Genomic DNA, 47,701 nt, shown 5'->3' on the forward strand with positions numbered 1-47,701 from the left:
CACGGGCCTCCCGTCCGTCGGCCTGGTCGCCCACCCCGCGCGCCCGCCCCGCGCGCCCACGCCGCGCGCGCCCGCGCGAAAGCGACACATGCACGCCGACTGTTCGCGTGGACCTGTCGCTTTCGCGACAGGGACCCCGGGCCGGCCGCGAGGTGTGTCGCTCTCGCGGCACCCGGGCAGCGCGGGCGGGGCTGGAGGGGCGCCCGCGCGCCCACCCCGCGCGCCCGCGCGAAAGCGACACATGCACGCCGGCTGTTCGCGTGGACCTGTCGCTTTCGCGACAGGACCCGGGGTCCGCCCGCCGCCGCCTCCGCCCGGCGCCAGCGTCAGCGACGCACGTCGCACCCGCAGCTCGCGCCGAGGACGAGCTCGGCGGGCACGAGGTCGCGGTGCCACTGGTCGTCCGGGCCGAGGCCGAGCACGCGGTCGACCGCAGCGGCGGCCATCGTCCCCGTGGGTTGCCGCACGACGGTGAGCTGGGGGATCGTCCAGTCGGCCTCGGCGACGCCGTCGAAGGACACGACCGCGACGTCGTCGGGGGCGGAGAGCCCGAGTTCGTGCAGGGCGCGGAGCACGCCGACGGCCTGCATGTCCGAGCTGACGAAGACGGCGCGGGGGCGGTTCGGGGTGTCGAACATCCGCAGGCCGGCGGTGTGGCCGCCGCTGCGGGTGAAGTCGCAGCGGACGATCGGACCGTCCGGCAGTCCGGCGTCGCGGAGCGCGCGCATCCAGCCCTGCTCGCGCAGCTCCATCGAGCCGGTGTGGCCCATGACGAGGCCGATGGAGGGGTAGCCGTGCTCGACCAGGTGCCGGGTGCCGTCGTAGGCACCGCGCAGGGCGTCGACGCCGATGCTCGGGTGGTCGGGGACCTCGAAGAAGGTGTTGAGCAGGACCATCGGGATGCCCGGGTCCGTCATGGTGGACAGGTCCGGCCGGGTCATGATGCTCGTGACGATGATGCCGTCGACCTGGCGGGCGGACAGGCTGCGGAGCCGCTCGCGTTCCTGGACGGCGTCGCCGTCGCTGTTGGCGAGCAGGACGTCGTAGCCGCGGGCTGCGGCGGCGTGCGTGACCTCGACGGCGAGCTCGGACCAGAACGGGTTGTCGAGTTCCGGCACGATCAGCCCGAGCATCTTCGACGACCCGGTGCGCAGGGCCTGCGCACTGGCGTTCGGCCGGTAGCCGAGGACGCGGATCGCCTCGCGCACCCGCGCAGCGGTGGCGGCCGCGACGGGCCGGGGACCGTCGTGCACGACGTAGCTGACGACCGAGGTGCTGACGCCGGCGTAGCGGGCGACGTCGGCGCGGGTGACCGCCCGCGGGGTCGTCGGGACGGTCACGGCAGCCACCTTCGTCGGGTCCGGGGGAGCGCCGTCGGGTGCCGGTCCGCGGACGGACCGGCACCCGACGGCACCTGTTACTCGGACGCGATCGTAGTCGACGCGGCGGCCTCCGCCGGTGTGGGGGCGTCACCGAAGTCGGGGACCTCGAGGCGTGCGCCGCCCTGCAGCGCCGACTGGTGGGCGATGATGCCGGGCAGGGTGAAGCGGGCGGCGGTCCAGGCGTTCACCGGCGGCAGGGTCCGGTCGACCACCGCGCGGACGAAGTCGTCGGCGAGGAACTGGTGGCTGCCCTCGTGCCCGGTCGGCACGCCGTCGTACTCGGCCGGCAGTCGGTCGGTGTCGTGCACCTGGGCGTAGCCGGAGACGAACGCGTCGCGCAGGGACGGGTCGACGTCGGCCAGGCGCGGGTCGTCGAGGTCCATCGTCGCCTGGGTGTCGATCTGGTCGCTGATGTCGTGCGAGTCCTCCTTGTCCTGCCAGACGCTGACCTTCGCGAGCTGCTCGAAGCTCGCCTCGGTGCCGAAGTAGCGGAAGCGGGACTCGCGGATGTGCGACGGGTAGCCGACGCGGCGCATCTCGTTGATCCGCATGACGCCGCCGTTGTCGAGCTCGAACAGGGCGGTGGCGTTCGAGAAGTCGTTGTCGAACTGGCTGACGTCCTTGTCGAAGACGCCGTCGCCGCGGTCGTCGCGGACGCCGATGCAGCTGACGCTGACCGCGTGCCCGGGGATCGCACCGAGCACGCCGCCGACCGAGTGCGTCGGGTAGAGCATGGGCGGGTAGCTGGCGGTGCGCTTCCAGTCCTCGCCGCCGCTGTACTGGTACGCGGCGTAGAAGCCGAGGTCCATGTCGTGCACGTAGTCGCCCTCGGCGTAGAAGACCCGGCCGAACGCACCGGCGGCGGCCTGCTTGCGGGCGAACACGGTGGCGGGGTTGTAGTAGCTCGTCTCGCCCATCATGTAGGTCAGCCCGGTCTCGCGGACGGCCTCGATGATGTCGCGGATCTCGTCGACCGAGATCGCCATCGGCACCGCGGAGTACACGTGCTTGCCGGCGCGCAGGGCCCGGACCACCAGCGGGCCGTGCGTCCACCGCTGCGTGAAGATCGCGACGGCGTCGACGTCCGAGGCGAGCACGGCGTCGAAGTCGGGGAACGTGCCGTCGAGGTGCTGCGCCTCGACGAGTTCGGCGGCGCGCTCGTCGACGAGGTCCGTGACGTACACGCGGTCGACGTCGGGGTGGAGCTTGAACAGCTTGGCGAACTGGGGCGCGAACTGGCCCGCGCCGACCATACCGACAGAGATCATCAGTGACCTTTCCAGGGTGGGGGATGCATCGCCGAGCGGAGCGCTCCGGTGCAGATCACAGCCATCCTGACACGCGCTGTCTACACGTGACAACCCCGTTGGGCGCTGCGGAAGTCGACTCTTGTCACCGGTGGTCCCCACGTGTAGATTCCCGGCTCACGGACTGCTGCACGCCAGTCCACCGCAGACGAAGGAGTCGCGATGGCAACCGAGAGCCCCGTGTCGTCACCCCTGACGACCGCCAGCACGAGTCGGAGGAGTCGGCCCGCCGACCCCGCCCGTGCACGAACCACGTCCCGACCGCGCCGGCCCAGGAACGACCTGTGGCTCGCGCTCGTGTTCATCGCCCCGGCCGCCGTCGGGTTCGCGGTGTTCCTCGCCTGGCCGACCGTGCGGGGCATCTGGCTGAGCTTCACCTCGTACAACCTGCTCACCGAACCCGAGTTCACCGGTCTGCAGAACTACGAACGGCTGGTGCAGGACTCGATCTTCTGGCACTCGATGGTGGTGACCGTCGAGTACGTCCTCGTCAACATCGTCATCCAGACCGTCGTCGCGCTGTTCATCGCCGTGATGATGCACCGGTTGACGAAGCCGACCTTCGTGCGCGGCATCGTGCTCGCGCCGTACCTGGTGTCGAACGTCGTCGCGGCGCTCGTGTGGCTCTGGATCCTCGACACCCAGCTCGGCATCGGCAACGAGCTGCTCGCGGCACTCGGCCTCGACCGCATCCCGTTCCTGCAGAGCGACGTCTGGGGCATCCCCTCGATCGCGCTCATCAACGTCTGGCGGCACGTCGGCTACACGGCGCTGCTCGTCTTCGCGGGGCTGCAGTCGCTGCCCGAGACCGTGTACGAAGCCGGCCGCATCGACGGGGCGAGCGAGTGGAAGATGTTCTGGCGCATCACGGTGCCGCTGCTCCGCCCGATCCTGTCCCTGGTGCTCATCATCACCGTCATCGGGTCGTTCCAGGTGTTCGACACCGTCGCCGTCACCACGCAGGGCGGCCCCGCGAACGCCACGAACGTCGTGCAGAACTACATCTACAACCTGGCGTTCGGCCGGTTCCAGTTCGGCTACGCGTCCGCGGTCTCGGTCGCGCTCCTCATCGTCCTCAGCATCATCACGATCGTGCAGTACCGCCTCACCCGCTCGGGTGAGTCGGACCTGGACTGAACGGAAGCGCCATGACCACGACACTCACCCGCTCCGTCACCACGTCCCGCCCGCCGCGGATGGGCGCTGGACACCGTCGCCGCCCCTCCGTCGGCCGCGTCGTCGCCTGGGCCGCGATGGTCCTCGTCATCGTCGTCACCCTGTTCCCGTTCTACTGGATCCTGCGCACCGCCCTGTCGTCGAACACCGCGATCAACGCCGACCCCACCTCGCTGCTGCCCGTCGGGTTCAGCCTGGGCGGCTTCGAACGCGTCCTCGGCCTGCAGTCCACGGAGGAGGCCCTGGCGCAGGGCGGCTCCGGCGCCGCGCTCGACTTCTGGCGGTACCTGCTCAACTCGATCGTCGTGTCGACGCTCGTCACGGTCGGCCAGGTGTTCTTCTCGGCAGCGGCCGCGTACGCCTTCGCCCGGCTGCGCTGGCCCGGCCGCGACCGCGTGTTCGGGGTGTTCCTGGCCGGGCTGATGGTCCCCGCGATCTTCACGCTGCTGCCGAACTTCACGCTCATCAAGCAGCTCGGGCTCGTCGACAACCTGCTCGGCATCGCCCTGCCGACGATGTTCATGACGCCATTCGCGGTGTTCTTCCTGCGCCAGTTCTTCCTCGGCATCTCGAAGGAGGTCGAGGAGGCCGCGCTCATCGACGGCGCCGGCAAGGTCCGCGTGTTCTTCCGGCTCGTCATCCCGATGGCGTCGGCCCCGATCGCGACCCTCGCGGTGCTGACGTACATCACGAGCTGGAACGACTACTTCTGGCCGCTCATGGTCTCGTACACCGACAGCTCGCGGGTGCTGACCGTCGCGCTCGGCGTCTTCAAGTCGCAGAGCCCGCAGTCCGGCACCGACTGGGCCGGGCTCATGGCCGCGACCCTCGTGGCGGCGCTCCCGATGATCGTGCTGTTCGGCGTCTTCGCCAAGCGGATCGTCAACTCCATCGGCTTCTCCGGGATCAAGTGACCCGGCGCTCGGACAGGACCCACACCATGACGAACCACCTGACCCGCCGCACGCTCCTGGCCGGCGGCGCCTCCGCCCTCGCGCTGGGCGCGCTCGCCGCCTGCTCGTCGCCCGGCCGCGTCCGGACGGGCCGCTCTGGCGCACGGACCGTGAGCTACTGGCTCTGGGACGCGAACCAGCAGCCCGCCTACCAGGCCGTCGCCGACGCCTTCCACCGCGCGAACCCGGACATCACCGTGCGGATCACGCAGCTCGGCTGGAACGACTACTGGACGAAGCTCACCGCGGGCTTCATCGCCGGCACCGCCCCCGACGTCTTCACCGACCACCTGACGAAGTTCCCGCAGTACGCCGACCTCGACGTGCTGTACCGGCTCGACGAGCTCGACGTGACGAAGGGCATCCGTGACGACGACTACCAGTCCGGCCTCGCCGAACTGTGGAAGGGCCGGGACGGCCACCGCTACGGCTCCCCGAAGGACTGGGACACCATCGCGATGTTCTACGACCAGCGGGCGATGGCGGCGGCCGGGGTGTCGGCCGAGGAACTCGGGGCGCTCGAGTGGAACCCGGACGACGGCGGGACGTTCGAGCGGATGATCGCGCACCTGACCGTCGACACGAAGGGGCGGCGCGGCGACGAACCGGGCTTCGACAAGGACCACGTCGCGGTCTACGGGTTGTCGTCGAACGGGTCGGGTGGCGACGGTTTCGGCCAGTCGACCTGGTCGCCGTTCACCGGGTCCACCGACTGGGCGTACACGAACGAGAACCCCTGGGGCGACCGGTTCCGGTTCGACGACCGCGTCGTGCAGGACACCCTCGCCTGGTACTACGGCCTGGCTGACAAGGGCTACATGGCGAAGTACGGCGTCTTCTCGACCACGACCGGCCCGGAGGTGCAGCTCGCGGCCGGCAAGTGCGCGCTGTCATTCAACGGGTCGTGGATGATCGGCTCGTACCTCGGCACCGAGGGCCTCGACGTCGCGGTGGCGCCGACCCCGGTCGGTCCCTCCGGGCGCCGCGCGTCGATGTTCAACGGCCTCGGCGACTCGATCACGAAGCAGGCGAAGGACCCCGAGGCGGCGGCGGCCTGGGTCGCGTTCCTCGGCAGCGACGAAGCCCAGCGCATCGTGGGGGAGCGCGGCATCGTGTTCCCGGCGCGTCCCGCCGGCACCGCGGCCGCCGTGGCGTCGTTCCGGGAGCGCGGCCTCGACGTGTCGGCGTTCACCCGGCAGGTCGAGGAGGACACCACCTTCCTGTTCCCCGTCACCCGCAACCCCGCCGACGTGCAGGCCCTGTTCCAGCCGGCGTTCGACGACGTGTACGCCAACGGTGCGCCGGTCTCGACGCTGACCGGCGTCAACGAGCAGGTGAACACCCTCCTCGCGCTCACCTGACCGGTCGCGTCGTCCGCACACCGCGTCGCCCGGTGCGGTGTGCGGACGAGCGTTGACCGCGCCGCGGGGTGCGCAACAGACTGGCGGGGATGACTTCCCTCACCTCACTCGTGTACATGTCCGTCGCCGTCGACGAGCTGACCGACGAGCAGCTGGTCGCGATGCTCCGCGAGGCCCGGCTGCGCAACGAGGCCCTCGGCGTCTCCGGCCTGTTGCTCGCGAAGGGCGGGCGCTTCATGCAGGTGCTCGAGGGTCCGAGCTGGAGCGTCGAGGACCGTTTCGCCGCGATCGAGCGCGACCCGCGCCACCACGGCGTGAAGTCGCTGTCCCGCGAGGAGATCGACACCCGGCGCTTCGACGGGTGGTCGATGGCGTTCGGCAACCCCTCGGACACCGAGGTCCGTGACGAGCCCGGCTTCAGCACCTTCCTGACCGAGCGCAGCGGGCTGCCCTCCGGGCTCGCCGGTGCGCCCGCGGACTGGCTGCTCCGCTGGTTCCGCGGTCGCGACCTGCAGGACGTGCCGGAGGAGCGGATCACGCTCGGCCGGCACGCCGCCTGACGGGTCCGGCCACCCGGGCAGCGGTCGTCACGCCCCCTGGACGGGAGGCCCGTGGCGGCGCCGCCACGGGCCTCCCGTCCGGGAGACTGGTCACGTGGAACGACGTGCGCAGATCCTGACGGCCGCGGCGGAGGAGTTCGACCGCGTCGGCTTCGCCGGCGCGACGATCGCGGGGATCGCCCGCGGGGCGGGCGTCTCCCAGGGAGCCCTGCACTTCCACTTCCCGACCAAGCTCGCGCTCGCGCTCGGGGTGATCGACGAGCAGAACGTCCGGACCTTCGACGTGGTCAGCCACGCGGACCCGTCGCCGACCGCGGCGCTCGTGCGGGCCTCGCACGGCATCGCCACCCTGCTCCGCACCGACCCGGTCGTCCGCGCCGGCATCCGCATGTCGCTCGAGCGCGGTGAGTTCCGCGCCGCGACCGTCAGCTTCTACGAGCAGTGGATCGCCGGCATCGTCGACGTGTTCCGGCTGGCGATCGCGAGCGGCGAGCTGCGGACGGACCTGACCGCCGAGGAACTCGGTTCGACCGTCGTGCCGTTCTTCACCGGCGTCCAGCTCGTGTCCGACGTGCGGACCGGGCGGGCGGACCTGTTCCCGGCCGTCGCGACCATGTGGCGGGTGGTGCTCGCGGCGACGGCGGACGCAGCGCACCGCGAGCGGCTGCTCGGTGTCGTTGCGGACCTGTTCGGTGTCGTTGCAGACCCGTTCGGTGTCGCGCCGGACCTGTCCGACGGGTCCTGACCAGCCGACGCGCTGGCCCGTCGCTTCAGAGGTCGTGCAGCTCGCGGTCCCGGAACCACTTGAGCAGCCACGCGGCGCTCGTGCGGTCGAACGACGGCGGGAAGTCCGTCGTGCCGGACAGGAACGGGCTGAAGCCGGCCTCCTCGCGGACGTCGGCGTCGTCGAGGGCGCGGTACGCCATCGACCAGCCGTCGAACCGGCGCTGCTCGATGTCCTCGCGCACGAGCGACTTCACCTCGCCGTGCCGCGGGTCGCGGGCGATCACGGAGAAGCGGTCGTCGACGCTCCACGCCGGTCCCTCGAGCAACTGCATGAACCGGCCGCCCTTGGCGAGCAGCAGCCCGGACACCCCGAGCGCGTGGTTGCGCAGCCGTGCTTCGTCGAGCAGGGTCGCCAGCTCACCGTCGTCGAAGGGCACGACGGCGCGACTCATGTAGACGATGGAGACGAGCACTGCTCCATCTTCACGTGGCCGGGCCGCCCGAGCGAACCGATGTCCGGAGAGCGTCCCGCCGCGTCCTGCCCGCTCGGTCAGTCGGCGGGCCGCTCGTGCGCGGTGATCGACTCGTCGCGCTTCTTCCGCCAGGGGCGGGCGGGGGTGTCCGGGCCGTCCCAGACCAGGATCGCGCCCCAGGCCGCCGCGAGCAGCGGCACCGAGATGATCGCGCCGGTGATGCCCGCGAGCACGGTGCCCGCGGTCAGGCCGATGAGGATGACCAGGCCGTGCAGCTTGAGGGTGCGCCCCATGAGCACCGGCTGCAGGAAGTTGCCCTCGAGCTGGTTGACCAGGATCACGATGCCGACGACGATGAGCGCCTGCACCGGTCCGAGCGCGACCAGGGCGACGAGGGCCGCGAGGATGCCGGCCGCGGTGGCGCCGACGATCGGGATGAACGCCGTGATGAACACGACGACGGCCAGGGGGAGGGCCAGGGGCACGCCGACGATGGCGATGCTGACGCCGATGCCGATCGCGTCGACCGCGGCGACCGTGGCGGTGCCGCGGACGTAGCCGCCGAGGGTCGAGACGACGCGGTCGCCGACCCGACGGGCGCGGGCGTACTGCTCTCCGGTGAAGGGACGGAGCAGGAACTCCCAGATGCTCGGGCCGTCCTTGAGGAAGAAGAACAGCACGACGATCATCAGGACGAGCCCGGTCAGGAAGTTCGCGGTCGCCGATGCCCCGGCGATCGCACCCGAGCCGAACTGCGCGCTCGTCACGAAGTCGGTGACGCCGCCGACGGCGTCGTCGATCTGCGACTCGGAGATCGAGATCGGCAGGGTCTTCGCGAAGTCCTGCAGCTTGCCGAAGCCGTCCACCGCGGAGTCCTGCAGCTGCGACCACTGGTTCTCGACCGCGACGACGATCAACCAGCCGACCAGTCCGAGCACCGCGAGCACGCCGACGAGCACCGCGAGCGTCGCCAGCACGGACGGCACCCGGTGCCTTCGGAGCCACGAGACCACGGGGTGCATGGCCGAGGCGATGATGAGCGCGAGCAGGACCGGGATCGTCACGACGCTCAGCACACCGCCGGCGTAGACCACGCCGGCCAGCAGCACAACGACGATGATCACCTGCAGGGCGCGCATCGCGAGGCGACCCATCGAGTCGGACCAGGTCGCCTGGACCTTCGAGGGCGTGGTCGGGGCGGGGGGACGCGGGGCGTCGCGGAAGAGCGGCATACCCGAGACGCTACCGACGGACGGCCCGCTGCGCCCGCCTAGGATCGGGGACATGGCGACCGTCCTCCTCGTCCGTCACGGACGCACCACCGCGAACGCCTCCGGGGTGCTCGCCGGCCGCACCGCCGGCGTGCGCCTCGACGCCGTCGGGCGGACCCAGGCCGAGCGGACCGCCGAGCGCATCGCCGCCGTGCCCGTCGTCGCGGTGGTCACGAGCCCCCTGGAGCGCTGCCGGCAGACCGCCCGCGTGATCCTCGACCGGCAGCCGGGCGACCCGGCCTCGAGCGTCGAGCGGGCCATCACCGAGGCGGACTACGGCGACTGGCAGGGGCGGACCCTCGCCGACCTGTCGAAGGAGCCGCTCTGGCGGACGGTGCAGGCGAACCCGAGTGCGGTCGTGTTCCCCGGCGGCGAGTCCATGCAGACCATGCAGTCGCGCGCGGTCGCCGCGATCCGCCGCATCGACGCCGCGGTCGAGGCCGAGCACGGCCCCGGAGCGGTGTGGGTCGCGGTGAGCCACGGCGACATCATCAAGTCGGTGCTCGCCGACGCGTTCGGCATGCACCTCGACCTGTTCCAGCGCATCGGCGTCGGACCGGCCTCGGTGTCCATCGTGCGCTACGGCGAACACCGCCCTGAGGTGGTGGCCACGAACACCGAGTCCGGCGACCTCGGCTGGCTCGCATCCGCGCCGGCACCGGGCGGGGACGCCGCGGTCGGCGGCGGCGCGGGCCACCCGACCGCCCCCGGCACGACGACGACGGCGCCGGGTCCCGCCGGAGCCTGAACGGCCGTCGGCACGCGCTCCTACAATGCGGGTATGCCAACCATCGTCCACGGCTTCGACTGGCCGGACCGTCTCGTCGTCGGCACCATCGGCCGCCCGGGCGAGCGCGCGTTCTACATCCAGGCGCGCTCCGGCCGCCGGGTGACGAGCGTCGCGCTCGAGAAGGAGCAGACCGCCGTGCTCGCCGACAAGATCGACGAGCTGCTCGACGAGGTCGCGACGGTCGAGGGCAACCGGTTCAGCGTGCCCCCGACCGTCCCCGACGAGCTCCGCGACCCCGCCCCGCTCGACCAGCCGGTCGAGCCGGAGTTCCGTGCCGGTGCGCTGAGCCTGGGCTTCGACCCCGCGACCGCCCAGGTGGTCATCGAGGCCTACCCCATCGACGACGAAGTCGAGATCGTCTCCGAGGAGAGCGAGGACGGCACCGAGATCGAGGCCGTCGTCGAGATCCCGGAACCCGCCGAGCTCTTCCAGGTGAAGATCCCGGTCGGCACCGCACGCGCGTTCGTGGAGCGCACGCGCGAGGTCGTCGCCGCCGGCCGTCCGCCCGGCACCGCATGAGCGACGGGTCGCTGACCATCACGGCCCGCATCCGTGAGGCGTCGAACGCGACCTTCCTGGCGGACCTGGACGGCGAGGCCGTCGTGTACAAGCCGATCCAGGGGGAGCGGCCGCTGTGGGACTTCCCGGACGGCACGCTCGCCGGCCGCGAGGTCGCGGCGCACCTGGTGTCCGAGGCGTTCGGCTGGGGCATCGTGCCGCCGACGTGGCTGGGCGACGGCCCCTACGGCCCGGGCATGGTGCAGCGGTGGCAGCACGTCGACCCCGAGCAGGACGCCGTCGACCTGGTCGACCCGGACGCCGCCGAGGCCGACGGCTCGCCGTGGCTGCCGGTGCTCGAGGCGATCGACGAGCACGACCGTCCCGTCACCCTGGTGCACGAGGACTCCGAGGCCCTGCGTCGGATGGCCGTCTTCGACGTGGTCGTGAACAACGCCGACCGCAAGGGCGGGCACGTCCTGGCGATGCCGGACGGGCACCGGTTCGGTGTCGACCACGGCCTGACGTTCCACGTCGAGCACAAGCTCCGCACCGTGCTGTGGGGGTGGATCGGGGAGCCGCTCGGGCCGGACGAACTCGAGGGGCTCGACCGGGTGTCCGAGGCGCTCCGCGGTGACCTCGGCGACGTGCTCCACGACCACCTCACCCCGGTCGAGGTCGACACCGTGCGCGCCCGGTGCGCGGCACTCCGCGCGGTGGGCGTGTTCCCGCCGCCCCCGGGCCACGGTCCGGCCGTGCCCTGGCCGCTGTTCTGACGCGCTCCGCCTGACGCCGTGCGGGCGCCCGGGTTCGGGTCGGTGGGTCCCGTCGGGTCCGGGCCCACCGACCCGCCCCGCTCCCCGTGCTGGACGGGTGCGAGTGCCCACGGCAGCGCCCACGAGCGCCGTTGCTCAGCGGGACACCGTGGGTGTCGACCAGCCGAGGGCGGATCAGGTCCCCTCGACCGACCGCTTCCCCACTCCGACCGGGTCGGGGCGGGAAGACGGCCACGGCCGCCGGGGTCCGGGGCAACTGTGTGGCGTCAGTGTACGACCGACGCGCGGTGCGCAACACCCCCCTCGTCCCGATCCCTGCGATCAGTCGAACAGCGGCATCCCGCCCCGTCGGGACCCGAGGTACGAGTCGACGACGGCCACGCCGAGGTCGTCGTTCTCGGGCGCCACCACCGTGCCGTCGACGCGCTTCGCCATGGCGTCGATGAACCGGGCGAGCCCCGGGTCGTCGCCGAGCCGGAAGAACGTCGTCTGCGCGCCGAGCCGTCCGGAGTTGTCGAGTTCGCGCACGGTCAGCGCGATCGTCACCGGGTCCGGCGGGTAGTCGAACCAGACCTGGCCGTTCGGCTCGAGGTGCGACGTCGGCTCGCCGTCGGTGACGATGAGGAGCACCGGCTGGGCCGTGGGGTGCTTCCGGAAGTGCCGGTTGGCGAGCAGCAGGGCGTGGTGCAGGTTCGTGCCCTTGTCCCACATCGCGTCGAGGCCGACGAGCTGTTCGACGTCCATCACCTCGGCCTCGCGACCGAAGGCGATGAGCTCCAGGTCGTCGCCGCGGAACCGGGTCGACACCAGGGTGTGCAGCGCCAGGGCGGTGCGCTTCATCGGGACCCAGCGGTCCTCCATCGCCATCGAGAACGACGTGTCGACGAGCAGGGCGACGCACGCCTGGGTGCGGGCCTCGGTCTCCTGCACCTCGACGTCGTCGATCGTCAACCGGACGCCGGGGCCCTGTCGGCCGGAGGCGGCCGTCCTCGTCACGGCGTTCGTGATCGTCCGGGGGATGTCCCACGGCTCGGTGTCGCCGAAGGCCCACTGCCGTGACGCCCCCGAGGGTTCGCCGGCGGCACCCGAGCGGCGGAGGTCCCGCGCTCCCTGGCGACCGGACATCCGCTGGGCGACGTCCTTGAGCAGGCTCTTGCCGAGTTGCCGCATCGCCTTCGGGGTGAGCCGGAGCTGCCCGTCGGCACCGCGGCGCATCGCCCCGGAGTTCCGGAGCGCCTGCTCGAGCCGCTGCAGGGTCTTCGCGTCGACCGCCGCCTCGGCGCCGAGCTGCCGGGACAGCGCGTCGAGGTCGAGGTCGTCGAGTTCCGAACCGGGGCCGGACTGCGCGAGCTGGTCTGCGAGGGCGTCGAGGTCCGCGATGTCCTGGAACACCCCGGTGCCGTCGCCGAGCCCGAGGCCCTGCTGCCCGTCCATCTGCTCCGACCCGCCCCAGTCCTCGCCGGGTCGCAGGGCGCGCAGGGCACCGTCGAGCTGGGACAGCTGCCCCATCAGGTCGGGGGAGCCGAACGCCTGCTGGGCGAGCGCGTCGAGTTCGTCGCGCTGCTCCTGCGTCATCGAGTTGCGCATCCGCTGCGCCGCCGCCGCCCGGGCCGCGAGGTCGTCGAGCAGTTCGTCGACGTTCGCCGGGTCCGACGGGAAGTACTCCCCGTGTTGCGCCATGAAGTCGTCGAACTGCTGCTGGGTGTCCTCGCCGCGGGCGTGCGCCTCGAGCAGGGCGTTGAGGTCCTGCATCATCGCGCTGACCGCCGCGCGGTCCTCGTCGGTGGCACCCTCGAGCGCCTGCTTCATGCCGGCGAAGCGCTGGTCGAGCACCTCGCGGCCGAGCAGGTCCTTGATCTCGTCGTACTTCTGGCGTGCGGTCGGGCTCGTCCAGTCGTAGTCGCCGAGCTCCTGCACCGCGGCGGCGGGGGAGGGCGACAGGCTGTCGAGCTGCAGCTCGGCGAGGGCGCGGTCGCCGTCGTCGAGGTCGACGTTCCGCGCGAGTTCCCCGCGCTCGGCGAGCAGCGCCTGGTCGAGGAGCTCGCGCACCTGCTGCAGGGTGCCGTCGAGGTTGTTCTTCGCGGTCAGCTCGCGGCGGCGCTCGGCCACCCGGCGGGCCAGGTCGTCGAGGCCGCGCTGCGACCGGCCGCCGCGACGCAGGAACTCCCGCATCGCCCGCTCGGGCGAGGTGCCGCCCATCACGTCCTGCCCGATCGCGTCGAGCGCCTCGGCGAGGTCGACCGGCGCCGCGAGCGGGTCCGGTCCGTCGGTGTAGCGCCCGTAGCGGGTGTCGCGCGTCAGCCGCCGGTTCTGCCTAGCCATAGACGGCTTCGCCCCCGCCGGACTCCTTGCTGATGCGTCGGGCCAGGAAGAGCCCCTCGAGTGCGAGTTCGATCGCACCGGCCCGCTCGCCGTCGTTCGCGGCGCCCATCCGGTCGCACACCTGGTCGTACAGGTCGGACTCGCCGATCGACGGGAGTCCTTCGAGGAACGCCCGGGCGCTGACCTGCTCGCCCGTGGTCACCATCGTGCCGCCGTCGAGCGCGTCCACGAGCACCGTGAAGTCGAGGCCCCGGAAGCGGGAGCGCACGGTCTCGGCGGTCGCGGTGCGGAGCAGGTGCTCGAGGACCTCGTCGGCCCGGTCCTCTTCCCCGTTCTCGAACTCGATCTTGCCGCCGAGGACGTCCACGGCGGTCTCGAGGTCGATCGGCCGGGCGACGGCCTCGTCCTCGCCCTGGCGTGCGGCCCGGTGCACCGCGGCGGCGGACACCGTCTCGGCACCCGCGATCGCGAAGCGGGCGCTCACACCGCTGCGCTGGTCGACGGCGCTCGAGGCGCGCAGAGCCCGGGTGAAGCGGGCGAGGATCTCGACCAGGGCGTCGGGTACCTCGGCCGTCAGCTGCGCCTCTTGTCGGATGACCGCGATCTCGTCCTCGAGCTCGATCGGGTAGTGCGTGCGGATCTCGGCGCCGAAGCGGTCCTTCAGCGGCGTGATGATCCGGCCGCGGTTCGTGTAGTCCTCGGGGTTCGCGCTCGCCACGACGAGCACGTCGAGCGGCAGCCGCAGCACGTAGCCGCGGATCTGGACGTCGCGTTCCTCCATCACGTTGAGCATCGCGACCTGGATGCGTTCGGCCAGGTCGGGCAGCTCGTTGATCGCGACGATGCCACGGTGCCCACGGGGGACCAGCCCGAAGTGGATGGTCTCCGGGTCGCCCAGGCTGCGGCCCTCGGCGACCTTCATCGGGTCGACGTCGCCGATCAGGTCGGCCACGCTCGTGTCCGGCGTCGCGAGCTTCTCGACGTAGCGGTCGTCGCGGTGCCGCCAGCTGATCGGCAGGGCGTCGCCGAGCTCCTCGGCGCGTCGGGTGCTCGCCGTGGTGATCGGTTCGTACGGGTGCTCGCCGAGCTCGGAGCCGGTGATGACCGGCGTCCACTCGTCGAGCAGGCCCTGCAGGGTGCGGAGCAGGCGGGTCTTGCCCTGGCCGCGCTCGCCGAGCAGGACGACGTCGTGGCCGGCGATCAGGGCGCGTTCGAGCTGGGGGATGACGGTGGTCTCGAAGCCGTGCAGGCCGGGCCACGGATCGGCGCCCTGGCGCAGGGCGGTGAGCAGGTTGTCGCGGATCTCGGCGCGGACCGTCTTCTGGACGTGACCAGAGGTGCGGAGCTCGCCGACCGTTCGGATGTCAGGTCGGGTCACGTCGACGACGCTACGCCGCGCCGGCGACATGGACCACAAGACGGACGGGAGGCCCGTGGCGGCGCCGCCACGGGCCTCCCGTCCGTCCGCTTGTGAGTTTCCATAGCACTTGCAATGATTGAGACCCCGGTGACGGAGCCGGATTCGAGTAGGGGGATCCGGCTCCGTGCCCGGACCGGGTGAACCGGACCGGTCCGCTACCGGATCCGAACCATCTCGTCGATCCGGGCGTACGTTCCCCATTCGTGAGCAGCACGAACGCGACGATCAAGAGCCTGGTACCCGCTCGGATGGACCGACTGCCGTGGACACGCTTCCACTGGAGCGTGGTCGTGGGCCTCGGGGTGTCCTGGATCCTGGACGGCCTCGAGATCCAGATCGTCTCGAACGCCGGGTTCCAGGCGGACCTCGACCTGTCGACGCAACAGGTCACCTCGCTCGGCACGATCTACCTGGTCGGACAGGTCGTCGGTGCGATCGTGTTCGGGCGCATGTCCGACCGCCTCGGTCGACGGAAGCTGTTCATCCTCACCCTGGCCATCTACCTGATCGGTTCCGGCATCGCCGGGTTCGCGCAGGACTTCTGGTTCCTCGCGGTGTTCCGCTTCGTCGCCGGGCTCGGCATCGGTGGCGAGTACGCGGCGATCAACTCCGCCATCGACGAACTCATCCCGTCGAAGTACCGCGGACACGTCGACATCGCGATCAACGGGACGTACTGGGGCGGTGCGGCCCTCGGCGCCTTCGCGAACATCTACCTGCTCGACACCGCCCACTTCGCCGAGAACATCGGCTGGCGCATCGGCTTCTTCCTCGGCCCGGTGCTCGGCATCGCGATCATCTTCCTGCGCCGGCACATCCCCGAGAGCCCCCGCTGGCTGATGACGCACGGCCGCGAGCAGGAGGCCGAGGCGACGGTCACGCAGATCGAGGCGTCGGTCGAGAAGTCCACCGGCCACCGCCTGCCCGACGTCGACGACTCGAAGGCGATGACCGTCACGCCGACGGACAACGTGAAGTTCCGCACCATCGTGAAGGTGCTGTTCCGGCAGTACCCGACACGGACCCTGGTCGGCGCGACGATGATGATCACGCAGGCGTTCCTGTACAACGCGATCTTCTTCACCTACGCGCTCGTGCTCACCAACTTCTTCGGGCTGAAGACCGCCGAGACCTCGGTCTACTTCTTCCCGTTCGCGATCGGCAACCTGCTCGGCCCGATCATCCTCGGCCGGTTCTTCGACACCTGGGGCCGCCGCCAGATGATCTTCTCGACGTACCTGGTGTCCGGTCTCGTGCTCGCGACGTCCGCGTTCCTGTTCCAGGCCGACGCGATCAGCGCCGGCGTGCAGGTCGTCTTCTGGTGCGTGTCGTTCTTCTTCGCCTCGGCCGGGGCGTCGAGCGCGTACCTGACCGTCAGCGAGATCTTCCCGCTCGAGCTCCGGTCGCAGGCCATCTCGTACTTCTTCGCGCTCGCGCAGATCTTCGGTGCCGTCGCGCCGCTCATCTACGGTGCGCTCATCGGCGACGGGTCGTCCCGCGAGCCGCTGTTCTGGGGGTACCTGCTCGGCTCGGCCGTGATGATCGCCGGTGGGGTCGTGGCGCTCGTGTTCGGGGTGGACGCCGCGAGGAAGGGGCTGGAGGACGTCACCCAGCCACTGTCGGTGCTGACGAAGTCGGACCGCGACTGACATTCTGTATCCGGAGTGTTTAGCGCGCTGGGGCGCGGCCTGCCAGCGTGCTGGCATGGCACTCCTCCACAGCGCGATCCCGGCGCCTCCCATCCACCGCGGTCGGCGTGCACCCCTCGGCGGTCCTGAGCGTGCGTGAGCCTGGCGTGATGGAGAACCCAGCCCGGCGCAGCGCCCTCGGCGACCTCGATCCGCACGGTCTGCGGCGGAGTCTGCTCCGCGACGCGGTCTTCCTGCGGCTGCTCGACTGCGTGCTGCGCGGTGTCTACCGACGCGGCCAACGGCTCAAGCTCGACGCCATCGCGCAGGACATGCGGGTCTCGCGCACGCCCGTGCGCGAGGCGCTCGTCACGCTCGAGACCCTGCGTCTCGTGTCGGTGCAGCGGTACGTCGGCGTCGTCATCACGCACTGGTCCGTCGACCAGATGACCGAGCGGATGCGGATCATCCGCGCGATGGTCGCCGAGCCGCCCGCCGGCGGGGTCGCGTGCCCCGACCGCTTCGACCCGCTCGTGCTCCGCGACTGCTGGACCGAGGCCGGTGCCTTCGTGGAACTCGGCGCCTGGTACCTGCGCCGCCGCGGGGCGCCGGTGAGCGCGGACTGGGTGGCGTCACAGCGCATCCTGCTCGACATGTTCTCGACGGACGACGTCGCGCTCGCGAACGGGATCGACGCGGTGGTCGACCGTCGACGCCGGCTCGACATCCTGGAGCGGGCCGTCGACGCCGCGGAACGCGACGCGCTCGACGACTGCGCGGCCGCGCTGCTCGAGCTGGCCGGAGCGCTCATCGCGCTGCCGGACCGATTCCGGGTGGCCGTCCAGCGCTGACCGGGCGGTCGGCGGCGGGGCGGTCGGCCGGGTGGCACGTTCGGCCGCTGCAGCACGACCGGCCGGGACGTCGCGCTCGGCCGCGGCAGCACGACCGGCCGGGGCGTCGCGCTCGGTCGCGGTGGCGCATCCGTCGTCGGCGGAAGCGGGAGGTGGGGGCGCGGTGGTGGGCCGCGCCCCCGGGAGTCGCTCCCCGGGGTGCCGGACGATCGGGCACGCCGGGCCCGTGATCGGGGAGCGACGTCGGGTGCTGTGTCGCGACAGAGGGGACGAGCCCCGGAACGTGATCGCCGCGTCTCGACGATCGTAAGCACCGGGGTACGTGGCGACAACCCCCGGATGTCCCCATTCCGGGGGACTCCGTCGACACGGGTGGGATGCGGGAGCCACGCGCGGGGGTGTCGCCCGGGTCGATCCGGGGTCGGTCCTTCCTGTATGGTGGTCGCAGCGCTCGTGAGAGTGCTTGGAGACGTCGCATAGTCCGGCCGAGTGCACCACCCTGCTAAGGTGGAGTCCCCTTTGAGGGGACCGAGGGTTCAAATCCCTCCGTCTCCGCGCTCCTCGAAACCCCGGTCCGATCGGACCGGGGTTTCGTCGTTCCCGGGGCGCGGCGCGGCGCTCTCGCGCATCGAGTGAGCAGAAACGGTCGAGTGCGCGCTCGGTACCCGACTTCTTCTGCTCACTCGCGGCAGGAGTCGCGCCCCGAGGCTGTGCCCGCGTCGTCAGACCGTCGCGACGCTGCCCGTCGTCGTGGCGTCCCGCGGGCGGATGCGCCGTGCCGCGGCTGCTGCGACCAGGGTCAGCACCACGGCGGCCGCCGTGATCCCGGCACCGGCCCAGATCGGCGACGTGTAGCCGAGTCCCGCCGCGATCGTGAGGCCGCCGATCCAGGCCCCCAGTGCGTTGCCGAGGTTGAACGCCGCGATGTTCGCCCCGCTCGCCAGGGTCGGCGCATGGTCGGCGTACTGCATCACCCGGGTCTGCAGGGCCGGCACGGTGGCGAACCCGAACGCTCCCATGAGCACGAGGGCGATCACGGTGAGCACGGGCGAGGCCGCCACGGCGGCGAACACCGCGAGCACCACCGTGAGGGCGACGAGCACGACGAGCAGGGTGCCGTCGATCGACCGGGACGCGAGCCTGCCGCCTGCGAAGTTCCCCGCGAACAGGCCGACGCCGAACACGACGAGCAGCCACGGCACCGCCGACGACGGGAACCCGGACACCGCGGTCAGCGTGTACGCGATGTAGGTGAAGGCGCCGAACATGCCGCCGTAGCCGAGCACGGTGATGCCGAGCGACAGCCAGACCTGCCCCGAGCGGAAGGCACCGAGCTCGCGGGCGAGCGACGGGACCTCGGTGGTGCGGACGGCGGGGACGAGGACGAGCACGCCGACCAGGGCGACGACGCCGATCGCTGCGATGGCCCAGAACGTCGCACGCCAGCCCGCGGCCTGGCCGAGGAAGGTGCCGAACGGCACGCCGAGCACGTTGGACGCGGTGAGTCCCGTGAACATCAGGGCGACGGCGGAGGCGCGCTTCGCCCGCTCGACCATGTTCGCCGCGACGACCGAGCCGATGCCGAAGAAGGCCCCGTGGCAGAGGGCCGCGACGACGCGGCCGGTCATCATCACGCCGTAGGTCGGGGCGATCGCCGACAGGGTGTTGCCGACGACGAACAGCACGAGCAGCCCGACCAGGACGGGCTTGCGGGGGAGTCGTGTGGTCGCGGCGGTGAGGCCGAGTGCCCCGACGACGACCGCGAGGGCGTACCCGGTGACGAGCCAGCCTGCCGTGGTCTCGGTGACGCCGAAGTCGGCCGCCACCTCGGGCAGCAGGCCGGTGATGACGAACTCGGTCAGTCCGATGCCGAACCCGCCGAGTGCGAGGGCGATGAGTCCCGCGGGCATGGGTGTCCTTCCGTTGTGCGGTGCAGCTGGTCCGCGTACCGTGGTCGTTGCAGACGCGGGGTATCGATAGTTGCACGCGCGGGGTATCCGCGCAAGCAAGGATCTCGCTGGAAAGCGAGCCTGGAGGTCCCTCATGTCCGTCGACGACTCATCGGTCGCCGTCCGCGCGCACGGTTGGCGCACGCTCGCCGCCCTGCACGGCCTCATCGAGACCCGCCTCGAGCGGGCACTGCGCGTGGTGGACCTGTCGGTGGTCGAGTTCACCGTCCTCGACGCGCTCCGACGCCAGGACGGCTTCCACATGCGCATGCAGCAGCTCGCACGGGCCGCCGCCCTCAGCCCGAGTGCGACCACCCGGCTCGTGAACCGGCTCGAGGAGCGAGCCCTCCTCACCCGCGTGCTCTGCGCCGACGACCGCCGCGGGCTCTACACCGAGTTGACGCACGCCGGCCAGCGGCTGCTCGACGAGGCCACGCCGGTGCACGCCGCCGCGCTCGAGGAAGCGCTCGCCGAAGCGCGCGAGGTCCCCGAGCTCGAGCAGCTCGCGGTCGCGGTCGACCGGCTCGAGGGCGCCACCGTCTGAGGGGCGGGAAGTGCGGCGCGGTCGCCGCACGGGTCCTCCGCGCGGCCGACCGGGGTTGGCGGCGCGCGTCAGCTGAGTCAGCCGGGGTGCTGTTCCGCGCGTCGGAGGACGGCTTGCGCACAGGAGGCCGTTCCTTCCGGCTCCCCACGCGCGGAACGGCACGGCACGCGCGGAACGGCTCCCCATGCGCGGAACGGCACGGCACGGCTCCCCACGCACGGCACGGCTCCCCACGCGCGGAACGGCCCGGAGGGTGACGCATCCTCCCCTCCTTGTCACCGGGCCGATGTAGCATGCACGACACCTGTCCCGAGACGAGGAGTCCTGCGTGCCGGAAGCGACCGCCCCCGCCTTCCCCCTCGAACGCATCCGAGAGGTCGGCGACGCCATCGTCGCATCGGTCTCGACGGTGATCGACGGCAAGGTGGACGCCATCCGCACCGCGCTGACGGTGATGCTCGCCGAGGGGCACCTGCTCGTCGAGGACGTCCCCGGCGTCGGCAAGACCGTGCTCGCGAAGGCGCTCGGCGCCTCCGTCGGCGGTTCGGTGAACCGCATCCAGTTCACGTCCGACATGCTGCCGTCCGACGTGACCGGGGTGAACATCTTCGACCAGTCGTCGGCCTCGTTCCGGTTCTCACCGGGTCCGGTGTTCGCGAACGTCGTCATCGGCGACGAGATCAACCGCACCAGCCCGAAGACCCAGTCGGCCCTGCTCGAGGCGATGGCCGAGTCGCAGGTCACCGTCGACGGCGTGACCCGGCCGCTCGAGCGGCCCTTCATGATCGTCGCGACGCAGAACCCGATCGACATGGAGGGCACCTACCCGCTGCCCGAGGCGCAGCGCGACCGGTTCATGGCCCGCATCACCATGGGCTACCCGAGCGCCGACGCCGAACGCCACATGCTCGCGAGCCGCGGCGGCGGCGACCCGCTGGCGCACCTGCGACCGATCGTCGACGTCGCGACGCTCCACGCCGTCATCGAGTCGGTGGCGGGCGTGCACGTCGCACCCGACGTCGAGGCCTACATCGTCGCGATCGTCCGGGCGACCCGCACCCACCCCGACCTCGTGCTCGGTGCCAGTCCCCGTGCCACGCTCCACCTCGCGCAGGCGTCCCGTGCGCACGCGGCGCTGCTCGGGCGGCCCTTCGTGACCCCGGACGACGTCGCCGCCCTCGCCCCGATCGTGCTCGCGCACCGGCTCGTCCCGGTCGCGCGCGGCCTCGGCGGCACGGGCGAGGACACCGTGCGCGAGATCGTCGTCCGGATCGTGTCCGACACCGCCGTGCCCTTCACAGCGACCCCCGTCCGCTCCTGATGCCCGGCCGTCCGGCACCGTCGCCGCTGCTGCGCCGTGCCGGTGCGGCGCGCTCGACCGCGGCCCGGTTCGGACGGCGCGGTCTGGTGCTGCTCCGGCGCACCCCGTTCCCCCGACCGACGCTCCGCGGGTGGACGGTCATCGCGGTGGGCATCGGGCTCGTCGGCGGCGGTCTCGTCGGCGCGACGAGCGTCGCCGTGTCCGCCGGGCTGCTGCTGCTCGTGCTCGTCGTGCTCGGCATCGTCACGGCGTTCGTCGTGGCGGCGCCGCTGCGGGGCAGCCGGAGCACCGCGCGCGCCATCGTCCAGGTCGGCGAGGTGTACCGAGAGCGCATCTCGCTGAGCGGCACGAGCATGCCCTTCGGACCACGGTCGACGTTGCTCGTGCGGGAGCAGCTCGAGGACGCCTTCGCGAGCGTGTCCGACGCCGCGACCTACGCCGAGGTCGGCCCGGGGCTGCCGCCCGCACTGCTCGACGTCGAGGCGCTCGCCATGCACCGCGGGCGCACGCTCGTCGGCCCGGTGACGATCCGGGTCGAGGACGCCTTCGGCCTGCTGCGCATCGACCGCCCCGTCGTGGCCGCTGAAGAGGTCGTCGTGGTCCCCGCGTCGACGCCGCTCACCGCCATCGACACCGGGGCCCTGGCCGGTGCCGTCTCCGCCGACGAGGGCCGGGTCGGACAGGGCGGGTCGGCCGACGACAGCGAACTCCGCCCGTACCGCCCCGGCGACCCGATCCGCCGGGTGCACTGGGCGCAGAGCGCGCGACGTGGCGAGCTGCACGTCCGCCAGACCACCCAAGCCCAGCCGCCGGAGGCGGTGATCGCACTCGACGTGCGCCGCGAGTCGTACCAGCGCCTCGGCCGCGACGACCTCGCCGAGCTGTCGGACCTCGGCGGCGACCAGGCCTTCGAGCACGCCGTGGTCGTCGCGGCGAGCGTCGCCCGCGCCCTCGCCGCCCGGACCTCGCGCGTCGTGCTCGTGAGCGACAGCCCGGGCGGGAGCACCCGACACGTGGGCGACGCCGGCGGGCTGACCGACGTGCTCGTCGGGCTCGCCGACGTCCGGCTCCGCACCGACGCCCGGGACGTCACGGACGTGCTGCCCGAGGTGCGGGGGCGTGACGTGCACGGCATGACCGCCGTCGTCACCGGTGCCTGCACCGTCGAGCAGGCATCCGAGCTCGTCGCCGCCACGAACGGGTCGAGTCGCGGCATCCTCGCGACGATCGTCCCGCCGGACCCGGTCGTGCGCGGCATCCTCGACCGTGCCGGTTGGCGCACGCTCGTCGTGCCGGTCGCCGGCGCACAGGTCTCGGGGGCGGCGCGGTGAGCGGCGTCGCGGCACGGTCGCGGAACCGCGTCGACGTGCACGAGATCCTCGACCGCGACGACGACGCCCGCGACGTCCCGAGCGCCTGGGTCGTCGCGCTCGCCCCGCTGCCGGTGCTCGTCGCGGCGCTCGCCATCCGCCCCCTCGTGCAGGGGATCGCGTGGTGGGTCTCCGGGGTCCTCGTCGTCGCGGTCCTCGTCGCGGTGGTGCTCGCCGTCCGTCGCCGCGCCCCGGGTGTCCGCTTCGTCGCGCTGGTCGGCACGCTCCTGGTGGTGAGCTGCGTCGCCGCCCTCGTGAACGACGTGCAGCCACTCGGCTGGCTCGACGCCGACGGTGCGCTCGGGCAGACGCTGGCGGCGATCCGGCTCAACCCGGCGCCGCTGCCGCAGACCGACGCCATCCGGCTGATCGTCACGGTCTCCATCGCCTGGGTGGCGGGCGTCTCGGTCTTCCTGGCCGCGGTCGCCCGCATCCCGTCCCTGGCGGCGGCTCCGGCGCTCGTGATCCTCGTCGTGCCGGGCGTCATCACCGGGGAACCCGCCGGGGGCGGCCTGGTCGTCGTCACCGCCGTCGCCTTCCTCGCGTTGCTGTGGCTGTCGGTCCGTCCGGTCCAGCGCGCCCTGCCCGCCGCGGTGGTCGGCGCCGTCGGGCTCGTCGTCGCGATCGGCCTGCCCGCGATCGTGCCGCTCAACGCGAGCTGGCTCTCCGGGGTGACCGGAGCGGTCCGGTCACCGATCCAGCCCGGACGACCGGGCACGCTGCTCGAGCTCGGCGACGACCTGCGCCGACCGAGCGAACTCGAGGTCTTCCGCTACCGGTCCTCCGACGGCCAGCCCGAGTACCTCAAGCTCGCCGACCTCGACGAGTTCGGCACGGGGGACTGGGTGCCGACCGTGACGAACGCCGCCGACGCCCAGACCGCGGACCAGCAGCAGTGGGCCGTCGGCGTGAACCCGCGACTGGCCACCCGCGGCGACGTGACCGTGCGCATCACCGGGCTCTCGAGCAACTACCTGCCGGTGCCGTCGGGTGCGGTGTCGCTGACGTCGCGGTCGACGAACCTCGACCTGTCGCAGTGGCGCTGGATGGGCAACTCGAGCACCGTGCGCTCGACCGGCCCGGCGACGTCGCGGGGTGCCACCTACGAGGCCACGGGGGCGTCGACGTTCGCGAACGACTACCTCGACGCCGTCGCGGACTCCGGGGCGCTCGACCGGACCGACGGTCGTGGCTACCAGGCGCCGAGCGCGGAGCAGCTCCGCACCGACCTCGCGTTGCCGGAGGACCTGCCCGCGAACATCTCGGACACCGCCGAGCGCGTCGCGGGTGGTGTGTCCGGCGAGTACCAGCAGGCCCGCGCCCTCGAGCAGTGGTTCCGCAGCGACCTGTTCACCTACTCCGAGACGGCTCCGGTCGAGCAGGGCTACGACGGCGACAGCATGGACGTCGTGTCGACGTTCCTGCAGGTCCGCGAGGGCTACTGCGTGCACTTCTCGTCGGCCATGGCGGTGATGGCGCGCTCGCTCGGGATCCCGTCGCGGATCGCGGTCGGCTACCGGGCCGGAGCGCCGCAGCCCGACGGCGAGTACGCGGTCTCGAACCGGCAGCTGCACTCGTGGCCCGAGCTCTACATCCAGGGTGCCGGGTGGGTGGCGTTCGAGCCGACCCCCGACTCGGACGAGGCGGCCGCGCCATCGACCGAGCCGACCGCGACGCCGAGCGCGGTGCCGTCGGAGACGCCCCTGCCGACGCCGGGCCAGACCGACCCGGCCGACGCGAGCGCCACCCCGACGCCGACGGCCTCGGCGGCTCCCGGTGCCGCCGGCGCCGCCGGCAGCGGCGGGCAGGGGCCCTCCGGGTTGCTCGTCGGCCTCGTGCTGGTCCTCGCACTGCTGCTCGCACCGGGGGTCGTGCGCGCCTTGCGTCGGCGTTCCCGCCTGGCGGCCGTCGCGGCCGGACGCTCGCCGGCGGTCTCCGCCTGGCGCGAGGTCCTGGACGACGTCGCCGACCACGGGTACGCGCCGACGCTCGCTCCGGCGGGTGACGCCGCGGCGGTGGCCCGCACCGCCCGTGCGGTGCTCGGCCGACTCCGGTCGGTCGTGCCCGCGGCGGTGCTGCCGCACCTCGAGGCCGTGGTGGACGCGGTCGACCAGGAGCGGTTCGCCGCCGGTGGAGCCGCAGCGGTGGACGCCGGAGCGCTCGTCGCACACGTCCGGCGGGCCCGGACGGAGCTCGACGCCTCGGTCCCCGTCGCGCGGCGGGTGCGGTCGCGGCTGCTGCCGCCCAGCCTGGTGCCGTCGTCGGCCTGGTCGCACGAGGGCCGCGGGTCCCGCCGACGCACCGCCTGACGCGGGTCCGTCGGAGCGGGGACGTCTCCCGGCGCGGGCCCACCGTCGGCCTGCCCCACCTGCGGCCGGCGAACCGGTCCGCCGCTACCGGCGCATGACCGCCTCGACGAGCCGGGCGATGATCTCGCCGGGCTCGACGTCCGGCGAGGCCGGGGTGTCGAACACGATGCCGACGTTGGCGGCGACCAGCACGGTGGCGAAGTCGTCGGCGGACATGCCGGTGTCGACCTCGGGGTGGGCACCGAACCACATCTCGACGAGTTCGACGACCCCCTCGTGCAGCGACCGACGCTGCCGGACGAACTCGGGCATGAAGTCGGGGTGCCGGATCGCGTACCCGCGGAACGCGGAGAGCAGGGCGAACTGCGCGCTCTGGTCGTGCCGACGGAAGGCCTGCCGGACGACGTCGCCGAGGTCCCGCGCCGAGATGTCGTCGTGGACGAGTTCCTGCAGTGCGCCGAGCACCAGGTTGGTCTGGCGCTGCATGACCTCGGCGAGCAGGTCCTCCTTCGAGGAGAAGTTCGAGTACACCGCGCCCTTGCTGAAACCGGCGCGGGCGGCGACGTCGTCGAGGCGGGCGCCGTGGACGCCCTGTTCGGCGAAGACCTCGGCCGCGGCGGTGAGCAGGCGGGCTCGGACCTCGGCACGCGGGGTGCGTGGGGTGGGCTGGTCGGCGACGACGTCGGTCATGTGATCCTGATTCGACCGGAGTGGTTCGGGGGAGCGGCGGGTGGGACCTGCCGAGCCGCGCGCCTGATCTCGCGCGGCACCAGCGAAGCCCTCTCGCGTCTGCTGGAACCGGCGCATTCGGGTCACGTCGGTGCAGGCGGACGCTGAGCCGGGACGATACCCGGCGGGATCGATCGTACGCCCGATGCCCTGCGCGGCGCAGCCCTCAGTCGTCGGCGGCGTGGTCGTGCTCGCTGCGGACGCTGCCTGCGCCGCTGCGGCGACCCGGTCGGCGGAGCAGCCGCAGGGCGTCGGGGCGCAGGCTCCGCCCGCGGCGCAGCAGGGACCCGAGCGTCGACTTGGGCTGCCACTCGCGGCCGTTCGGCAGCCCCCACCCACGGCGCACCGCGCTCCACCGCAGCCCCAGGGAGAGCGTGATCGCGGCGACGATGCCGATGGTGGGCGAGCCCAGCGCCGACGCGATCACCATCACGGCCGAGGCGGCGACGGCCACCGTGGCGTACAGGGCGTTCCCGCCGAACACCGCGGGCACGCGGCGGAGCAGCAGGTCGCGCATCGCGCCGCCGCCGACCGCGGTGATGGTCCCCATGATGATCGCGGCGGGCCAGTCGAGTCCGGCGTCGTACGTGCGCTGCACACCCACGACGGCCCAGAACCCGATGACGGCGGCGTCGAGCACGGTGAACAGCCGGTCCCAGGTGAGCTCGGAGAACGACACGAGGAAGGCGATGAGGGCCCCGGCGACGGCGACCGGCACGTACAGCGGGTCGACGAGCGCGACGGGCGGCCCGTTCTGCAGCAGGGTGTCGCGCAGCATGCCGCCGCCGAGTCCGGAGACGAACCCGACGACGAGGAACCCGAACAGGTCGAAGTCCATCGCCCGGGCGATCGACCCGCCGAGCAGCGCGGACGCGAAGACGCCGGCCAGGTCGAGCACGTTCGTGACCGACGCCAGGCCCTCGACGGACAGCAGGTTCATGAGGACCATCAAACCGCAGTTCGCCCGACCGGCGGGCCGGTGCCGAGAGTGGGTGTCCTCCGTCGTTTCCCTGGAGACGGAGGACACCCGCGCCGCGGGGTCTCGTCGAACGGAACCACCGCCGACATGAGAGGCGACCCGGCGCGACGCGTCGCGATGCGACAGCCCTGAGAGTACCCCGCCGATCGGAGGACACCCACCGGATGGCGACGACCGGACAGTGGCCGGTACGACGGGACGGGCCGCCCCACCGTGGTGGGACGGCCCGTCCGGCCAGGAGGCGCGGTGTCAGTCCGTCAGGACCGTCGCGTCACGCCGTGCGCGCTTCCGGCGGACGGCCACCAGCGCGGCGACGCCGGCGAGCAGGAGCAGTCCGGCAGCCACGGCCGGGACGGCGAGTTCCGCACCCGTGTACGCGAGGTCGCCGCCGACCGGGTCGGCGTCCGACGGGTCGCCGTCGGTGCCGGTGCCGGCACCGTCGTCGGTGCCGTTCCCGCCGCCGGGCAGCGCCTGGCCGCCGTCGTCCGGGGTCTCGCCGTCACCGGGGACGCCGTCGCCGGGGGTCTCGCCGCCGCCCGGGGTGCCCGGGTCGGTCGGGTCCGTCGGGTCGGCCGGCTCGACCGGTGCGGCGACCGGGATCGTCGCCGCGAGCGTCACCCGCTGGCCCTGCGGCAGGGTCACCACGAGCGGCGCGTCGACCGTCTCGACGGCCCGCGCCGAGGTCGCGTCCGCCCGGGTCGCCGCCGGGGTCTCGACGGTCGGCACCTCGAACGTGAGGGTCGCGTGGCCCTGTTCGTCGGAGTTGTCGGTGATCGTCGCGTCGATCGCGGCCGAGGCGAGCACCGGACCGTCGCCCGCGGCGACCGTGACCGAACCGGCGGCGGTGGGGTCGTCGCTGCTGAACACGAGGGACGACAGCGCGATCTCGACGTCGTCACCGGGCTGGAACCCACCGGCCGGGGCCGGGGAGATCGTGGCACCGACGGCGTTCTGGTCCGTGGGGGGAGCGACGACGTCCTGCTGCTCGAAGTAGTCCACCTGCGCCTGCAGGTCGACCTGACCGGAGTCGGCGATGTTCGCGCCCTTCGCGAAGGCCCCGAAGTTGTCGCCACCGGTCGACAGGAACGAGTTCACCGTCACCTTGAGGGTGTCGTCGAGGGCGATCGGCTCGCCGTCGAGGGACATGCCCGTGATGCGCTCGCCGCGCCCGCGGGCGGGGTCGTACGTGTAGGCGAAGCCCTGCGAGATCCCGAGCTTCAGGAACGGCCGCGGCAGGCCGTCCGGCTGCCACTGCTGCTCGAGGGCGTCCTTGATCTGCTGTCCGGTCATGTCCTCGGTCACGAGGGTGTTCGCGAACGGCTGGACGAGCGCGGCCTCCTTGTAGGTGACGGTGCCGTCCGGGTCGGAGGGGCCGGTCGAGGCGTAGAGCAGGTCGGTGCGGAGACCACCCGGGTTCATGAAGGCGACCTGCGAGCCGTTCCGGGCGGTCGCGGTGCGCTGGACCTCGGCGATGTTGTTGCCGAGCGTCGACTCGCCGCCACGGTTCTCGGTGGTGCGGTCCGACTGCACGGCGCGGCGGATGTCGCCCGTGATCGTGCCGAGCGGCTTCGCGCCCTCGACGTCGGCGAAGGCCTTGGCGGCGGTGACGATGCCGGTCACCTCGTCGACCGAGGTCCGGTCCGCGGGGACACGGGTGTCACCGTTCACGGACCGCACGTCCGCGGTGATGCCGGTCAGCTGCTTGTCCGCACCGACGGTGAGCTGCAGGTGGCCGTAGTTCACGCCGTACGAACCGGTCTGGATGACGGGCCGGTCGACGCCGGTGGGGCCGGGGACCGAGTGCGAGTACGTGGCGTGCGTGTGGGCCGAGACGATCGCCGAGACCCGCTCGGAGACGCCCGAGGTGATCCTGCCGAAGACACCGGCGGTGGCGTCGGCGCGGGCGCCGGTCGCGGCGCCCTCGTGCACGAGGAGCACGAGGACGTCGGCCTCGCCGTTCCCGTCCACACCGTCCGTCAGCTGCTCGGCGTACCGGTTCACCTGGCTGACGACGGGGGCCATCGCGAGCCCCTCGACCCCGCCCGGGCTGACGAGCCCGGGGATGAGGTCCTCGGTCGTCGCGCCGATGAAGCCGACCTTGACGCCGCCCTTCTCGACCACCTCGAAGGGCTGGAAGGCGGGCGTCGTGGTGCCCTCGCGCACGATGTTCGCCGAGATGTACGGCCATTCGGCGCGGTCCTCGATGCGGCCGGTCAGGTCGTCCTGGCCCTTGTCGAGCTCGTGGTTGCCGATCGCGCTGACGTCGAGGTCCATCGCGTTGAGCGCGTCGATGGTCGGCTCGTCCCGCTGGATGAGGGACGTGAACGTCGAGGCGCCGACGTTGTCGCCGACGCTCGCGAAGATCGTGTTCGGGTTGGTCTCGCGCCACGACTGCACGACGGCGGCGAGCTTCGCGGCGCCTGCTGCCTTGTCGGCGGCGGTGCCCTCGGACTCGATGCGACCGTGGAAGTCGTTGACGTCGATGATGTCGATCGTCGTGTCACCCTCGGCGGCGAGGGCGGCGGACGGGATGGACAGCGCGACGAGCACGCCGGCGGTCGCGAAGGCCGCGCCGCTGGCGGTGCGCCGTCGGCGGCGCGGGGAGGAGTGGAGGTTCATCGACACGAGAACCTAGGAGGACGCACAGGCGACGCGCCAGGGCCGGACGTGCTTCGTCACAAGACGTTCACATTGGCAACACTCGTCGTTCTGCTGGTCAGGGGACCTCGCGCCACGAGCCGGTGGCGGACGACCCGACCACGGCGGCGACGACGTCCGCGGCACGTGCCCCGTCCGCGAAGGTCGGCAGGCCGTCGGGGGACTCCCCGCGGACCGCGGCGTACGTGTCCGCGACGAAGGCCGCGAAGGCGTCGAGGTACCCCTGCGGGTGCCCGGCCGGCACGACGGCGACCCGCCGCTGGTCCGGGTACCCCTGCGTCGGGTCGCGCACCACGATCTGCGCACCGCGCTCGTTGCCGAACCACGCCGACTCCGGCTGCTCCTGGTCGAACGCCGCCGAACCGCGGGTGCCGTCGACCTCGAACCACAGCCGGTTCTTCCGCCCGGCGGCCACCTGCGACACGACCACGTTGCCGATGCGTCCGGCGGCGGTCCGGAACGTCGCGACCGCGGTGTCCTCGGTGGTGACCTCGGCCCGCTCCGTCGCGTCCGCCACCGGGTCCGGGTCCGGCGACCCGGAGAACGAGGGTCCTGAGGCGGCCGGTCGGGTCGGGTACACGACGTCGGTCACGGCCGACACCGAGGTGAACCGCTCGCCGGTGACGAACTCCACGAGGTCGCACCAGTGCGAACCGATGTCCGCGAACGCACGCGAGGACCCGCTCGCGGTCGGGTCGACGCGCCAGCTCGAGGCGTCCTCGTCGAGCATCCAGTCCTGCAGGTAGTGCCCGTGCACGGCGAGGAACCGACCGAGCTCCCCGTCGGCGATGCGCGCCCGGACCTCGCGGACCATCGGGTGGTAGCGGTACACGAACGGCACCGTCGCGACCACGCCGGCGTCGGCCGCCGCCGCGACCAGCTCGGCGGCCCGAGCCGGGTCGGTCGCCAGGGGCTTCTCGCACACCACGTGGATGCCGGCGGCGATCACGGCGAGTGCCTGCGGGTGGTGCTGGTCGTTCGGGGTGCACACGTGCACGACGTCGGGCGCGTCGGCGACGACCTCGTCGAGCGAGGCGTAGCCGCGCGGCAGGTCGAGCTGCGCCGCGACCTGCGCGGACCTGGCGGCGTTCCGGCCGAGCACGCCGAGCACCTCGGCGCCGGCGGCCCGGGCCGCGCGGGCGTGGACCCCCGCGATCATGCCGGTGCCGACCACGGCGACGCGCAGGCGTCGCTCCCCGTACCCACTGCTCATGGTGCTCCCTCGCGCCGGACTGCCCACCACCGTAGCGGCCCGGCCATCCACCGGGCGCGGTGGGTACGGTCGGAGGCATGTCGAGCCTCCAGACCAGCCTGCTCATCCTCGGAGCGAGCGGCGACCTGTCCAAGCGCCTGCTCCTGCCGGGCCTCGCCACCCTGCTGGACGTCAAGGAGGACTGGGAGGTCCAGCTCGTCGGCGCCGGGGTGGAGGACCTGTCGCACGACGACTGGAAGCAGCTCGTGCACGACGCCTTCGCCGACGCGCAGGGCTCGAAGAACGAGGAGGACGAGGGTGCGCACGCCGAGGCGCCGCTGTCGGAGCGGCTGCAGGCGGTCGTGGACGCCTCGACCTACCGCAAGGCGGACGTGACCGACCAGGACGACCTCCGGGCGCTCCTCGACGCGTGCGACCACGACCCGGCGATCTACTTCGCGCTGCCCCCTGCCGTCACCGAGAAGAGCTGCGCGCAGCTCGCGCACCTCGACCTGCCCCCGCACACCCGGCTGGCGCTCGAGAAGCCGTTCGGCACCGACGCGGCGAGTGCCGAGCACCTCAACGACCTGCTGCACTCGTTCGTGCCGGAGGAGCGGATCCACCGCGTCGACCACTTCCTCGGCCGGTCCACCGTGCTCAACCTCATCGGGCTCCGGTTCGCGAACCGCATCATCGAACCGCTGCTGTCGTCGCAGCACGTCGAGCGCGTCGACATCGTCTACGACGAGACCCTCGGCCTCGAGGGTCGCGCCCGCTACTACGACAAGGCCGGCGCCCTCACCGACATGATCCAGAGCCACCTGCTGCAGGTGATGGCCGTCGTCGCGATGGAGGCACCGGCCTCGATCGACGCCGACGACCTGCGCACGCAGAAGGAGCTCGTCCTCCGCGCCGTCCGGCCCTGGGGCGGCGACGTCGTCGCGTCCGGCAAGCGCGCCCGGTACACGGCGGGCACCGTCGGCGACCGCGAGCTGCCGTCGTACGTCGACGAGGACGGCGTCGACCCGTCACTCGGCACCGAGACCCTCGCCCAGCTGACGCTGGAGATCGCGAACTGGCGGTGGGCGGGCGTGCCGTTCACGCTCCGCTCCGGCAAGGCGCTCGCGGAGCAGCGGCGCGAGATCCTCATCACCTTCAAGGAGTCCCCGCACGTGCCGGTCGGCCTCACCGGGGTCGCCCACCCGGACCGCCTGCGGATCTGGATCGCGCCGGACGAGATGCAGCTCGAGCTCAACGTGAACGGCCCCGGCGACCCGTACACGATCGACCACACCTCGCTCGACACGACCTTCAACCCGGGCCGGCTGAGCGCCTACGGCGAGGTGCTCGCCGGGGTGCTCGAGGGCGACGCGACGCTGTCCGTCCGCGGCGACAGCGCCGTGCAGGGCTGGAAGGTCGTCGAGCCGTACCTGCAGGCGTGGCGCTCGGGGGAGACCCCGCTCGACGACTACGCGGCGGGGTCGGCGGGGCCGGAGGCCTGGGACAACATCGACGGCTGAGGACACCGATCGGCAGCGGGCGGCGTCGGGCGGGGTCGGCGTAGCGTCGGTGTCGTGACCACCATCGACGACGTCCTGCAGACCGTTCCCGAACCCGCCGGCGCCGACATCCGTGTCGAGCCCGTCCACTACGACCACGAGGGCACCGACCTGCTCGGTGTCCTGGCGAAGGACGCTGCCGTCGCCGGGCCCCGCCCGGCCGTCCTCGTCGTGCACGACTGGCACGGCGTCAACGAGCACGTCGAGGCGCGGGTCACCATGCTCGCGCGCCTCGGCTACGTCGCCTTCGGTGCGGACATCTACGGCGCCGGCGTGCGACCGGGCGACGACACCGCCGGCCAGGTCGCCGGGTCGTTCTACCAGGACCTGCCGCTGCTCCGCGCCCGTGCGACCGCCGGCCTCGAACGGCTGCGTCAGGACCCCGACGTCGACCCGTCGCGCATCGTCGTGATGGGCTACTGCTTCGGCGGTTCCACGGCGCTCGAGCTCGCCCGGACCGGGGCCGACCTGGTCGGTGCGGTCTCCTTCCACGGCGGCCTCATCGCCCACGACCCCGCCGACGTGTCGGCCGTCCGCGCGAAGCTGCTCGTGCTGACCGGCGGAGCGGACCCGATCGTGCCGGACGAGGCCGTGCACGCCTGGCAGGACGAGATGCGCACCGCGCCCGAGGTCGACTGGCAGGTCGTGACGTACTCCGGCGCGATGCACGCGTTCGCGGTGCCGGGGACCGATGCACCCGACCACGGCGCGCAGTACCAGGAGCGGGCGGACCGTCGCTCGTGGCAGGCGCTGCGTGTGTTCCTGGCCGAGGTCTTCGACGAGGAGGCCGCGGCGCTCTGAGCCCGGGGCCCTGCGACACGCCGAGGGAGGCGGTCAGGCGGCCTCGATTGGCGCCCTGGCCGGAGCTGTTGTAGAGTCTTCCACGGCCGCAAGGCCACGCGCTCGTAGCTCAATGGATAGAGCATCTGACTACGGATCAGAAGGTTGGGGGTTCGAGTCCCTTCGAGCGCACTTCCCACCACGAACGGCCCCGGCGGACTCCGCCGGGGCCGTTCGCGTTCCCGGCCCCTCGTAGGGTGGTCGGATGAGCGTCTCCGTCCGCCCCGTCCTCGCCGCCGACCGCGAGCGCTGGTCCGCGCTCTACGCCGGCTACCGCGCGTTCTACGCCCTGCCCGACGACCCCGAGGCGGTCGACACGACCTGGCACTGGGTGTCGACGGGGGAGCACGGCATCACCGGACTGGTCGCCGTGGACGACACCGCCGGTTCCTCGGACCTGCTCGGTCTCGCGAACGTCCGTCGGTTCGCCCGGCCGTCCTCGGCGACCACCGGCCTGTACCTCGACGACCTGTTCACCGACCCGGCGGCTCGTGGCCGCGGTGTCGCGACGGCGCTCCTGCACGAGGCCGGTGCCCTCGCCGCGCGCGAGGGAGCCAGCGTCGTCCGGTGGATCACCTCGGCGGACAACGCGACGGCGCGACGCGTGTACGACCGGGTCGCGGCCGCCACCCCGTGGGTGACGTACGACCTGGTGCCCGGGCGCGACCGCTAGCGCGGCTGCTGCGGCGGCGGCCCGGGGGCTGCGCACAACCGAAGTGCAACCGAACCGGACGACTGCGCGGCGCGTACGCACTTGGGTTGTGCGAACGGCATCGGCGCCGCGTGGCCGCCCCACCCCCCCCCGAATCCGGGGATGCGCCGTGCTTCCCTCGGCGGGCCGCGAACTGCTAGCTTCAGCGCAAGAGGGGGAACCATGAACCGAACGACCCGACCCACCCGCACCGTCACCGCCACGTTCGCGGTCGGGCTCGCGCTGGCTGCCACGATCGTCCTGGCCGGCTGCACGTCCGGCGGATCGTCGCCCGACGCGTCGCCGGCGGCACACCGCAAGGCCACCAGCGTCGAGGTGACCGCCGACCCCGCGTCCGTCGCGGCCGAGCACTTCGCGGTGCTGTCGCGTCCGTTCGCCGCGAGCGACGCCCTGCCCGACGACGACCTGGGTCCTGAGGACATGGTCCTGAACAGTCAGCGCCTCGTCGCCACGGTGCACGGGACGAAGTACTGGATCGCCGCCACGGACGGCGGCGGAGCAGCACTGATCTCCTGGCACCGCGGTGCGGGCAGCGCCGAGAACTGGTCGGTGACGTCGGGCGACGAGGTCCAGGATGCGTCCGTCGTGACGAGCATGCTCGACGACTCCGGGCACCGGACGGCACTCGTCTCCGACGGGTTCGTGGCGGCGGGCGCCGAGGAGATGCACGAGATCGCCACCAACGTGTGGACCGAGGAGCTCGGTGCCGACCTGCCGACGGACCTCAGCGACGACTGATCGCGCTGACGATCATCCCGGTGCACACCAGGAGCACGCCGCACACGGCAGCCACGGCTCCGACCGCCCCGAGACCGTTCAGGTCGGAGGAGAACACCAGGGCGAACCCGGCCACGGCGAGCGGGATGCCGACCAGGTAGGCGACGACGACGGAATCGGGGCTGCGCTGCTGCTGGTCCACGTCGGAACCGTAGCGCACCGCAGCACCGGTCAGCGCTCGAAGGCGGCCAACCGACGCTGCAGCGCCTGCGCCAGGTACGGCTCGAGGGACGACGCCCACGTCGCGGTGATGTGGGTCGAGTCCCGGTAGACGAGCACGCCGCCGACGACGGCCGGGCACGAGGTGTCCGAGCAGTACCGGTCGGACAGGTCGACCATCGCCGCGCGACCCCCGACCGCCCGGAAGGCCTGCACGGCCTCGGCCGTCGAGTCGGTCTGGCCGAGCGCCTCGGCCCGCGGACGGTCGCACGACGTGTCGGTGTCGCCGGACATCCGGCTCACGCACGTGACGACGTCGGGCCGGGGGACCGGGTTGTCGCGGATGGCGATGACCGGGAGCTCCGTGCCGGCCGCCTGGCGCCACGCGTCGACCAGGCCGTTCCGGGTGGCGGCGTCGCGGGCACGTCCGGCGGGCAGGCTCACCGGCCGCTGGGTGGTGGAGTGCGTGACGACGAGGGCGTCGGCGTCGCGGTGCTCCTCGACGAAGGCGATGGCCTGGTGCTTCCACTTGTTGCAGCCGCGCATCGTCGCCGGCGTGGGGGCGTCCTGCTGGGCGGTCGTCAGGTAGCAGCCGCCGGTGCCAGCCAGGTCGATGCGCCAGCCGTTGTCGTCGGCGATCTTCTCGTACGCACCGAGGAGGGCGTTGCTGTGCGAGTCGCCGATGACGAGCAGGTGCTTCGACCAGCCGGTCTCCTTGCCGAGCACGCAGGTCCGGAACGTCCCGTGCCAGCACTCGCTGCGGTTCGCGTCGTCGTCCGCTGCCGACGCGGGGTCGGGGACCCGCACGTCGGCCAACGTCGGGTCGACGCAGGGGTCGGCCGAGCCGATCGCGGCCGCGGCGCCGAAGCAGGATTCGGCGTCGTCCTCGTTGTCGGTCGTGACCTGCTCGGTGACGGTGGCGGCGTGGACCTGCTGGATGCGCACGGCGGTCAGCGTCGAGGCCCCGAGCGTGACGACGGTGAAGGTGCAGATGACGCCGAGTGCGACGACCCGCAGGGGTTGCAGGTCGCGGAGCCAGGCGGCGGTGCGGACGGGTTCCTCGAACCAGAGCGTCGTCGCGGTCGCCAGGCCCACCGCGACGACGAGCACGGCCGTCTTCGTCAGGCCGTCGAGCGGGCGGCCGAGCAGGATGGGCAGGACCACCACGAGCGGCCAGTGCCACAGGTACAGCGCGTACGAGATCCGGCCGGTGGAGGCGACGGGGCCGAGCGCGCCGGCGGACTCGACGACCGTGCCGGCGCCGAACAGCACCACGAGGGCCGCCCCGGCCACCGGCAGCAGCGCCGCGATCCCGGGGAACGCGGTGTCCGGCGTGATGACGACGAGCGAGAGCACGACGGCTGCGGCGCCGGTGCCGGCTCCGATGAGGCGGACGCGTCGGGCGACGAGGGTGCGCACCTCGGGCAGGTGGACGGTCGCGACGAGGCCGCCGAGGGCGAACTCCCACGCCCGGGTCGCGGTGGAGAAGTACGCGACGCCGGGGTTCGTGTGGGTCTGGACGACACTGCACACGAGCGACAGGACGACGACCGCGCCGAGCAGGAGCCGGGCGGCGGCGAGCGGTCGGAGCCGTCCCCGCACCGCGGCCCCCAGCCCGAGCAGCAGGAGCGGCAACGCGATGTAGAACTGCTCCTCGACCGACAGCGACCAGAAGTGCTGGAAGGGCGAGGGTGCGGCGGCTGATGCCAGGTAGTCGACGGAGTCCGCTGCGAGCACCCAGTTCTGCACGTACAGGGTCGACGCGATGAGCTCGCGGCCGTACTGGCCCCAGAGCGCGCTCGGTACTGCGAGCAGCACGACGCCGCCGGTCACGAGGATGGTGAGGAACGCCGCCGGCAGCAGGCGTTTCGCCCGCCGCGACCAGAACCGTCCGAGCCGGATCGTGCCGGTCGCGACCTGCTCGCGCACCAGGATCCCGGTGATGAGGAACCCCGAGATGACGAAGAAGACGTCGACCCCGACGAACCCGCCCGGCAGGGCGTGCGGCCACAGGTGGTAGACGACGACGGCGGCGACCGCCACGGCGCGGAGGCCCTGGATGTCCCACCGTGTCGCGTCGCGCTGGCGGTGCGCGGGGCCCCGCTCGCCCGGCGTTGCAGTACTCACTGCGGACGATCCTACGAGACGGCGCGACGACGGCGAGGTGCGTGCACGGCGCGCCCCGCGCAGTGGAGCCGCGGCCTGCGGGACGGGTGGGGCGTGGCGGACGTCCGCCGTGCCTCCCGACCGGGCGGACAGGCGGTCGGGAGCCGCCCGTTACGCTGTCCCCGTGTCAGAGCCGCGCCGCAGTCCGGGGAACCAAGCTTCACTGCGTGAAGCCAACCGGGGTCGAGTGGTCAGCGCGGTCAAGCGCCACGGCGGGTTGACGCAGGTCGAGCTCGCCGGCGTGACCGGGCTCTCGCCCGCGACGGTCTCGAACATCGTGAAGGAGCTCGTCGCGACCGGCGCACTGCACGCCACGCCGAGCACGTCGAGCGGCCGTCGCGCCCTGCGCGTCACGCTGCCGCACGGTCTCGGGTTGGTCGCCGGGGTGCACGTCTCGCCGCGGCACCTGCGCCTGGCGCTGTCCGACCTGAACGGCGCCGTGCTGGCCGAGCGCCACACGCCGCTGGCCCGCGACCACCGGGCGGACGCCGAGCTCGACAAGACCGCGCTGCTCGTGCTCGACATGGTGGAGTCGATCGAGTCCTCGGTCGACGAGGTCCTCTCGGTGGGTCTCGCGGTCGCCGCCCCGATCGACGCGAGGACGGGGATGACCGCGCGCGGCGGGATCCTGCGGGGCTGGGACGGGATCGAGCTCGGGCGGTCGCTCGCCCGGCGGCTCGACAAGCCGGTGCAGGTGGACAACTCCGCGAACCTCGCGGCGCTCGCCGAGCACCGCAGCGGCGCGGCCCGCGGCCGCGACACCGTCGTGACGCTCGACGTCGGGAACGGCATCGGCGCCGGCCTCGTGCTCGACGGGCGCCTGTTCCGCGGGCACCACGGCATCGCGGGGGAGTTCGGGCACACCCCGGTCGTGCCGAACGGTCCCATCTGCCGGTGCGGCAACCGCGGCTGCCTCGAGGCCGTGGCGGGGGCGCCGGCCGTGCTCGAGGGGGTGCGGGACGAGGTGGGGACGCTGAAGCTCGCGGACCTCATCGTGCGGGCGATGGCCGGCGACCAGGTCTGCATGCGCGCGGTCGCCGACGCCGGTCGGGCGATCGGTGCGGCGGCGGTCGGACTGTGCAACGTCCTCGACCCGGAGCGGGTCGTCGTCACCGGGGAGTTCGCGCGCGCCGGGGAGCTGCTGCTCGGCCCGATGCGACACGCCCTCGAGTCCTCGCTCATCGTCGACGTCGCCGGCACCCCGGACGTCGTGCAGGGCCAGCTCGGCGAGAAGGCCGCCGTCACGGGGGCGCTGGCCGTGGCGATCGAGGCGGTCGACGTCACGCGGGTGCGCTGAACCGCACGGCCGCCGGGCCCCGAGCCGGGCACCGAGCCGGGCGGCTGACCGGCGGGACGGGCCGCGACGCCGGTACGGCCCGCCGCCGCCGTGCCAGCGCGAGGCCGTCGACCGCCGGATAACGTTTTCGTCACGGGCCGCATGCGTTGTGTTCAACTCTTGCAGCCAATAACACTCGCTGCCACACTCAGGGCACCGCCAACGACGGCGGTCCACCTGTTGGAGGGCGTTTCGATGAAGAAATCCACCACACGAGCGATGCTGGGCGTCAGCGCCCTGCTGCTCGCGATCACCACCCTGGCCGGCTGTTCCAACGGAGCCGACGCGGGGACCGGTTCCGGCGGCGGGGGCGGCGACGCCTCGAAGGCGAAGATCGGGCTGCTCCTGCCCGACTCCGTCACCGCCCGCTACGCCAGCGCGGACCGCCCGCTCTTCACCGCCGAGGTGAAGAAGCAGTGCAGCGGCTGCTCCGTCGTCTACGCCAACGCCGACGGCGACGCGTCGAAGCAGCTGCAGCAGGCCCAGTCGATGCTCACGCAGGGCGTCAAGGTCCTGGTGCTCGACCCGTTCGACGGCGAGGCGGCAGCGTCCATCGTGCAGCAGGCCAAGGCCAAGAAGGTCCCGGTCATCTCCTACGACCGGCTCATCGACAGCCCCGACCTGAGCTACTACATCTCGTTCGACAACGAGAAGGTCGGTGAGCTCCAGGGACAGGCGCTCGTCGACGCGCTCAAGGCGAAGAAGGTGCCGAGCGGCTCGGGCATCATCATGGTGAACGGCTCGCCGACCGACAACAACGCCTCGCAGTTCAAGAAGGGCGCGCACTCGGTCATCGACTCGAGCGGCTACAAGGTGCTCGCCGAGTACGACACCCCCGGGTGGGATCCGGCCAAGGCGCAGGACTGGGCCGCCGGCCAGATCAGCAAGCTCGGCGCGGACAAGATCACCGGCGTCTACGCGGCGAACGACGACACCGGCGGCGGTGTCATCGCGGCCCTCAAGTCGGCCGGGGTGAGCGAGCTCCCGCCCGTCACCGGACAGGACGCCTCGCTCGCCGGCATCCAGCGGATCCTCGCGGGTGAGCAGTACATGACCGTCTACAAGGCGTTCAAGCCCGAGGCCGCGAAGGCGGCCGACCTCGCGATCCAGTTCGCGAAGGGCGACACCCCGAAGGGCGACACCACGGTGCAGACCGCCGGTGGCGCGAGCGTGCAGTCCACGCTGCTCGACCCGGTGGCCGTGACCACCGACAACGTCGAGTCGACGGTGGTGAAGGACGGCCTCTACAAGGTGTCGCAGATCTGCACCTCGCAGTACGCCTCCGCCTGCACCAGCGCCGGCATCAAGTAGGTCCGACCCCGCCCGCCCGGTCCGCAGTCGGACCGGGCGGGCCCCATCCGATCGAGGACGACACCCGTGAGCACGACACCCGTGAGCAACGCGTCACCAGCAGCAGCACACCACCCCGTCGAACCGGTCATGTCCCTGCGGGGGATCTCCAAGCGGTTCGGCGCCGTCCAGGCCCTCAGTGACATCGACCTCGACGTGTTCCCCGGCGAGGTCGTCGCCATCGTCGGGGACAACGGCGCCGGCAAGTCGACGTTCGTGAAGATCCTCGCCGGGGTCTACACGCCCGACGGCGGCACGATCACGTTCGACGGTGACGAGGTCTCCGTCCCGAACCCGGCGGCGGCGCAGACGCTCGGCATCGCGACGGTGTTCCAGGACCTCGCCCTCGCCGACAACCTCGACGTGGTGTCGAACCTGTACCTCGGCCGCGAGATCGCGCACCCCCTGCTCGACGAGGAGGAGATGGAGCGCCGCTCGTGGGAGCTGCTCCAGCAGCTCGCCGCCCGGATCCCGTCCGTGCGGATCCCCATCGCGTCGCTGTCCGGCGGGCAGCGCCAGACGGTCGCCATCGCCCGTTCGCTCATCGGCGAACCCCAGGTCGTCATCCTCGACGAGCCGACCGCGGCCCTCGGCGTCGCGCAGACCGCCGAGGTGCTCAACCTGGTCGAACGGCTCCGCGAACGCGGTCTCGGCGTCGTGCTCATCAGCCACAACCTCGCCGACGTCCAGGCGGTGGCCGACCGGGTCGCCGTCCTGCGACTGGGCCGCAACAACGGGACGTTCCGCATCGACGACGTCTCCTACGAGGAGATCATCGCGGCCATCACCGGCGCCACCGACAACGCCGTCACCCGCCGCGCCGCCGCCAGGACCGAACAGGAGCCGACAGCATGAGCAAGACCGACGAGACCCTCACCGCGGCGACGCCGACCGCGTCGGCGGCCGACCTGCAGGACGAACGGCTCCTGCGTGACCAGGGCATCGGGGGCGCCGCCAAGGCGTTCGTCCGCCGGGTCCGCGGCGGCGACATCGGCTCGTTGCCGGTCGTCGTCGGCCTCATCGTCATCTGGGCGGTGTTCCAGGCGCTGTCGCCGGACTTCCTGTCGCCGGGCAACCTCGTGAACCTCGCGCTGCAGTGCGCCGCCGTCGGCACCATCGCGATCGGCATCGTCCTGGTGCTGCTGCTCGGCGAGATCGACCTGTCGGTCGGCAGCGTCAGCGGACTGGCGGCCGCCATCCTCGGTCAGGGGCTGACGTCGCTCGGTTGGCCGCTGTGGCTCGTCATCGTCGTCGCCCTCGCGGTCGGTGCCGCGGCCGGCCTGCTCTACGGCCTGCTGTTCACGCGCTTCGGCGTGCCGAGCTTCGTCATCACCCTCGCGGGTCTGCTCGGCTTCCTCGGGCTGCAGCTGCTCATCCTCGGCCCGAACGGCTCGATCAACCTGCCGTACGACTCGCCGATCGTGCAGTTCGCCTCGGCGTCGTACCTGCCGCCGTGGCTCGCCTACGTGCTCGCGGCCGTGGCCGCCGGCGGCCTGTTCGCCACCGAGCTCCGCCGGGCCGCCCGACGTCGTCGCGCCGGGCTGTCGACGAGCGCGCTGTCGCTGACGATCGCGAAGTCGGTCGCGCTGTTCATCGGCCTCGGGGTCATGGTCTGGTACCTGTCCCGCGACTTCGGCACCGGCACCTCGTTCGTGTTCTTCGTCGTGCTCGTGGTGCTCATGAACTTCGTGCTGAAGCGCACCCGCTGGGGGCGCTCGGTCTTCGCCGTCGGCGGCAACGTCGAGGCCGCCCGTCGGTCCGGCATCCGGGTGAACCGGATCTACATCTCGGTGTTCGTGCTCACGTCGCTCTTCGCCACGATCGGCGGCATCCTCGCCGCCGCCCGCCTCAACTCGGCGAGCCTGTCCTCGGGCGCCGGCGACACGAACCTCAACGCCATCGCCGCCGCCGTCATCGGCGGGACGAGCCTGTTCGGCGGCCGGGGGAGCGCCTGGTCGGCACTCCTCGGCATCATCGTCATCCAGTCGATCTCGAACGGGCTGACCCTGCTGAGCCTCGACTCGTCGATCCGCTACATGATCACCGGCGCGGTCCTGCTGCTCGCCGTGATCATCGACTCGCTGTCGCGGCGCAGCCGCGCCAGCCACGGCGCGGCCTGAGTGCGGACGGAACGGTCCGACCGACGGACGGGAGGCCCGGTGCGAGCGTGCACCGGGCCTCCCGTCCGTCAGCTGGTCGCGTCGGCTACGCGACGGACGCGCGCACCTCGGCCAGCGTCGGGTAGTCGGTGTAGCCCTCGGCAGAGGCACCGTAGAAGAGCTCCGGACGCGGCTCGTTGAGCTCGGCGTCGCGCTCCCAACGGTGGGCGAGGTCCGGGTTCGCGATCGCGGCGCGACCCACGGCCACGGCGTCGGCGACGTCCTGGTCGAGGATGGCGATCGCCTCGTCGCGGGTGGTCAGCGACGAGAAGCCGGAGTTCACGACGAACGGCGCACCCGCGGTGCGGCGGATGTGCTGCACCAGGTCGCTCGTCGGCTCGGCGTGCAGCACGTCGACGAAGGCGAGCCCGAGCGGCGCCAGGCCCTCGGCGAGTGCCGTGTAGGTCGCGCGCACGTCGGCGTCGTCCTCCTCGAGCACGCCCTGGATGCCGTGCTGCGGCGACAGGCGGATGCCGGTGCGGTCGGCGCCGACGGCCTCGGCGACGGCCGTGGTGACCTCGACCGCGAAGCGGGCACGGTTCTCCGGGGAGCCGCCGTACTCGTCGGTGCGGGTGTTCGACACCGGCGACAGGAACTCGTGCACCAGGTAGCCGTTCGCGCCGTGCACCTCGACGCCGTCGAGCCCGGCGGCGATCGCGTTGCGGGCGGCCTGGGCGAAGCCCTGCACGGCCTGCCGGACCTCGTCGGTGGTGAGCTCGTGCGGCACCGGCATGTCGGCCTTCGAGCCGTCCGGCAGGTGCGTCTGACCGGGCGCCGCGACGGCGGACGGGCCGACGATGCGCGGCGTCTGCGAGATGGCGGTGTGCGAGACGCGGCCGCCGTGCATGAGCTGCATGACGATGGTGCCGCCCTCGGCGTGCACGGCGTCGGCGACGCGGCGCCAGCCGGCGACCTGCTCGTCGGTCTCGATGCCGGGCTGCCCGGGGTAGGAGCGGCCTTCCTGCACGGGCCACGTGCCCTCGGTGATGATCATGCCGAGGCCGGCGCGCTGCCGGTAGTGCTCGACGAGCAGGTCGTTCGGGATGCCCTGCTCGCCGGCGCGCGTCCGGGTGAGGGGGGCCATCACGATGCGGTTGTTCAGGGTGAGGGCGCCGAGTTCGGCGCGTTCGAAGAGCTTCACGTGTCGGTGCAACCAGCTGTTGCACGGGGCAATTCCGCTTCGGGGCGGATGGTCAGTCGCGCGGGCAGACGAGCGTCGACGAGCGGACCTGGCCCTCGGGGCGGATCACCTGGTGCTGGGAGAGCGGCTTGCCGCAGAGCGGGCACCCCCGGTCGATCGTGCGGTCGTCGATGCCCTCGGGGCGTCCGGCGCCGATCTGCGACGGGCCCATCTTGTCGATGAGCGTCGTGTTCCACCGTTCGTACCACTTGGCCAAGCGTCCCACGAGGGTGTCCTCTCAATTCGTTCGTGCACGAACCATTGTGCCACCGATCGGGTCCGATCACACCTGGTCGACGCGTTCCAGCAGGTCGGTGAGCTCGTCCTTCAGGGCCTCGAGCCGGGCGAGCGGCCACCCGAGCCGGTCCGCGACGGCGAGCGGGACCGCCTGCGCCCGGTCGCGGAGTGCGCGCCCCGCCGTGGTGAGCGAGACCTCGAGCTGCCGTTCGTCGGCCGTGCTGCGCGTGCGGCGGACGTAGCCCGAGGCCTCCAGCCGCTTCAACAGCGGGCTCAGCGTCGCGGAGTCCAGGCGGAGTTCGCCCGCGATCTCCCGCACGGACCGGGGGTCGCGTTCCCACAGTGCGAGCAGCACGAGGTACTGCGGGTGGGTGAGGCCCATCGGCTCGAGCAGGTCGCGGTACAGCCCGATGACGCTCCGGCTCGTGGCCGCGAGGGCGAAGCACAGCTGCCGGTCGAGCGCGAGCGGGTCCGGTTCGTCGGTCATCGTGCCAGCGTACCGTTCGTGCACGAAGTGTCGCGGGGAAGCTGTTCGTCGCGTCGGACGCGTGTGCGTCGGATGCGTGTGCATGGTGCGACGGAGCACCTGTCGTTCGTCGGGTGTTCCGTCGCCGTGTGCGCCTGCATGGGATACGTGTGCATCGTCCGACGGTGCACCTGTCGTTCGCCGGGTGGCCTGACGCTGGATGCGCGTGCATCGGACGGGGCGGGGCGGGGCGGGGCGGCCGGTGGTCGTCGTGGTGACAGAGGCTGGTGCGGATGCGTGTGCGTGTTCCGATGGAGCACCAGTTGTTCGACGCGTGCACTGTCGTTGTGTGCGCGTGCATCGGCTGCGTGTGCATGTTCCGACGGACCACGTGCGGATCGACGCGTGCCCTGTCGCCGGATGCTCGTGCATCGATCGGGGCGGTGCGGCCCGATCGTGCCCCTCCGGCGGCGACGGCGCACGAATGCGCGTGCATGTTCCGACGGAGCACGTGTCGATCGTCGGGCGTTCTGTCGCCGGATGCTCGTGCATCGGATGCGTGGGCATGTTCCGACGGAGCACGTGCGGATCGACACGTGCCCTGTCGCAAAGCCCGACGTACCGCCCCCGCCGCGCACACGCCGCGCCGCCCTGCCCCGCCGTGCCGCCGCTCCGCACACGCACGGAGGCCCGGCACCGGTCACGTGGACCGGCACCGGGCCTCCCGGGTGGTGCGTCGACTACGCGCGGTGCGCGGGCGGGTGCCCCGAGTCGTGCGCGTGGGCGTCGGGCTGCACCGGCAGGGCGTGGGCGCCGGTGTGGGTGTCCTCGGCGTCACGGGAACCACCGCCACGGGGACCGCCGCCGTCCGCGGTACTGCCGCGTTCGAGCTTGGCGCCCTCGACGTCGACGTCCGGCACGATGCGGTCGAGCCACTTCGGGAACCACCAGGCGCTCTTGCCGAGCAGGTGCATCGCCGCCGGGATGAGCAGCATGCGGACGACGAACGCGTCGACCAGCACACCGAACGCCAGGCCGAAGCCGATCGGCTTGATCGTGGACGAGTCCGAGAAGATGAAGCCCGCGAACACCGAGATCATGATGATCGCGGCCGCCGTGACCACCGCGCGCCCGGCGTGCAGACCGCGCTGGACCGCGACCTTCGCCGAGGCGCCGTGGGCGTAGGCCTCACGCATGCCGGACACCAGGAAGAGCTGGTAGTCCATCGCGAGCCCGAACAGGATGCCGATCTCGATGATGGGCAGGAAGCTCAGGATCGGTGCGGGGTCGTGCACACCGAACACGGAGCCGAGCCAGCCGAACTGGTAGATCGCGGTCAGGCCGCCGAAGGACGCCAGGACCGACAGGATGAAGCCGGCGGTCGCGGTGATCGGCACGAGGAACGACCGGAACACGATGATCAGGATGATCAGCGAGAGACCGACGACCACCACGAGGTAGAGCGGCAGCACGTTCGAGAGCTTCTCGGACACGTCGATGTTCGCCGAGGCGTTGCCGGCGACGCCGAGGGTGACCGTGCCGTCGTCGGTCGAGACGGTCTGCTCGCGCAGGTCCTTCACGACGTTCTCGGTCGAGATGCTGTCGGGGCCGCCGTCCGGCTTCACCTGGAAGGCGATGATGTCGCGGGCCTTCGAGGTGCCGATGGGCAGCACGGCCGCGACGTCGTCGTTCTTCGCGATCGCCTGGCCGATGGTGACCTCGGTCGCGGTGACGTCGCTCTTGCTGATCGCGTCCGGCAGGGTCGCGACGACGAGCAGCGGGCCGTTCTGGCCAGCGCCGAACTCCTGCTCGAGCGTCTTGTACGCCTTGTACTGGCTCGACTCGACGGCCTCGGACGACCCGCTCGGCAGGCCGAGGCGCATCTGGGTCGCGGGGAGGGCGATCGTGCCGAGGACGGCGACACCGGCGACGAGCGTGACGATCGCGCGCCAGGTCGACATCGGCTTGTTCGGGACCCGGGTGGAGCCCGTGTTGCCGATCTTCTCGCGCTCCTTCTTGCGCAGGATCCGCATGCCGATGAGCGACAGCAGCGCCGGCGTGAAGGACGTCGCGATGCAGATCGCGAAGAAGACCGCGACGGCGCCGACGGTGCCCATCAGGCCGAGGAACGGGATGCCCGTGATGTTCAGCGCGAGCAGGGCGACGATGACGGTCGCACCGGCGAAGACCACCGCGTTGCCGGAGGTGCCGTTCGCGAGGCCGATCGACTCGTGCACGCCCATGCCCTGCTTGAGCTGGGTGCGGTGCCGGTTCAGGATGAACAGCGAGTAGTCGATGCCGACCGCCAGGCCGAGCATCACCCCCAGCACCGGCGTGACCGAGATGAACTCGACCAGGCTCGAGAACGACAGCGAGGCGAGCGAGGCGACGCCGACGCCGAGCACGGCGGAGACGAGCGGGATCGCGGCGCCGATCACGGTGCGGAGCATGAGGAACAGCACGAGCGCGGCGATGATGACGCCGACGATCTCACCGGGTCCGAGGATCGACGGCACGCCCTGGGCGATGTCGTTCGAGACGAAGACGTCGACGCCCTCGATGTCGGCCGAGTCGGCGTCGTCCGCGATCGCGGTCTTCGTGTCCGCGGGGACCTCGTAGGTCGACTTGGTGAACTGGACGGTGCCGATCGCGGCGCTGCCGTTCGACGACACGAACCGGACGTCCTTCGACAGGTCGAGGAGCGCCGACCCCTGCTCGAGCTCGGTCGAGCTGTCGTCGAGCTTCTTCGCGTTGGCGTCGATCTTGTCCTGCGCCGCGGCGAGCTGCTGCGCACCCGCGTCGATCTGCTGCTGCTGGGCGTCGATCTGCGCCTGCGCCTGGGCGAGCTGTGCCTGCGCGGCAGCGGCGGCGGCGCCACCGGCGGCCTGCGCCTGGGCCTTCTGGGCGTCGAGCTGGTCCTGCGCGTCGGCGATCTGCTGCTTGCCGGAGGCGAGTTCCTTCTCCTGCGCGTCGAGCTGGTCCTGACCACGCTCGAGCTGCTCGCGGCCGTCGCTGATCTCCTTGCGGCCGTCGACGATCTTCTGCCGCTGCTCGTCGAGCTGGTCCTGCGTCGTGAAGCCGCTCGTCGTGCCCTTCACGCCGTCGAGCCGCTCGATCTTCGTCATGAAGTCGTCGATGTCGGACCGCTGCGCGTCCGAGAACGCCTCGCCGTCCGTCGTCTGGAAGACGATCGTCCCGTTGCCGCCGTTCGCGGACGGGAACTTGTCGGCGAGCTCGTCCTGCACCTGACTGGTCTTGGTGTTCGGGATCGAGATCGCGGACGAGATCGTGCCGGCGAACAGGGCGTAGGTGCCGCCGACGATGCCGAGGATCACGACCCAGGAGATGATCACGAGCCAGTGGCGTCGTGCCGAGAACCGTCCGAGACGGTAGAGGAGACCGGCCATGCGAGTGCCTGCGTTCCTTTCGTTGTCAGGTGCTGTGGTGCGGGGTGCGCCGGTGGACCCCTGGGGGAGGAGTGCGGGAGGTCAGTCGCCCGGCATGTACCCGCTGCGCACGCTGTGCACGAGGCGGGCGAGCAGGGCGTCCCAGTCGCTGATCGCGTCGTCGTCGAGCCGCGGCCCGGTGGTCGCGAGCCAGTGGTCGGCGATGACGACGATCCCGCTCATCAGGGACTCGACGAGCAGTGCGGCGTCGAGGGGGTCGGCGGCCGGGTAGCGACGGGCGACCTCGGCGCGGAGCCGCTCGGTCACCCGCGAGAACGCGGTCTGGGTCAGGACCGCGGCCTTCGGGTCGTCCTTGCCGGGGTCGCCGAGGATCCGGGACATGCTCGCGATGGCCGGGGCGAGGTCGGCTCCGCGGGCGGCCGACTCGAGTTCCTCGAACATCGACGCACGCGAGCCGTCGCCGACCGGGGTCCGCGCCATGTCCGCGAGGAATCGGTCGATGATGACGGAGAGCTCCTGCTCGCAGACCGCCAGCAGGACCTCGTCGAGGGAGCCGAAGTGGTTGAAGACCGTCCGCCTGGCGATGTCGGCGCGGGCGGCGAGGTCGTCGACCCCGAAGTCGCGCCCACCCCGCTCGTCGACGAGGTCGCGAGCGGCCTGCAGGATCGCCGCACGGTGCTTCGCCTTGAGGGCGGCACGACGGTCGTTCGCGATGGTCACGTCTGACGACACTAGGTGCATCGATGCACTCGGTGCACCCTCTCCGGGCGCTTTCCCGGTTTCGTACCCCGGGACGGACGGGAGGCCC

40 protein-coding genes and 2 tRNA genes are annotated in these 47,701 nt (G+C 72.1%); 24 read left to right on the plus strand and 18 right to left on the minus strand.

Annotated features, from left to right (window positions below):
- Positions 1–326 precede the first annotated feature (326 nt).
- Positions 327–1,349 (minus strand): LacI family DNA-binding transcriptional regulator, encoded by a 1,023-nt coding sequence (locus tag BIU97_RS12980; protein WP_071260618.1) that lies wholly within the window; start codon positions 1,347–1,349, stop codon positions 327–329.
- Between the two features lie 68 nt (positions 1,350–1,417).
- Positions 1,418–2,650 carry a Gfo/Idh/MocA family protein gene (locus BIU97_RS12985; protein WP_071297888.1) on the minus strand — a complete coding sequence of 411 codons (1,233 nt, stop codon included), beginning with the start codon at positions 2,648–2,650 and terminating at the stop codon, positions 1,418–1,420.
- A gap of 201 nt (positions 2,651–2,851) precedes the next feature.
- On the opposite strand from BIU97_RS12985, the gene BIU97_RS12990 reads away from it, so the two are divergent.
- From BIU97_RS12990 to BIU97_RS13010, 5 genes are all read left to right on the plus strand, one after another.
- The gene (locus tag BIU97_RS12990; RefSeq protein ID WP_254782993.1) at positions 2,852–3,826 is read left to right on the plus strand and encodes a carbohydrate ABC transporter permease; all 975 of its coding nucleotides are present in this window, start codon (positions 2,852–2,854) and stop codon (positions 3,824–3,826) included.
- A gap of 11 nt (positions 3,827–3,837) precedes the next feature.
- Positions 3,838–4,779, plus strand: coding sequence for a carbohydrate ABC transporter permease (locus tag BIU97_RS12995; protein WP_217639508.1), 942 nt, complete (start codon positions 3,838–3,840; stop codon positions 4,777–4,779).
- A gap of 26 nt (positions 4,780–4,805) precedes the next feature.
- A complete protein-coding gene (locus BIU97_RS13000; protein WP_071297889.1) occupies positions 4,806–6,179 on the plus strand; it encodes an ABC transporter substrate-binding protein in 1,374 nt (457 codons plus the stop codon).
- A gap of 89 nt (positions 6,180–6,268) precedes the next feature.
- Positions 6,269–6,739 (plus strand): BLUF domain-containing protein, encoded by a 471-nt coding sequence (locus BIU97_RS13005; RefSeq protein ID WP_071297890.1) that lies wholly within the window; start codon positions 6,269–6,271, stop codon positions 6,737–6,739.
- A gap of 94 nt (positions 6,740–6,833) precedes the next feature.
- Positions 6,834–7,484, plus strand: a complete 651-nt coding sequence (locus BIU97_RS13010; RefSeq protein ID WP_071297891.1) for a ScbR family autoregulator-binding transcription factor — start codon at positions 6,834–6,836, stop codon at positions 7,482–7,484.
- A gap of 25 nt (positions 7,485–7,509) precedes the next feature.
- Here the strand turns inward: BIU97_RS13010 and BIU97_RS13015 are convergent, their stop codons facing one another.
- Both BIU97_RS13015 and BIU97_RS13020 read right to left on the minus strand, forming a co-directional pair.
- Positions 7,510–7,938, minus strand: a complete 429-nt coding sequence (locus BIU97_RS13015) for a BLUF domain-containing protein (protein ID WP_083404800.1) — start codon at positions 7,936–7,938, stop codon at positions 7,510–7,512.
- 77 nt (positions 7,939–8,015) lie between these two features.
- Positions 8,016–9,170 (minus strand): AI-2E family transporter, encoded by a 1,155-nt coding sequence (locus tag BIU97_RS13020; protein ID WP_071297892.1) that lies wholly within the window; start codon positions 9,168–9,170, stop codon positions 8,016–8,018.
- 52 nt (positions 9,171–9,222) lie between these two features.
- On the opposite strand from BIU97_RS13020, the gene BIU97_RS13025 reads away from it, so the two are divergent.
- From BIU97_RS13025 to BIU97_RS13035, 3 genes are read left to right on the plus strand one after another with little or no spacing between them, the layout of a single operon-like run.
- The gene (locus BIU97_RS13025; protein WP_071297893.1) at positions 9,223–9,957 is read left to right on the plus strand and encodes an MSMEG_4193 family putative phosphomutase; all 735 of its coding nucleotides are present in this window, start codon (positions 9,223–9,225) and stop codon (positions 9,955–9,957) included.
- Positions 9,958–9,990: 33 nt separating this feature from the next.
- A complete protein-coding gene (locus tag BIU97_RS13030) occupies positions 9,991–10,518 on the plus strand; it encodes a DUF3090 domain-containing protein (protein WP_071260632.1) in 528 nt (175 codons plus the stop codon).
- A complete protein-coding gene (locus BIU97_RS13035) occupies positions 10,515–11,273 on the plus strand; it encodes an SCO1664 family protein (protein WP_071297894.1) in 759 nt (252 codons plus the stop codon). Before BIU97_RS13030 ends, BIU97_RS13035 begins: the two co-directional genes overlap by 4 nt.
- 321 nt (positions 11,274–11,594) lie before the next feature.
- Here the strand turns inward: BIU97_RS13035 and BIU97_RS13040 are convergent, their stop codons facing one another.
- Both BIU97_RS13040 and BIU97_RS13045 read right to left on the minus strand, forming a co-directional pair.
- The gene (locus BIU97_RS13040; RefSeq protein ID WP_071297895.1) at positions 11,595–13,595 is read right to left on the minus strand and encodes a vWA domain-containing protein; all 2,001 of its coding nucleotides are present in this window, start codon (positions 13,593–13,595) and stop codon (positions 11,595–11,597) included.
- Positions 13,588–15,003 (minus strand): AAA family ATPase, encoded by a 1,416-nt coding sequence (locus tag BIU97_RS13045; protein ID WP_071297896.1) that lies wholly within the window; start codon positions 15,001–15,003, stop codon positions 13,588–13,590. Before BIU97_RS13045 ends, BIU97_RS13040 begins: the two co-directional genes overlap by 8 nt.
- A 215-nt stretch (positions 15,004–15,218) precedes the next feature.
- Between BIU97_RS13045 and BIU97_RS13050 the strand changes: the two genes are divergently transcribed.
- The 3 genes from BIU97_RS13050 (at position 15,219) to BIU97_RS13060 (ending at position 18,049) form a co-directional block, all read left to right on the plus strand.
- Positions 15,219–16,664, plus strand: a complete 1,446-nt coding sequence (locus tag BIU97_RS13050) for an MFS transporter (RefSeq protein WP_368073093.1) — start codon at positions 15,219–15,221, stop codon at positions 16,662–16,664.
- Between the two features lie 149 nt (positions 16,665–16,813).
- Positions 16,814–17,494 carry a GntR family transcriptional regulator gene (locus BIU97_RS13055; RefSeq protein ID WP_071260642.1) on the plus strand — a complete coding sequence of 227 codons (681 nt, stop codon included), beginning with the start codon at positions 16,814–16,816 and terminating at the stop codon, positions 17,492–17,494.
- 465 nt (positions 17,495–17,959) lie between these two features.
- Positions 17,960–18,049, plus strand: a tRNA-Ser gene (locus tag BIU97_RS13060).
- Between the two features lie 167 nt (positions 18,050–18,216).
- Here the strand turns inward: BIU97_RS13060 and BIU97_RS13065 are convergent.
- Positions 18,217–19,404: an MFS transporter gene (locus BIU97_RS13065; protein ID WP_071260644.1), complete on the minus strand. Its 1,188-nt coding sequence runs from the start codon at positions 19,402–19,404 to the stop codon at positions 18,217–18,219.
- A gap of 133 nt (positions 19,405–19,537) precedes the next feature.
- Between BIU97_RS13065 and BIU97_RS13070 the strand changes: the two genes are divergently transcribed.
- The 4 genes from BIU97_RS13070 (at position 19,538) to BIU97_RS13085 (ending at position 24,987) form a co-directional block, all read left to right on the plus strand.
- A complete protein-coding gene (locus tag BIU97_RS13070) occupies positions 19,538–19,987 on the plus strand; it encodes a MarR family winged helix-turn-helix transcriptional regulator (protein ID WP_071260646.1) in 450 nt (149 codons plus the stop codon).
- A gap of 328 nt (positions 19,988–20,315) precedes the next feature.
- Complete coding sequence (locus tag BIU97_RS13075) at positions 20,316–21,308, plus strand: AAA family ATPase (protein ID WP_071297898.1); 993 nt, start codon at positions 20,316–20,318, stop codon at positions 21,306–21,308.
- The gene (locus BIU97_RS13080; RefSeq protein ID WP_071260651.1) at positions 21,308–22,639 is read left to right on the plus strand and encodes a DUF58 domain-containing protein; all 1,332 of its coding nucleotides are present in this window, start codon (positions 21,308–21,310) and stop codon (positions 22,637–22,639) included. The genes BIU97_RS13075 and BIU97_RS13080 overlap by 1 nt, the downstream gene beginning before the upstream one ends.
- Positions 22,636–24,987 carry a transglutaminase family protein gene (locus BIU97_RS13085; RefSeq protein WP_071297899.1) on the plus strand — a complete coding sequence of 784 codons (2,352 nt, stop codon included), beginning with the start codon at positions 22,636–22,638 and terminating at the stop codon, positions 24,985–24,987. Before BIU97_RS13080 ends, BIU97_RS13085 begins: the two co-directional genes overlap by 4 nt.
- Before the next feature lie 84 nt (positions 24,988–25,071).
- On the opposite strand, the gene BIU97_RS13090 is transcribed toward BIU97_RS13085, so the two are convergent.
- From BIU97_RS13090 to BIU97_RS13105, 4 genes are all read right to left on the minus strand, one after another.
- Positions 25,072–25,677, minus strand: coding sequence for a TetR/AcrR family transcriptional regulator (locus tag BIU97_RS13090; protein WP_071260656.1), 606 nt, complete (start codon positions 25,675–25,677; stop codon positions 25,072–25,074).
- A 205-nt stretch (positions 25,678–25,882) separates the two neighbouring features.
- The gene (locus tag BIU97_RS13095) at positions 25,883–26,656 is read right to left on the minus strand and encodes a trimeric intracellular cation channel family protein (RefSeq protein ID WP_071297940.1); all 774 of its coding nucleotides are present in this window, start codon (positions 26,654–26,656) and stop codon (positions 25,883–25,885) included.
- Between the two features lie 288 nt (positions 26,657–26,944).
- Positions 26,945–29,314 carry a bifunctional metallophosphatase/5'-nucleotidase gene (locus BIU97_RS13100; protein WP_139196030.1) on the minus strand — a complete coding sequence of 790 codons (2,370 nt, stop codon included), beginning with the start codon at positions 29,312–29,314 and terminating at the stop codon, positions 26,945–26,947.
- Between the two features lie 97 nt (positions 29,315–29,411).
- Positions 29,412–30,566 (minus strand): Gfo/Idh/MocA family protein, encoded by a 1,155-nt coding sequence (locus tag BIU97_RS13105; protein ID WP_071297901.1) that lies wholly within the window; start codon positions 30,564–30,566, stop codon positions 29,412–29,414.
- A gap of 77 nt (positions 30,567–30,643) precedes the next feature.
- Here BIU97_RS13105 and BIU97_RS13110 point away from each other — a divergent pair, with 77 nt between their 5' ends.
- The 5 genes from BIU97_RS13110 to BIU97_RS13130 all read left to right on the plus strand — a co-directional run bounded on the left by BIU97_RS13110 (position 30,644) and on the right by BIU97_RS13130 (position 34,394).
- The gene (locus BIU97_RS13110; protein WP_071260663.1) at positions 30,644–32,065 is read left to right on the plus strand and encodes a glucose-6-phosphate dehydrogenase; all 1,422 of its coding nucleotides are present in this window, start codon (positions 30,644–30,646) and stop codon (positions 32,063–32,065) included.
- A gap of 54 nt (positions 32,066–32,119) precedes the next feature.
- On the plus strand, positions 32,120–32,905 hold the full coding sequence (locus BIU97_RS13115; RefSeq protein WP_071261957.1) for a dienelactone hydrolase family protein: 786 nt from the start codon (positions 32,120–32,122) through the stop codon (positions 32,903–32,905).
- A 98-nt stretch (positions 32,906–33,003) separates the two neighbouring features.
- A tRNA-Arg gene (locus tag BIU97_RS13120) sits at positions 33,004–33,076 on the plus strand.
- A gap of 73 nt (positions 33,077–33,149) precedes the next feature.
- A complete protein-coding gene (locus BIU97_RS13125; protein WP_071297902.1) occupies positions 33,150–33,617 on the plus strand; it encodes a GNAT family N-acetyltransferase in 468 nt (155 codons plus the stop codon).
- A gap of 201 nt (positions 33,618–33,818) precedes the next feature.
- Complete coding sequence (locus BIU97_RS13130; RefSeq protein WP_071260676.1) at positions 33,819–34,394, plus strand: hypothetical protein; 576 nt, start codon at positions 33,819–33,821, stop codon at positions 34,392–34,394.
- On the opposite strand, the gene BIU97_RS13135 is transcribed toward BIU97_RS13130, so the two are convergent.
- Together BIU97_RS13135 and BIU97_RS13140 are read right to left on the minus strand one after the other, a co-directional pair.
- Positions 34,381–34,575: a hypothetical protein gene (locus BIU97_RS13135; protein WP_139196031.1), complete on the minus strand. Its 195-nt coding sequence runs from the start codon at positions 34,573–34,575 to the stop codon at positions 34,381–34,383. The genes BIU97_RS13130 and BIU97_RS13135 overlap by 14 nt on opposite strands.
- A 29-nt stretch (positions 34,576–34,604) precedes the next feature.
- Positions 34,605–36,719, minus strand: a complete 2,115-nt coding sequence (locus tag BIU97_RS13140) for an acyltransferase family protein (protein ID WP_175472218.1) — start codon at positions 36,717–36,719, stop codon at positions 34,605–34,607.
- Between the two features lie 163 nt (positions 36,720–36,882).
- Here BIU97_RS13140 and BIU97_RS13145 point away from each other — a divergent pair, with 163 nt between their 5' ends.
- The 4 genes from BIU97_RS13145 to BIU97_RS13160 all read left to right on the plus strand — a co-directional run bounded on the left by BIU97_RS13145 (position 36,883) and on the right by BIU97_RS13160 (position 41,564).
- The gene (locus BIU97_RS13145; protein ID WP_071260689.1) at positions 36,883–38,055 is read left to right on the plus strand and encodes an ROK family transcriptional regulator; all 1,173 of its coding nucleotides are present in this window, start codon (positions 36,883–36,885) and stop codon (positions 38,053–38,055) included.
- A 234-nt stretch (positions 38,056–38,289) separates the two neighbouring features.
- On the plus strand, positions 38,290–39,405 hold the full coding sequence (locus tag BIU97_RS13150; RefSeq protein ID WP_071260691.1) for a sugar ABC transporter substrate-binding protein: 1,116 nt from the start codon (positions 38,290–38,292) through the stop codon (positions 39,403–39,405).
- A 129-nt stretch (positions 39,406–39,534) separates the two neighbouring features.
- On the plus strand, positions 39,535–40,299 hold the full coding sequence (locus BIU97_RS13155) for an ATP-binding cassette domain-containing protein (RefSeq protein WP_071260693.1): 765 nt from the start codon (positions 39,535–39,537) through the stop codon (positions 40,297–40,299).
- The gene (locus BIU97_RS13160) at positions 40,296–41,564 is read left to right on the plus strand and encodes a sugar ABC transporter permease (protein ID WP_071260695.1); all 1,269 of its coding nucleotides are present in this window, start codon (positions 40,296–40,298) and stop codon (positions 41,562–41,564) included. The genes BIU97_RS13155 and BIU97_RS13160 overlap by 4 nt, the downstream gene beginning before the upstream one ends.
- Positions 41,565–41,649: 85 nt before the next feature.
- Here BIU97_RS13160 and BIU97_RS13165 read toward each other — a convergent pair whose 3' ends face one another.
- The 5 genes from BIU97_RS13165 to BIU97_RS13185 all read right to left on the minus strand — a co-directional run bounded on the left by BIU97_RS13165 (position 41,650) and on the right by BIU97_RS13185 (position 47,613).
- Positions 41,650–42,744: an alkene reductase gene (locus BIU97_RS13165; RefSeq protein WP_071260697.1), complete on the minus strand. Its 1,095-nt coding sequence runs from the start codon at positions 42,742–42,744 to the stop codon at positions 41,650–41,652.
- Positions 42,745–42,796: 52 nt separating this feature from the next.
- Positions 42,797–43,009: a hypothetical protein gene (locus BIU97_RS13170; protein WP_083404803.1), complete on the minus strand. Its 213-nt coding sequence runs from the start codon at positions 43,007–43,009 to the stop codon at positions 42,797–42,799.
- Between the two features lie 57 nt (positions 43,010–43,066).
- The gene (locus BIU97_RS13175) at positions 43,067–43,507 is read right to left on the minus strand and encodes a MarR family winged helix-turn-helix transcriptional regulator (protein ID WP_071261959.1); all 441 of its coding nucleotides are present in this window, start codon (positions 43,505–43,507) and stop codon (positions 43,067–43,069) included.
- Positions 43,508–44,226: 719 nt separating this feature from the next.
- Entirely contained in the window at positions 44,227–46,893 is a 2,667-nt protein-coding gene (locus tag BIU97_RS13180; RefSeq protein ID WP_071260702.1) for an MMPL family transporter, read from the minus strand.
- Positions 46,894–46,974: 81 nt separating this feature from the next.
- Positions 46,975–47,613, minus strand: a complete 639-nt coding sequence (locus BIU97_RS13185) for a TetR/AcrR family transcriptional regulator (protein WP_175472219.1) — start codon at positions 47,611–47,613, stop codon at positions 46,975–46,977.
- Positions 47,614–47,701 lie beyond the last annotated feature (88 nt).

Source organism: Curtobacterium sp. MCBA15_009 (genome assembly GCF_001864895.1).
GTDB lineage: Bacteria > Actinomycetota > Actinomycetes > Actinomycetales > Microbacteriaceae > Curtobacterium.

Excerpts from the sequence above, each read along its gene's own strand:
- BIU97_RS12985 (WP_071297888.1), bottom strand. The coding sequence starts at position 2,650 with ATGATCTCTGTCGGTATGGTCGGCGCGGGCCAGTTCGCGCCCCAGTTC.
- BIU97_RS12990 (WP_254782993.1), top strand. The coding sequence starts at position 2,852 with ATGGCAACCGAGAGCCCCGTGTCGTCACCCCTGACGACCGCCAGCACG.
- BIU97_RS12995 (WP_217639508.1), top strand. The coding sequence starts at position 3,838 with ATGACCACGACACTCACCCGCTCCGTCACCACGTCCCGCCCGCCGCGG.
- BIU97_RS13000 (WP_071297889.1), top strand. The coding sequence starts at position 4,806 with ATGACGAACCACCTGACCCGCCGCACGCTCCTGGCCGGCGGCGCCTCC.
- BIU97_RS13005 (WP_071297890.1), top strand. The coding sequence starts at position 6,269 with ATGACTTCCCTCACCTCACTCGTGTACATGTCCGTCGCCGTCGACGAG.
- BIU97_RS13020 (WP_071297892.1), bottom strand. The coding sequence starts at position 9,170 with ATGCCGCTCTTCCGCGACGCCCCGCGTCCCCCCGCCCCGACCACGCCC.
- BIU97_RS13025 (WP_071297893.1), top strand. The coding sequence starts at position 9,223 with ATGGCGACCGTCCTCCTCGTCCGTCACGGACGCACCACCGCGAACGCC.
- BIU97_RS13030 (WP_071260632.1), top strand. The coding sequence starts at position 9,991 with ATGCCAACCATCGTCCACGGCTTCGACTGGCCGGACCGTCTCGTCGTC.
- BIU97_RS13035 (WP_071297894.1), top strand. The coding sequence starts at position 10,515 with ATGAGCGACGGGTCGCTGACCATCACGGCCCGCATCCGTGAGGCGTCG.
- BIU97_RS13040 (WP_071297895.1), bottom strand. The coding sequence starts at position 13,595 with ATGGCTAGGCAGAACCGGCGGCTGACGCGCGACACCCGCTACGGGCGC.
- BIU97_RS13045 (WP_071297896.1), bottom strand. The coding sequence starts at position 15,003 with ATGTCGCCGGCGCGGCGTAGCGTCGTCGACGTGACCCGACCTGACATC.
- BIU97_RS13055 (WP_071260642.1), top strand. The coding sequence starts at position 16,814 with ATGGAGAACCCAGCCCGGCGCAGCGCCCTCGGCGACCTCGATCCGCAC.
- BIU97_RS13065 (WP_071260644.1), bottom strand. The coding sequence starts at position 19,404 with ATGCCCGCGGGACTCATCGCCCTCGCACTCGGCGGGTTCGGCATCGGA.
- BIU97_RS13070 (WP_071260646.1), top strand. The coding sequence starts at position 19,538 with ATGTCCGTCGACGACTCATCGGTCGCCGTCCGCGCGCACGGTTGGCGC.
- BIU97_RS13080 (WP_071260651.1), top strand. The coding sequence starts at position 21,308 with ATGCCCGGCCGTCCGGCACCGTCGCCGCTGCTGCGCCGTGCCGGTGCG.
- BIU97_RS13090 (WP_071260656.1), bottom strand. The coding sequence starts at position 25,677 with ATGACCGACGTCGTCGCCGACCAGCCCACCCCACGCACCCCGCGTGCC.
- BIU97_RS13095 (WP_071297940.1), bottom strand. The coding sequence starts at position 26,656 with ATGAACCTGCTGTCCGTCGAGGGCCTGGCGTCGGTCACGAACGTGCTC.
- BIU97_RS13100 (WP_139196030.1), bottom strand. The coding sequence starts at position 29,314 with ATGAACCTCCACTCCTCCCCGCGCCGCCGACGGCGCACCGCCAGCGGC.
- BIU97_RS13105 (WP_071297901.1), bottom strand. The coding sequence starts at position 30,566 with ATGAGCAGTGGGTACGGGGAGCGACGCCTGCGCGTCGCCGTGGTCGGC.
- BIU97_RS13110 (WP_071260663.1), top strand. The coding sequence starts at position 30,644 with ATGTCGAGCCTCCAGACCAGCCTGCTCATCCTCGGAGCGAGCGGCGAC.
- BIU97_RS13125 (WP_071297902.1), top strand. The coding sequence starts at position 33,150 with ATGAGCGTCTCCGTCCGCCCCGTCCTCGCCGCCGACCGCGAGCGCTGG.
- BIU97_RS13130 (WP_071260676.1), top strand. The coding sequence starts at position 33,819 with ATGAACCGAACGACCCGACCCACCCGCACCGTCACCGCCACGTTCGCG.
- BIU97_RS13150 (WP_071260691.1), top strand. The coding sequence starts at position 38,290 with ATGAAGAAATCCACCACACGAGCGATGCTGGGCGTCAGCGCCCTGCTG.
- BIU97_RS13155 (WP_071260693.1), top strand. The coding sequence starts at position 39,535 with ATGTCCCTGCGGGGGATCTCCAAGCGGTTCGGCGCCGTCCAGGCCCTC.
- BIU97_RS13160 (WP_071260695.1), top strand. The coding sequence starts at position 40,296 with ATGAGCAAGACCGACGAGACCCTCACCGCGGCGACGCCGACCGCGTCG.
- BIU97_RS13175 (WP_071261959.1), bottom strand. The coding sequence starts at position 43,507 with ATGACCGACGAACCGGACCCGCTCGCGCTCGACCGGCAGCTGTGCTTC.
- BIU97_RS13180 (WP_071260702.1), bottom strand. The coding sequence starts at position 46,893 with ATGGCCGGTCTCCTCTACCGTCTCGGACGGTTCTCGGCACGACGCCAC.